General features: G+C 44.4%; 58 protein-coding genes (2 of these 58 running past the window's edge). 2 read left to right on the top strand and 56 right to left on the bottom strand.

Annotated elements, in window-relative coordinates:
• The 46 genes from alaS to gpr form a co-directional block, all read right to left on the bottom strand.
• Positions 1–1439: the 5' portion of an alanine--tRNA ligase gene (alaS, locus tag PGR14_RS03860; protein WP_270222983.1), read on the bottom strand. The gene continues 1201 nt to the left of window position 1, outside the view; only the first 1439 of its 2640 coding nucleotides appear in the window; it begins with the start codon at positions 1437–1439; its stop codon lies beyond the left edge, outside the window.
• 118 nt (positions 1440–1557) lie between these two features.
• Positions 1558–1689 carry a vanadium nitrogenase gene (locus PGR14_RS03855; RefSeq protein ID WP_195249974.1) on the bottom strand — a complete coding sequence of 44 codons (132 nt, stop codon included), beginning with the start codon at positions 1687–1689 and terminating at the stop codon, positions 1558–1560.
• A gap of 134 nt (positions 1690–1823) precedes the next feature.
• Entirely contained in the window at positions 1824–4250 is a 2427-nt protein-coding gene (locus tag PGR14_RS03850; protein ID WP_055247081.1) for a homocysteine S-methyltransferase family protein, read from the bottom strand.
• A gap of 12 nt (positions 4251–4262) precedes the next feature.
• Entirely contained in the window at positions 4263–4910 is a 648-nt protein-coding gene (locus PGR14_RS03845; RefSeq protein ID WP_055247079.1) for a vitamin B12 dependent-methionine synthase activation domain-containing protein, read from the bottom strand.
• Between the two features lie 15 nt (positions 4911–4925).
• Positions 4926–5792 (bottom strand): methylenetetrahydrofolate reductase [NAD(P)H], encoded by an 867-nt coding sequence (gene metF / locus PGR14_RS03840; RefSeq protein WP_008369248.1) that lies wholly within the window; start codon positions 5790–5792, stop codon positions 4926–4928.
• Positions 5793–5865: 73 nt separating this feature from the next.
• A complete protein-coding gene (glgA, locus tag PGR14_RS03835; protein ID WP_008369250.1) occupies positions 5866–7302 on the bottom strand; it encodes a glycogen synthase GlgA in 1437 nt (478 codons plus the stop codon).
• A 66-nt stretch (positions 7303–7368) separates the two neighbouring features.
• A complete protein-coding gene (spo0A, locus tag PGR14_RS03830) occupies positions 7369–8154 on the bottom strand; it encodes a sporulation transcription factor Spo0A (protein ID WP_022220247.1) in 786 nt (261 codons plus the stop codon).
• 117 nt (positions 8155–8271) lie between these two features.
• Positions 8272–9342 carry a SpoIVB peptidase gene (gene spoIVB, locus PGR14_RS03825; RefSeq protein WP_022220248.1) on the bottom strand — a complete coding sequence of 357 codons (1071 nt, stop codon included), beginning with the start codon at positions 9340–9342 and terminating at the stop codon, positions 8272–8274.
• An 80-nt stretch (positions 9343–9422) separates the two neighbouring features.
• Positions 9423–11099, bottom strand: coding sequence for a DNA repair protein RecN (recN, locus tag PGR14_RS03820; protein ID WP_055260779.1), 1677 nt, complete (start codon positions 11097–11099; stop codon positions 9423–9425).
• A gap of 12 nt (positions 11100–11111) precedes the next feature.
• Positions 11112–11564 (bottom strand): arginine repressor, encoded by a 453-nt coding sequence (gene argR / locus PGR14_RS03815; protein WP_008369259.1) that lies wholly within the window; start codon positions 11562–11564, stop codon positions 11112–11114.
• A gap of 3 nt (positions 11565–11567) precedes the next feature.
• Positions 11568–12404 carry an NAD(+)/NADH kinase gene (locus tag PGR14_RS03810; protein ID WP_008369260.1) on the bottom strand — a complete coding sequence of 279 codons (837 nt, stop codon included), beginning with the start codon at positions 12402–12404 and terminating at the stop codon, positions 11568–11570.
• A 6-nt stretch (positions 12405–12410) separates the two neighbouring features.
• Positions 12411–13244, bottom strand: coding sequence for a TlyA family RNA methyltransferase (locus PGR14_RS03805; protein ID WP_055247069.1), 834 nt, complete (start codon positions 13242–13244; stop codon positions 12411–12413).
• Between the two features lie 6 nt (positions 13245–13250).
• A complete protein-coding gene (dxs, locus tag PGR14_RS03800; protein ID WP_044998714.1) occupies positions 13251–15131 on the bottom strand; it encodes a 1-deoxy-D-xylulose-5-phosphate synthase in 1881 nt (626 codons plus the stop codon).
• 14 nt (positions 15132–15145) lie between these two features.
• Entirely contained in the window at positions 15146–16036 is an 891-nt protein-coding gene (locus PGR14_RS03795; RefSeq protein ID WP_055155885.1) for a polyprenyl synthetase family protein, read from the bottom strand.
• Positions 16026–16262 (bottom strand): exodeoxyribonuclease VII small subunit, encoded by a 237-nt coding sequence (gene xseB / locus PGR14_RS03790; RefSeq protein WP_008369268.1) that lies wholly within the window; start codon positions 16260–16262, stop codon positions 16026–16028. The genes PGR14_RS03795 and xseB overlap by 11 nt, the downstream gene beginning before the upstream one ends.
• A gap of 4 nt (positions 16263–16266) precedes the next feature.
• Entirely contained in the window at positions 16267–17529 is a 1263-nt protein-coding gene (gene xseA / locus PGR14_RS03785) for an exodeoxyribonuclease VII large subunit (RefSeq protein ID WP_172676581.1), read from the bottom strand.
• A 12-nt stretch (positions 17530–17541) separates the two neighbouring features.
• Complete coding sequence (gene nusB / locus PGR14_RS03780; protein ID WP_008369272.1) at positions 17542–17934, bottom strand: transcription antitermination factor NusB; 393 nt, start codon at positions 17932–17934, stop codon at positions 17542–17544.
• 13 nt (positions 17935–17947) lie between these two features.
• The gene (locus PGR14_RS03775) at positions 17948–18331 is read right to left on the bottom strand and encodes an Asp23/Gls24 family envelope stress response protein (RefSeq protein ID WP_008369274.1); all 384 of its coding nucleotides are present in this window, start codon (positions 18329–18331) and stop codon (positions 17948–17950) included.
• Complete coding sequence (locus PGR14_RS03770; RefSeq protein ID WP_270222982.1) at positions 18324–18590, bottom strand: hypothetical protein; 267 nt, start codon at positions 18588–18590, stop codon at positions 18324–18326. Before PGR14_RS03770 ends, PGR14_RS03775 begins: the two co-directional genes overlap by 8 nt.
• A gap of 62 nt (positions 18591–18652) precedes the next feature.
• The gene (locus PGR14_RS03765; protein WP_008369278.1) at positions 18653–20245 is read right to left on the bottom strand and encodes a peptide chain release factor 3; all 1593 of its coding nucleotides are present in this window, start codon (positions 20243–20245) and stop codon (positions 18653–18655) included.
• Positions 20246–20313: 68 nt separating this feature from the next.
• Positions 20314–20949 carry a SpoIIIAH-like family protein gene (locus PGR14_RS03760; protein ID WP_008369281.1) on the bottom strand — a complete coding sequence of 212 codons (636 nt, stop codon included), beginning with the start codon at positions 20947–20949 and terminating at the stop codon, positions 20314–20316.
• Positions 20950–20975: 26 nt separating this feature from the next.
• A complete protein-coding gene (locus PGR14_RS03755) occupies positions 20976–21512 on the bottom strand; it encodes a hypothetical protein (RefSeq protein WP_055247062.1) in 537 nt (178 codons plus the stop codon).
• The gene (locus PGR14_RS03750; protein ID WP_055247060.1) at positions 21509–21778 is read right to left on the bottom strand and encodes a stage III sporulation protein AF; all 270 of its coding nucleotides are present in this window, start codon (positions 21776–21778) and stop codon (positions 21509–21511) included. Before PGR14_RS03750 ends, PGR14_RS03755 begins: the two co-directional genes overlap by 4 nt.
• Before the next feature lie 10 nt (positions 21779–21788).
• Complete coding sequence (locus PGR14_RS03745; RefSeq protein WP_055247059.1) at positions 21789–23003, bottom strand: stage III sporulation protein AE; 1215 nt, start codon at positions 23001–23003, stop codon at positions 21789–21791.
• A gap of 12 nt (positions 23004–23015) precedes the next feature.
• On the bottom strand, positions 23016–23402 hold the full coding sequence (locus PGR14_RS03740; protein ID WP_008369287.1) for a SpoIIIAC/SpoIIIAD family protein: 387 nt from the start codon (positions 23400–23402) through the stop codon (positions 23016–23018).
• Between the two features lie 12 nt (positions 23403–23414).
• Positions 23415–23609, bottom strand: a complete 195-nt coding sequence (spoIIIAC, locus tag PGR14_RS03735; RefSeq protein ID WP_008369289.1) for a stage III sporulation protein AC — start codon at positions 23607–23609, stop codon at positions 23415–23417.
• Positions 23610–23622: 13 nt separating this feature from the next.
• Positions 23623–24141, bottom strand: coding sequence for a stage III sporulation protein AB (locus PGR14_RS03730; RefSeq protein WP_022220255.1), 519 nt, complete (start codon positions 24139–24141; stop codon positions 23623–23625).
• On the bottom strand, positions 24132–25049 hold the full coding sequence (gene spoIIIAA / locus PGR14_RS03725; protein ID WP_008369292.1) for a stage III sporulation protein AA: 918 nt from the start codon (positions 25047–25049) through the stop codon (positions 24132–24134). The genes PGR14_RS03730 and spoIIIAA overlap by 10 nt, the downstream gene beginning before the upstream one ends.
• Positions 25050–25195: 146 nt before the next feature.
• On the bottom strand, positions 25196–27283 hold the full coding sequence (locus PGR14_RS03720; protein WP_008369294.1) for a polyribonucleotide nucleotidyltransferase: 2088 nt from the start codon (positions 27281–27283) through the stop codon (positions 25196–25198).
• A gap of 329 nt (positions 27284–27612) precedes the next feature.
• Positions 27613–27879 carry a 30S ribosomal protein S15 gene (gene rpsO, locus PGR14_RS03715; protein WP_008369295.1) on the bottom strand — a complete coding sequence of 89 codons (267 nt, stop codon included), beginning with the start codon at positions 27877–27879 and terminating at the stop codon, positions 27613–27615.
• 220 nt (positions 27880–28099) lie between these two features.
• Entirely contained in the window at positions 28100–29032 is a 933-nt protein-coding gene (locus PGR14_RS03710) for a bifunctional riboflavin kinase/FAD synthetase (protein WP_008369299.1), read from the bottom strand.
• A 16-nt stretch (positions 29033–29048) separates the two neighbouring features.
• Entirely contained in the window at positions 29049–29975 is a 927-nt protein-coding gene (truB, locus tag PGR14_RS03705) for a tRNA pseudouridine(55) synthase TruB (protein WP_055155876.1), read from the bottom strand.
• A complete protein-coding gene (locus PGR14_RS03700; protein WP_055155875.1) occupies positions 29972–30934 on the bottom strand; it encodes a DHH family phosphoesterase in 963 nt (320 codons plus the stop codon). The genes truB and PGR14_RS03700 overlap by 4 nt, the downstream gene beginning before the upstream one ends.
• A 1-nt stretch (position 30935) precedes the next feature.
• A complete protein-coding gene (rbfA, locus tag PGR14_RS03695; RefSeq protein ID WP_008369305.1) occupies positions 30936–31307 on the bottom strand; it encodes a 30S ribosome-binding factor RbfA in 372 nt (123 codons plus the stop codon).
• A 13-nt stretch (positions 31308–31320) separates the two neighbouring features.
• The gene (gene infB / locus PGR14_RS03690; protein ID WP_082421055.1) at positions 31321–33951 is read right to left on the bottom strand and encodes a translation initiation factor IF-2; all 2631 of its coding nucleotides are present in this window, start codon (positions 33949–33951) and stop codon (positions 31321–31323) included.
• 27 nt (positions 33952–33978) lie between these two features.
• Positions 33979–34287 carry a L7Ae/L30e/S12e/Gadd45 family ribosomal protein gene (locus PGR14_RS03685; RefSeq protein WP_270222980.1) on the bottom strand — a complete coding sequence of 103 codons (309 nt, stop codon included), beginning with the start codon at positions 34285–34287 and terminating at the stop codon, positions 33979–33981.
• The gene (gene rnpM, locus PGR14_RS03680) at positions 34280–34534 is read right to left on the bottom strand and encodes an RNase P modulator RnpM (protein WP_008369311.1); all 255 of its coding nucleotides are present in this window, start codon (positions 34532–34534) and stop codon (positions 34280–34282) included. The genes PGR14_RS03685 and rnpM overlap by 8 nt, the downstream gene beginning before the upstream one ends.
• Positions 34535–34572: 38 nt before the next feature.
• On the bottom strand, positions 34573–35754 hold the full coding sequence (gene nusA / locus PGR14_RS03675) for a transcription termination factor NusA (protein WP_008369313.1): 1182 nt from the start codon (positions 35752–35754) through the stop codon (positions 34573–34575).
• A gap of 19 nt (positions 35755–35773) precedes the next feature.
• Positions 35774–36241, bottom strand: coding sequence for a ribosome maturation factor RimP (gene rimP / locus PGR14_RS03670; RefSeq protein WP_008369315.1), 468 nt, complete (start codon positions 36239–36241; stop codon positions 35774–35776).
• Positions 36242–36370: 129 nt separating this feature from the next.
• Complete coding sequence (locus tag PGR14_RS03665; protein ID WP_008369317.1) at positions 36371–36931, bottom strand: hypothetical protein; 561 nt, start codon at positions 36929–36931, stop codon at positions 36371–36373.
• A 12-nt stretch (positions 36932–36943) separates the two neighbouring features.
• Positions 36944–37933: a DnaJ domain-containing protein gene (locus tag PGR14_RS03660; protein ID WP_270222979.1), complete on the bottom strand. Its 990-nt coding sequence runs from the start codon at positions 37931–37933 to the stop codon at positions 36944–36946.
• Positions 37933–39684 carry a molecular chaperone HscC gene (locus PGR14_RS03655; protein ID WP_270222978.1) on the bottom strand — a complete coding sequence of 584 codons (1752 nt, stop codon included), beginning with the start codon at positions 39682–39684 and terminating at the stop codon, positions 37933–37935. The genes PGR14_RS03660 and PGR14_RS03655 overlap by 1 nt, the downstream gene beginning before the upstream one ends.
• Before the next feature lie 9 nt (positions 39685–39693).
• On the bottom strand, positions 39694–41934 hold the full coding sequence (locus PGR14_RS03650; protein ID WP_008369323.1) for a DNA gyrase/topoisomerase IV subunit A: 2241 nt from the start codon (positions 41932–41934) through the stop codon (positions 39694–39696).
• An 80-nt stretch (positions 41935–42014) separates the two neighbouring features.
• Positions 42015–43934, bottom strand: a complete 1920-nt coding sequence (locus tag PGR14_RS03645) for a DNA gyrase/topoisomerase IV subunit B (RefSeq protein ID WP_022220261.1) — start codon at positions 43932–43934, stop codon at positions 42015–42017.
• A 228-nt stretch (positions 43935–44162) separates the two neighbouring features.
• Complete coding sequence (locus PGR14_RS03640) at positions 44163–45341, bottom strand: stage II sporulation protein P (RefSeq protein ID WP_055260752.1); 1179 nt, start codon at positions 45339–45341, stop codon at positions 44163–44165.
• Positions 45342–45460: 119 nt separating this feature from the next.
• Positions 45461–46423, bottom strand: coding sequence for a GPR endopeptidase (gene gpr / locus PGR14_RS03635; RefSeq protein WP_055155871.1), 963 nt, complete (start codon positions 46421–46423; stop codon positions 45461–45463).
• 193 nt (positions 46424–46616) lie between these two features.
• On the opposite strand from gpr, the gene rpsT reads away from it, so the two are divergent.
• Positions 46617–46880: a 30S ribosomal protein S20 gene (rpsT, locus tag PGR14_RS03630; protein ID WP_008369333.1), complete on the top strand. Its 264-nt coding sequence runs from the start codon at positions 46617–46619 to the stop codon at positions 46878–46880.
• A gap of 149 nt (positions 46881–47029) precedes the next feature.
• Here rpsT and PGR14_RS03625 read toward each other — a convergent pair whose 3' ends face one another.
• The 7 genes from PGR14_RS03625 to PGR14_RS03595 all read right to left on the bottom strand — a co-directional run bounded on the left by PGR14_RS03625 (position 47030) and on the right by PGR14_RS03595 (position 55483).
• Positions 47030–47671, bottom strand: coding sequence for an orotate phosphoribosyltransferase (locus PGR14_RS03625; RefSeq protein ID WP_008369334.1), 642 nt, complete (start codon positions 47669–47671; stop codon positions 47030–47032).
• 127 nt (positions 47672–47798) lie between these two features.
• Positions 47799–49517, bottom strand: a complete 1719-nt coding sequence (locus tag PGR14_RS03620; protein ID WP_055247044.1) for an ATP-binding cassette domain-containing protein — start codon at positions 49515–49517, stop codon at positions 47799–47801.
• Positions 49507–51198, bottom strand: coding sequence for an ATP-binding cassette domain-containing protein (locus tag PGR14_RS03615; RefSeq protein ID WP_055260750.1), 1692 nt, complete (start codon positions 51196–51198; stop codon positions 49507–49509). Before PGR14_RS03615 ends, PGR14_RS03620 begins: the two co-directional genes overlap by 11 nt.
• 1394 nt (positions 51199–52592) lie before the next feature.
• Positions 52593–53612, bottom strand: a complete 1020-nt coding sequence (gene ilvC / locus PGR14_RS03610) for a ketol-acid reductoisomerase (RefSeq protein WP_008369340.1) — start codon at positions 53610–53612, stop codon at positions 52593–52595.
• A 137-nt stretch (positions 53613–53749) separates the two neighbouring features.
• A complete protein-coding gene (ilvN, locus tag PGR14_RS03605) occupies positions 53750–54250 on the bottom strand; it encodes an acetolactate synthase small subunit (RefSeq protein ID WP_008369341.1) in 501 nt (166 codons plus the stop codon).
• Positions 54251–54362: 112 nt separating this feature from the next.
• Positions 54363–55340: a LacI family DNA-binding transcriptional regulator gene (locus PGR14_RS03600; RefSeq protein ID WP_055155824.1), complete on the bottom strand. Its 978-nt coding sequence runs from the start codon at positions 55338–55340 to the stop codon at positions 54363–54365.
• Positions 55298–55483 (bottom strand): hypothetical protein, encoded by a 186-nt coding sequence (locus PGR14_RS03595; RefSeq protein ID WP_156333056.1) that lies wholly within the window; start codon positions 55481–55483, stop codon positions 55298–55300. The genes PGR14_RS03600 and PGR14_RS03595 overlap by 43 nt, the downstream gene beginning before the upstream one ends.
• Before the next feature lie 53 nt (positions 55484–55536).
• Between PGR14_RS03595 and PGR14_RS03590 the strand changes: the two genes are divergently transcribed.
• A complete protein-coding gene (locus PGR14_RS03590) occupies positions 55537–56160 on the top strand; it encodes an HAD family hydrolase (RefSeq protein ID WP_055246986.1) in 624 nt (207 codons plus the stop codon).
• Positions 56161–56354: 194 nt separating this feature from the next.
• Here PGR14_RS03590 and PGR14_RS03585 read toward each other — a convergent pair whose 3' ends face one another.
• The 3 genes from PGR14_RS03585 to PGR14_RS03575 all read right to left on the bottom strand — a co-directional run.
• A complete protein-coding gene (locus PGR14_RS03585) occupies positions 56355–56597 on the bottom strand; it encodes a hypothetical protein (RefSeq protein ID WP_008369354.1) in 243 nt (80 codons plus the stop codon).
• A gap of 166 nt (positions 56598–56763) precedes the next feature.
• Positions 56764–57441, bottom strand: a complete 678-nt coding sequence (locus PGR14_RS03580) for a GntR family transcriptional regulator (RefSeq protein ID WP_270222977.1) — start codon at positions 57439–57441, stop codon at positions 56764–56766.
• A 30-nt stretch (positions 57442–57471) separates the two neighbouring features.
• A protein-coding gene (locus PGR14_RS03575) for a hypothetical protein (RefSeq protein ID WP_008369357.1) crosses the window boundary here: on the bottom strand, positions 57472–57671 show its 3' portion. It continues 13 nt past the right edge of the window; only the last 200 of its 213 coding nucleotides appear in the window; its start codon lies off the right edge, out of view; its stop codon occupies positions 57472–57474.

Genomic DNA, 57671 nt, shown 5'->3' with positions numbered 1-57671 from the left:
ATCTCATCTTCTGTGGTAAGTACCGTAATCTTCGATTCATATTCCAGATGCTCGTATCCGACAAACTTAGAGGTTACAGACGGATCAATGGATTCGTATACGGTTGCATCTGCTCCCATGTAGTTCGTTGCCTTACGTGCTTTTCTTGCAGTCTGGCGCTGAACTTCCATTGCGGCTTTAAATCCCTCTTCATCAATATCCATACCTTCTTCTTCCAGAATCTCTTTGGTAAGATCGATCGGGAATCCATAGGTATCATATAATTTGAACGCATCTTCTCCGGACAGAGTCTTTGTTCCTTCTTCTGCCATCTTTTCTTTCATCTCATTCAGAATGACAAGCCCCTGGTCGATGGTCTTCTCAAACTGCTCTTCTTCCTTGCGGATGACATTCATGATAAAGTCTTTCTTTTCTTCCAGCTCCGGATATCCGTCTTTAGAGCCTTCGATCACAGTTGCAGCAAGATCTGTAAGGAATCCCGGTGCAACGTTCAGAAGTCTTCCGTGACGGCATGCACGGCGGAGAAGACGGCGAAGAACATATCCTCTTCCTTCATTAGACGGCATAATACCATCAGAGATCATGAAAGATACAGAACGCACATGGTCTGTGATTACACGCAGAGATACGTCTGTGCTTTCATTATCTCCATAAGATACTCCTGCGATCTCACATACCTGGTCACGCAGTGCTTTTAAAGTATCAATATCGAACATAGAGTCTACATCCTGTACGATACATGCAAGTCTCTCAAGTCCCATACCGGTATCAATATTCTTCTGCTTCAGTTCGCTGTAGTTTCCATGTCCATCATTGTCGAACTGTGAAAATACGTTGTTCCAGATCTCCATATAACGGTCACATTCGCAGCCTACTGTACATCCCGGTTTACCGCATCCGTATTTTTCTCCGCGGTCATAGTAAATCTCTGAACACGGACCGCACGGACCTGATCCATGCTCCCAGAAGTTGTCTTCTTTTCCGAAACGGAAAATTCTCTCCGGTGCAATACCAATCTCTTCGTTCCAGATCTTCCATGCCTCATCATCGTCTTCATATACGGACGGGTACAGACGATCCGGATCCAGTCCAACCACTTCTGTCAGGAATTCCCATGACCAGTGGATTGCTTCTGTCTTAAAGTAATCACCGAATGAGAAGTTACCAAGCATTTCAAAGAAAGTACCGTGACGTGCAGTCTTTCCTACGTTCTCGATATCTCCTGTACGGATACATTTCTGACAGGTTGTCACACGGCGTCTCGGTGGGATCTCCTGTCCTGTAAAATATGGTTTCAGCGGTGCCATTCCTGAATTGATCAGCAGAAGGCTGTTATCATTGTGCGGCACCAGCGAAAAGCTTTTCATTTTTAAATGACCTTTGCTCTCAAAAAAGTCAAGAAACATGCGTCTAAGTTCGTTAACTCCGTAAGCTTTCATCTTTATCCTCCTCGCTTCTATCAGCTAAATTCTAATTATAAAGAGATTTTGATGGCTTGTCAATATAATGGAATTTAAAAAGGAACCGCATTTTCTGCGATTCCTTCTTTTTTCCATTCTACTTAGTCTCTGAATTCTTTGCGTCTTTTCTTTCACGAAGCTTCTTGCCTGCAAAAACCCCTCCGACTGCAAACACTCCGATAAAGAGCATCTTCAATACCGTAGAGATCAGTGTTGAAAAAAATGCCATCTTGTCATGCCTCCCATGCTATCATTTTCTTTTCTCCTTGATTTATGCATATTATAGCATATACAAAAAAATTTTCCAAACTTTTTTAGCATTTTCACATACAATTTCGACCTTTTGTATCTGCCTTGCAGTTCCTACTCCACCATGCCAAAAAATTTCTGCGCATAGTGTACGGACTGCATGGCATCTTTTCCATAGAAATCTGCCCCGATCATATCCGCGTAATCCTGGTTCAGAACAGCCCCGCCTACCATGACTTTGCAGTCCGGTTTTTTCTCTCTTAAGAGTTTGATCGTCTCTTCCATGCTGACTACAGTTGTGGTCATCAGCGCACTTAAGCCTACCAAAGTGACATTCTCCTCAACTGCTTTTTCTACGATTGCCTCCGGCGGCACATCCTTTCCAAGATCGATCACATCAAAACCATAATTTTCAAGAAGAACTTTCACTATATTCTTTCCGATATCATGGATATCACCTTTTACGGTAGCAAGGATGATCTTCTCCTTCTTTTCTTCTTCCTGTCCGGATGAAGCAAGCACATCCTTGATAACTGCAAAGGCAATCTTCGCAGCATCCGCACTCATCAGAAGCTGCGGAAGGAAGACGGTTCCCTTTTCAAAACCTTCACCGACTACATTGAGTGCCGGGATCAGTTCCTCCTGGATGATATCCAGCGGTTCCCTCGTACCGATCAGGTCACGGGTGATATGATGCGCCTCTTCTTTCAGCCCTCTCTCGATCGCATATTTGAGTGTCATCTCAACGCCTGCAGCTTTTGGTGCATTTCCGGCTGCTGCAGCTGCCTGCGATGCCTGGACTGTCACCGTCTCTGTGGTTCCCGCATAAGTACTGATATAATTCGTACAATTTTCATCAAAGCCCATCAGTGCATTATAAGAACGATAAGCTTTCATCATATCTTCTGAGGATGGATTGATGATTCCTGCCGTCAGTCCGTTCTGCATTGCCATCGCATAGAAATAGCTGTTGACGATCGGGCGCCTTGGAAGTCCAAAAGAAATATTCGATACTCCAAGAACGGTTCTGACCCCGAATTCTTCCCGTACTCTCTTCAATGCTTCCAGGGTAACCTTTGCCCCGTCCTTTTCCGAACTGATGGTCATGGTCAGCACATCGATCACGATATCTTTCTTGTCGATTCCGTATTTGGCTGCTTCGTTGATGATCTTACCTGCAACACGCACACGACCTTCTGCATCCTTCGGAATCCCCTCTTCATCAATGGTCAGTCCGACAACCACACCGCCATATTTCCGGACCAGAGGAAAAACTTCGTCCATAGAAACCTGCTTTCCGTTTACAGAGTTGATCATCGGCTTTCCATTGTAGATACGCATTGCACGTTCCATAGCCTTTCCATCTACCGTGTCAATCTGAAGTGGAAGACTGGTCACGCTCTGCAGTTCTTTTACAACTTTTTCCATCATGGCAACTTCGTCAATATCCGGAAGTCCTACATTGACATCCAGAATGTGCGCGCCCTTATCCTGCTGCGTGATCGCTTCTTTCAGAATGTAGTCCATATCTTCATTTTTCAGTGCTTCTTTGAATTTTTTCTTTCCGGTCGGGTTGATTCTTTCTCCGATGATACGCGGCATATCATCCAGGATCACAGCCTGTCCATAAGAAGATACGATCGTATCATGCTTTTTCTCGATCTTGCGCAGCGGAAGATCTTTGCATTCTTCTACCAGCTTTTTAATATGCTCCGGTGTCGTTCCGCAGCATCCGCCGATCACACAGGCTCCTCCTTTTACAACCTCCTGCATGATCCGGGCAAACTCATCCGGCTCTACATCGTAATACGTTTCCCCGTTCTTCTGCTTCGGAAGTCCGGCATTTGGCTTCACAATGATCGGAAGGGAGGTATATCTTCTTAAATCGTTCAGGATTGGAAGCATCTGTTTCGGCCCAAGTCCACAGTTCAGCCCCAGTGCATCTACGCGGAGTCCTTCCAGCATTGCCACAACAGAAGGGACATCCCCGCCTGTCAGAAGCTTTCCTCTTTCATCAAAGATCATGGTTACAAATACCGGAAGAGAAGAATTTTCTTTTGCTGCAAGAATGGCTGCCTTTACTTCATAGGTGTCACTCATGGTCTCGATATGGATCAGGTCTGCACCGTACTTTTCTCCATAGCGGACGGCTTCTGCAAATGCTTCATAAGCATCATCAAAATCCAGATCTCCCATTGGTTTTAATAGCTTTCCGGTCGGTCCCATATCCAGTGCCACATAAGTCTCTTTTCCAATCTGCTCCCCTGCTCTTTTTGCATTTGCAATCCCTGCACGGATCACTTCTTCAACCGTATATCTGTCATCATGAAATTTGCAGACATTAGCGCCAAAGGTATTTGCAAGAACCACATCACTTCCTGCTTCGTAATATCTGCGGTGAATCGCTTCCACCTTTTCCGGATGTTCGATGTTCCAGGTCTCCGGAAGTTCTCCCGGTGCAAGTCCTTCTGCCTGCAGAAGAGTTCCCATTCCTCCATCTAAAAATAAAAGTTCTTTTCCCAAACGTTCTCTGATATTCATACCCTACGCTCCTTAATTTCTTCTGTAAATGCAGTCCTTCTTCTCACACGCTTCGCAGCCTTTGATGTGGCATTTTTCCTGCGTATCACTGATCCCAATGATTGCAGTCACCGATTTTGTCGGTGTGAGCATATAGCTGTCTGTCATGGTAAGTCCGATCTTCTTTGCCGTATCCAGCATCCGTAGGATATCGTCCTGATGATGGATATCAAAATCACCGTATCCCGGACTGAATCTCGGTCTGAGCCATTTATTCTGTGCTTTTAACTCTTCTCCGATCGAAAGCTGCAGATCGTCACAGTACTCCTCCAGATATGCAGCTGCGCATGCCTGCAATACGACAGATTTCGCCATATCTGTCAGTGAATAACGTTTCATCAGTATATCGACACTGGTACCGAGTGTTGCGCCAAATACAACTGCCTCTTTGCAGCCTCTGAGATTCTTTCCGAGACTTCTGCTTTTAATATTCATTTTTCCGATCGTCACCTGGTCTTCTCCTGTAACTTTACAGTCAAAAATGCGATAGACGGATTTTGCCTGCGTAGTCTGATCGAGCTCCCCGAAGGAAACATCGATCAGCGCAAGCGTCTGTTCATCTACCGCATGTCTTCCATATCCCAGATAACGAATTGCTTCTTTCGTTCTGGCATCTGTCATCATTCTTATGTTCCTTTATTTTACGATTTCTGAAAGGTTCTGCATGATTGCAGCAGCTACTTCCGGTTTATTCATCGAATATACGTGGATATTGCGGACTCCATTTGCGATCAGGTCAATGATCTGGTCGGTCGCATATGCAATTCCCGCCTGCTTCATCGCTGCCGGATCATCTCCAAAATAATCTACGATCGCACGGAATCTCTGCGGAACAGCAGTTCCTGAAAGGGCACAGCTTCTTGCGAGCTGCTTTTTCGTTGTGATCGGCATGATTCCCGGAAGCACCGGTATCATGATTCCCTGTTCACGGATACGATACAGGAAATTATAGAAAATATCATTATTGAAAAACATCTGTGTGGTAATAAAATCCACTCCACAATCTACCTTTTCTTTGAGATAACGGATATCATCTTTCTTGTGTTCCATCTCTACATGTCCTTCCGGATAGCATGCAGCTCCGATGCAGAAGTCTCCCATTTTTTTGATGTCTTCGATCAGTTCACAGGCATGAGAATACTGTCCCGGAAGCGGAAACTGTCCATCCTGCGGGATATCTCCTCTGAGTGCAAGGATATTCTCAATCCCTTCTTTCTGAAGCTGTCCGATAACCTTATGTACCTCTTCCTTGGTTGAGGATACACAAGTCAGATGTGCAAGTGCCGGAATCTTCAGGTCATTCTTGATATGACTTGCAATCTTAACCGTATTCTTACTGGTTCCACCACCGGCTCCATAGGTAACACTAATAAATGACGGGGTAAGTTCTGCGATCCCATCCGTTGCTTTTAACACGGATTCAAAGCCCGCATCCGTCTTCGGTGGAAACACTTCAAAGGAAATATGTACTCCGTCTGCTTTAATTTTGTCTATAATCCTCATAACGAATGTTTCTCCTCTGTAAATTTTTTCATTTCATGATACCATATTTTCCGGTAAATTACCAGAATGCATTTTACATATTTTCGTAAAGTTCTTCGTAAAGCTTGGCTGAATTCTTCCATGAGAAGTCTTTTTCCATACCACGCTCTACAATCTTGTTCCAGTCACGCTTCTTGTCATAGTAAATCTGTTCTGCATATCTTACAGTTGCAAGCATCTCATGCGCATTGTAATTGGTGAAGCTGAATCCGGTTCCGGTCTTCTCGTATTCGTTGTAAGCTTCTACAGTATCTTTGAGTCCGCCTGTCTCTCTTACGATCGGCACCGTACCATATCTCAGACTCATCAGCTGGCTCAGTCCACATGGTTCAAATAATGACGGCATCAGGAATGCATCACAGGATGCATAGATCTTGTGAGACATCGGCTCTGAATAATAGATCTGTGCAGATACCTTATCCGGATACTTCCATGCGAAATGACGGAACATGTTCTCGTATCTCTCATCTCCGGTACCGAGTACGACGATCTGAACCGCATCCTGGCAAAGTTCATCCATCACACAGTCGATCAGGTCAAAGCCCTTCTGGTCAGTCAGTCTGGATACGATACCGATCATCATACGGTGCGGATCTCTCTCCAGTCCGAGTTCTTCCTGCAGCGCCATTTTATTTTTCACTTTCTCCTTGCGGAAGTTTTCGACAGAGTAAGTTCTTGCAATGTTGGTATCTGTTGCCGGATTAAAATCACCATAATCAATACCATTGACAATTCCTGACAGGCAGTTTGCTCTTGCCTGCATCAGTCCTTCCAGCTTCTCCCCGTAAAACGGTGTCTTGATCTCTTCCGCGTAACTGCTGCTTACCGTTGTCACACGGTCAGCGTAGACAATTCCGCCTTTCAGATAGTTGGCATTGTCATATGCTTCCAGCTTATCCGGTGAGAAATAGTATGCCGGAAGTCCGGTGATATCCATAACCGTCTTCTTATCCCAGATACCCTGGAATTTGAGGTTATGTATGGTGATCACAGTCTTGATTCCACGGAAAAACTCATTGTTATAGCGGAAATTATCCAGATAAATCGGAACAAGCCCGGTCTGCCAGTCATGACAGTGAATGATATCCGGTCTGAAATCCAGAAGTGGCAATGCACTTAAGGCTGCTTTTGAAAAGAATGCAAACTTCTCAATATCGTATGCAATATCACCATATGGCTTCGAACCATTAAAATAATATTCATTGTCTATGAAATAAAAAGTGATTCCTTCGTACTGAAGTTCAAGAAGCCCTACATACTGCTGTCTCCAGTTCAGATCCATATAGAAATGAAGTCTATAAGAAAGTTTATCTTTCCATTCGTCTTTCATGCACATATACTTTGGAAGCATAACACGTACATCGTATTTGTTCTTATCAAAATATTTTGGTAGTGATCCCACTACATCGGCTAATCCTCCTGTTTTGATAAACGGAACTGATTCAGATGACACAAATAATACTTTTTTCATTTAACACCCTCCTTACTCTCGCGGCTTATTTATAATTATACCGCAATTTCATCCGTTTGAAAAGAATTATCTGCGCTTTGATTTCAGTCTGATCGTGTCTGCGACCAGAGCAATAAATTCAGAATTGGTCGGTTTTCCTTTCCCGTTACTTACTGTGTAACCGAAAAGAGCTTCTAAGGTATCCAGCTTTCCCCTGCTCCATGCAACCTCGATCGCATGGCGGATCGCCCGTTCAACACGGCTCGATGTGGTCTGGTTCTTTTTCGCGACTGTCGGATACAGGATCTTTGTGATCGCATTTAAAACTTCCATATCGTCAACCGCCATCAGAATGGAATCCCTCAGATAATGATACCCTTTTATATGTGCCGGGATTCCGATTTCATGGAGCAGTTCTGTCACCTGTGTTTCCAGGTCCTCCTCAGAAGGTTCCGCATATACGGTATAATCTGTGTAAGGCGCTACACTCTTTTCCGCATGTCCGGAGCTTTTGATCCGCTGAAGGATTGTTTCATTGCGAAATGGTTTCAGGATGTAGTAGGCTGCTCCTTTTTCGAAGGCATCTTCCGTGATCCTCTCCTGTCCAATCGCAGTTACAATAATAAAATTCGGCTGTTTCTTTACTGTTTTATCTGCGCCTATCATTTCCATCACACTGATTCCATCCATTTTCGGCATAATCAGGTCAAGAAGTACAACGTCAGGCTGTTTATCTCTTATAATGTGATAAATATCTTCTCCGTTCCTGGCTTTTCCCACCAGTTTGAGATCTTTATCACTTTCTACAATTTCTCCTAGTAAATTCAACATTCTTTCGTTATCGTCAGCAATCGCTACATTCAGTTTTTCCATAAAGCCTTTCCCCTCCTTAAAGTGACAATTTGCACTGGAATGTAACCTATTATAACCTTCTGTATTCTGCGAATACAAGCAAATGGTGTCGCAGAAATCTGACAAGGTTCGCATATTTCAATCTTTTTTCAGATTTTCCAGCATGTTTTCGATAAATATTCCGTATCCTTTTGTCGCATCCTGTACGAAAACATGTGTTACTGCGCCTATAATCTTTCCATTCTGCATGATGGGGCTTCCACTCATTCCCTGCACAATCCCACCGGTCAGTTTAAGTAACCGTTTGTCAGTAACCTGAATTTCAATCCCCTTATTCACCTCCCTGGCATCCAGGTCAACTTTTGTGATTCTGACTGTATAATCTTCTGTCTTTCCGCTTACCGCACAGCGGATATACGCCTTTCCGACCTGAATTTCTTCCTTTGCCACAGCCGGATAAGCTTCTTTGCTGTCAAATATTCTCTCAATCCTGTCTAATTTCCCATAAATCCCTGTCTCTGTGTTTGTAGTAATCGAACCTAAAATATTGTAATGATTGTAGACAATGATCCCTTCCATCCCTCCAGGATTTCCGTTCTCACCTTTTTTAATATTCTGAATGCTGGTATCATATAATCTTCCCGTTGACATTTCGATCAGTTTGCCGGTATCTACATCATGTATTCCATGTCCCAACGCACCGTATTCACTATCCGCATTCAGAAAAGTGATTGTGCCGAGTCCCTGCGCGTTATCACGCACCCAGATTCCAAGTTTATATGCCCCGCCTTCATCTTTTGTCGGATGAAGTTGTACATCAATATACACTTTTTTTCGACGAATGTGTAAGATGACGGACTTATTCGATAATTTTTTAACCCGTTCGATAAGCTCAGATTTATTATAAATACTGTCAGAATCAACTCCGACAATATAATCTCCCTCCTTCACCAGATGCTTCGCCGGATTCACACCGATCCCATCTTTCCCCTTAATTTCCTGCGTCCCCAGCACCATCACGCCATCCGTCTCCATATAGATCCCAACCGGCATCCCTCCCGGAATCAGAAGGTTTCCCGAAAGTTCACTGACCGAAGCCTCCCTCTCCGCTTTCTCAGCCCGCCATTCCCTGTAGCAATAGCCGCCTCCTATAACCACAATTACCGCTAATAACACACTTAACATTTTTCGATAACTTCTAACCGACATTACACACCCCTTTTTCCTCCCTAAAATTCCGCAAAAAATAAGGCAGGATTTTTTCTCCTGCCTCTAGTATGTGCTCAATCTTATTTTTTCAAACCGGATGCCAGAATTTTCATCTCCCGTGCGTTTTCCAGCACCGCATCCGTAATCTTTGCGCCTCCAAGGATCCTTCCCAGCTCCTGCACAGATTCTTCCCCGTCAAGCTGCCGGATCTTGGTCTTTGTCATCTGATCTTCCACCCGTTTTTCAATCAGGTAATGAGTATCTGCCATTGCAGCAATCTGTGCCAGATGCGTAATGCAGATCACCTGATGTTTCCTGCCGATCAGGCACATCTTCTCGGAAACCTTCTGTGCGGTACGACCGCTGATCCCCACATCGATTTCATCAAAGATCAGTGTCTCGATCTCATCTTTATCCGCCATGACTGCCTTGATTGCAAGCATGATGCGGGAAAGTTCACCGCCGGATGCCACAGTTGCAAGCGGTCTTGTCGGTTCACCCGGATTCATGGAGATCATAAATTCCACCTCATCCGTTCCTTCTACTGTGTACCCGGAGGTTTTTGAAAACCGAATTTCAAAGCAGACATCCAGGAAATTCAGATCCTGAAGTCCTTCTGCGATCTTTGCCTGCAAAAGCTTTGCCTCTTTTTTACGGATCTTCGACAGACCCTCGCATTCTTTTTGCAGACGTTCCTCTGATTTTTTCAGTTTTCCCTTTAATTCATTTAAATATTCATCATAATTTTTTAAAATCAGGAGGCGCTCCTCGTCATCCGCCTTATGCTGCAGGATTGCCTCTGCCGAATCTCCGTATTTGACCTTCAGATGATTGATCTGATTCAGCCGGCTCTCCGTCTCATAGAACTGTTCCGGTTCAAAGGAAAGACTGTCCAGATAACAGCGAAGCTCGCGCCCGGAATCCCCGATCAGATTCTCCACTTCGACCAGCTGTTCATACAGTTCTCTCGATTTGTCATCATGTTCTGCCGCCACAGCTGCCGCACGTACTGCCCGTCCGATCGCTTCTGCCGCACTTATACCGCCTTCTCCTGCTGTATACAGATACGCCTCTTCCAGATTCTCTGCGATTCTTTTCCCCTGCATCATCCGCCGGTAATCTTCTTCTACCGACTGGCATTCTGCCGCAGTGATTCCTGCATTTTCAATCTCATCAATCTCAAATTCAAGAAAAGAAATCTCTTTGGCTCTCTCAGCCTCGTCTTTATCGGCTTCCTTAAGTTCTTTTTCCAGCCGGCGGTATTCCCTGTATGAATCCGCCACTTTTTTCTTCCATTCTCCGGCTTCTTTTGCAAATGCATCCAGAATTGCCAGATGATTTTTTTTATATAACAGTGACTGATGCTCATGCTGTCCGTGAATATCGATCAGAACCTGGGCTGCTTCCTTTAGCCGCCCCAGTGTCACAGTCTCTCCATTGATCCGGCTCACACTTCGGTTTCCGTTAAACCGTCTGGTGATAATGATCTGCCCTCCGTCCGGCGAAAGATCCATCTCTTCCAGCTTCCGTACCGTTTCCGGATTTTCCACATAAAAGGTCAGTTCTACAAGTCCCTTATCGGCTCCCTTACGAAGCATATCTGCTGAATATCTTCCGCCCAGGGCAAGACTGACACTCCCCAGGATAATTGATTTTCCGGCACCGGTTTCCCCGGTCAGGATATTGAGTCCACCAGAGAAATCCACTTCCGCCTCATCGATTAGCGCCAGATTTTTTACATGCAAATTTTGTAACATTCTTTCTCCTGTCTATTGTTCCAGTAGTTTCTTGATCTTTTCCATCAGTAGAATCGTATCATCCACGGTCCGCACAGCGCACATGATCGTATCATCCCCGGCAATACAGCCAACAATCTCATTCCAGTTCATCGCATCCAGTGCCGCAGCCACCGCCATCGCCATACCGGATACCGTTTTCAGTACCAGAATGTTCTGAGCCATATCCATAGAGCTGAATCCATCCCGCAAAATGCGCACATATTTTTCAGTCATTCCGTTCTGTGCACTCTGGAGTACCGCATATTTCTGCCTGCCGTTTTCTGCCGGAACCTTGGTGAGCTTTAAGTCGCGGATGTCTCTGGATACCGTTGCCTGCGTCACTTTAAATCCCGCTTCATTCAGATACTCGGCAAGCTCATCCTGTGTCTCAATCTGATATTTGTTGATCAATTCTACAATTTTGGCATGTCGGTTTACTTTCATCTTCTAGTTTCCTTTCATCTTTTCACGTAATGTTTCCAGAAAGCTCACTTTGCTGAGTTTTACGATTTTCGCTGTCTCCCACGCCTTTTTGATCCGGATCCGGTCACCGGTATGAAGCGGGACTTCATCCGCACCATCATATGCAATCACTGCTTCCTCGATCTGATTTTCCCGTTTTGCACCAATCTCGATCACGATCTCATCTTTGTCCGCGAAAACAATACTGCGGGAATTGAGTGCATGCGAGCAGATCGGTGTCACAACGATCAATGACGCTGTCGGCTCCACGATCGGTCCTCCTGCAGACAGATTGTACGCAGTAGAACCCGTTGGTGTGGACACGATCAATCCGTCCGCATCATAGGAGTTCAGAAACTCTCCGTTAACATAGAGATTAAAATGAACAATCTTCATGCTGCCGGATCTCGTCATGACAATATCATTGAGTGCCACATCCCTTACATTGCGGTATGCAGCGGATCCATACAGCATCATCCTCTCTTCAATCGTATAATTGCCCTCTACGAGCTGTTTTACAGCCTCTTCTACATTCTGCACCTCTACCTCGGTCAGATAGCCAAGGGTGCCCATATTGATTCCAAGCATCGGAAGCTCCCGCCCGAACAGACGTCTGGATGCCTGGATAAAGGTTCCGTCTCCGCCTACCGTCAACACACAATCAATATCCTTTGGAATCTTGATCTTTGAAAAATTTCCTTCTTCCGGCTGCTCTTCCAGATAACATTTCTTCCCGTAGGATTCAATGCATTTTTTGATTTTCACGGTGATCTTCCGATTTGCATCCTTCATATCATTCGTGATAATGTAAAACTTTTCCATGTCTTTTTATTTCTTCTCCTCAGCCGGATCCTTTTTTGCAAGTGTGTCAAAAGCAGCATCGACAGTCCCCCGAATGTCTACGCTCTCCACAATCCTTGCCTCTTCCTCCGGCCTTTTTTTCAGATGTACCAGATACTCGATATTCCCTTCCGGTCCTTTGATCGGTGAAAATTCAAGTGCTGCTACTTCAAAGCCGATCGATACTGCATAATCGGTTACTTTTTCGATGACCTCGATATGGGTACTCTTTTCCCTTACCACACCTTTTTTCCCAACCTTCTCACGTCCGGCTTCAAACTGTGGCTTGATCAACGCAACGATCTCTCCGTTCTCTTTCAGGTAATTGCGGATTGGGAGAAGTACCTTCGTCAGCGAAATAAAAGAAACATCAATTGATGAAAAATCAATCGGTTCTCCCAGATCTTCCGGCTGTACATAACGGATGTTGGTCTTTTCCATGCAGACCACTCTTTCATCCTGACGTAATTTCCAGTCCAGCTGACCATGTCCCACATCGATGGCAAACACCTTGACTGCTCCATTTTGCAGCATGCAGTCTGTAAATCCTCCTGTCGAAGATCCCACATCGGTACATACCTTTCCTTCCATGGATACATCAAAATTCTTCATCGCCTTTTCCAGCTTAAGTCCTCCGCGGCTGACATACGGAAGTGCATGTCCACGGACTTCGATCTTAACCTCTTCCGAAAAGGAAGTTCCCGCTTTATCCTCTCTCTGCCCGTCCACGAATACATTGCCGGACATGATGATCGCTTTTGCCTTTTCTCTGGAGGATGCCAGATTTCTCTTTACAAGTAATACATCCAACCGTTCTTTCATTCTCTATCAATCCCTCCTGCTCTCTTCTGCTATATATGCAGTGATAATCCTGGCCACGCAGGATTCAATATCCAGCATCACCTCACTGCGAAGTAGGTCTACACTTCCGTGTTCGATATAGTCATCCGGCAGTGCCAGATTCAGAACCTCTGCGTCTGTCTCAAGACCTGCCAGATAAGCAGTCACAAATTCTCCGAATCCGCCTCTGCGAATATTCTCTTCCAGTGTCACGATCAGCCGGTGTTCCACCGTCAGTTTCCGGAGCATCTCCTCATCCACCGGTTTTACAAACCGGGCATTGATCAAGGTACAGTTATATCCAATCTCTTTCAAACGCTTCCGAACCTGAACTGCCTGCTCAAACATATGTCCGACACTGATGATCGCAATATCCTCTTCTTCATAGACCGGCTCACTCTTTCCATACTCGATCGGTGCTCTGTATTCACGGAATCCGTCAAATGCGCTGCCTCTTGGATAGCGCACTGCTGCCGGTGCTCCAAGTCTCACCGCAAACCGCACCATGTCCGCCAGTTCCCATTTATTTTTCGGAGAAAGGACGGTCATATTCGGAATCATTGACAGATAAGAAAGATCAAAGATCCCCTGATGGGTCTCCCCGTCGCTTCCCACAAGTCCTGCCCTGTCCACAGCAAATACGACCGGAAGCTTCTGCAGACAGACATCATGGATCATCTGGTCAAATCCTCTCTGTAAAAACGAAGAATATACAGCAAATACCGGATGCAGTCCTGCCGCAGCAAGTCCTGCCGCAAAGGTCACGCCATGTCCCTCTGCGATCCCCACATCAAAAAAGCGGTCCGGATAGTATCTGTGAAATGCTGCCAGGCCGGTACCGTCTTCCATTGCCGCCGTGATTGCTACCAGTCTGTCATCTTTTTTTGCCAGATCCAGCATAACCTTGGAAAACACATCTGTGCAGGAATCCTTTCCACTTTTGGAAATCGGCTCTCCTGTCTGGATATCAAACGGACCTGTTCCATGGAAACGGGAAGGGTTTTCTTCTGCCGGGAGATACCCTTTCCCCTTTTTCGTCAGTACATGGACAAGCACCGGTCCTTTTACCCTTTTTGCCTCGGTAAACGCACGGCGCAGCGCCTTCAGGTCATGCCCGTCCACCGGTCCTAAATACTTGATTCCCATATCTTCAAAGAACATTCCCGGAACCAAAAGCTGCTTGATGCTGCTCTTGGTGCGCTTAATATGCCGCACCATCTTTTCACCGCCAAACGGAATACTGCCAAGTACATTTTCCACGGTATCCTTCAGGTCGGTATAGGCCTGGGCAGTGCGCAGCTCCCCGAGATAACTGGACATTCCACCGACATTTTTGGAAATAGACATATGGTTATCGTTGAGTACGATGATGAAATTCGTCTTCATCTCCGCAGCATTATTCAGTGCTTCATAAGCCATTCCTCCGGTCAGTGATCCATCACCGATAACAGAGATCACGGAATAATCCTGTCCCAGGATATCCCTCCCTCTGGCATATCCAAGTCCGGCCGAAATCGAAGTGGAGCTATGACCGGTATCAAAGGCATCACAGTCACTTTCTTTCCTCTTCGGGAAACCACTCATACCGCCGTATTTTCTCAAACCATCAAATCCTTCTTTCCTTCCGGTCAGAATCTTATGCGTATAAGACTGATGCCCTACATCCCAGATCATCTTATCCTCCGGAAGCTGAAAACTGAGATGCATTGCCATGGTAAGCTCTACCACACCCAGATTGGACGCAAGATGCCCTCCTGTCTTGCTGATCTTCTCAACAAGAAAAGTACGGATTTCTTCTGCAAGCCCTGCCAGTTCCCGTTCATTTAATTTTTTAATATCATTCGCTTCGTGAATCTGCTCCAGATACACTTCATCCACCCCGCTTATTTTTTCCTGTGTATCAGTTCCCGTATCAGCTGTGTCAGATACGCATTTTCTCTGTCCAGTCCGGAAAGCAGCTCCAGTGCTTCCTGTGAAATAACTTCCACATCTCTGGTTGCTTTTTCCAGACCTTTTAATGTAACATAGGTTGTTTTTTCATTCTTTTCATCGCTGTGGACCGGTTTGCCAAGCTCTTCTGTAGTACTTGTCACATCCAGGATGTCATCCTGGATCTGGAAAGCAATCCCCACATCCGATGCGATCTTCTGCACTTTCTCAAGCTCTGCATCCTCTGCACCTGCAAGAAGTGCCCCGATCATCATCGAACTTTCGATCAGCGCTCCGGTTTTCAGTTCATAGATAAAGTTCAGCATGCCTTCATCAAGTCCCACACCGCAGGAAGCCACATCCACGACCTGACCACCTATCATCCCGTAAATACCGGCTTTTTCTGCAAGGATTTTTAAAGCTTTTCCAATCAGGAGACTCTTTTCAGGTGCGATTTCAAATGCCTTTACCGCCGTCTCAAACGCATAGTTCAGAAGTGCATCCCCGGCAAGAATTCCCATTGCTTCCCCGTATACAATATGCGTTGTCTTTCTTCCTCTACGGTACTCGTCATTGTCCATTGCCGGCAGATCATCGTGCACCAGGGAATAAGTATGGATCATCTCCATTGCTGCCATAAACGGCTCGATTTCTTTTCCTTCTCCTCCGAAAAGGCGGTATGTCTCCTGCATCAGCATTGGGCGGAGTCTCTTTCCGCCTGCCATCACACTGTACTCCATCGCCTCCATGATCTGGCTCTGGTAACCTTCTGCTTTCGGCAGATATTTTACAAGAAGCTTTTCAATCACTTCTGTTCTTTCTTTCATTTCTTCTTTAAAAGTCATGTATTTCTCCATTCTCTTCCAGCACCTGCACTTTTTTCTCTACTGTATCAATCTTCTCATTACAAAGCTTCAGCATTTCCATGCCCTTCTGATACAGTCCGAAGGACTCTTCCAGCGAAGTATCTCCCGATTCCAGCTCTTTTGCCACCTGATCCAGCTTTGCAAAAAGCTCTTCCAGAGATTCTTCCGGCATTTCTTCTGCAATCTCGTTTTTCTTATCTGCCATTTTCCTACTCCTTCTTGGTATCTGTTACCTGTGCCTCGATCTGCCCGTCTGTCACATGAATCCGAAGCCAGTCTCCTTTTTTTACATCCGCTACTTTCTTTACGGTCCCTTCCGATCCCTGTACATAGGAAAAGCCCTGGTTCAGCTTGGCAAGCGGAGAAAGTCCCTTCATCCGTTCGATCCGGATTGCAAGCTGCTGACGGCTTTCCCGCAGATTCCGCTCCATCAGAAGCGGCAGCATCTCCTGCACTTTCCGAGTCCTCTCCTGTTCCTGTTCCAACCGCTGATGCATGGCTTTTGGGATCTGCTCCTCATAGTCTGCAAGCTGCTGGCGCATGGACTTAAGTTTCCCTGACGGACTTAAGTAACGAAATTTTTCTGCATACCGCGCTGTATGAAGTGATGCAACCTCCAGCTTTCTCCTCATACTTCGGTGCATCCTTTCCCGTTCTGTCCGGATCATTTCCAGAAGTTCCCGGTAATTACAGATTGCAAGCTCTGCCGCAGCAGAAGGCGTCGGTGCACGAAGATCCGCTACATAATCTATGATCGTCGTGTCCGTCTCATGTCCTACTGCCGAAATAACCGGTACACTGCATTCAAAAACTGCGCGCGCTACATTTTCCTCGTTAAATGCCCACAGATCTTCAATAGACCCCCCGCCTCTGCCAACGATCATCACATCAACCTTAGCTTCCTCCAGTGCACGGATTCCCCGTACCACACTTTCAGATGCGCCATCCCCCTGTACCAGTGCCGGATACAGAAGAATCTGCACATATGGATTTCTCCGCCTGGTAATGTTGATAATATCGCGCACTGCCGCTCCGGTTGGTGCCGTTACAACACCAACTGTCCGCACATATTTCGGAATCGGCTTTTTATATTCCGGCGCAAACATTCCCATTTCTTCCAGCTCTTTTTTGAGCTTTATAAATTTTTCATAAAGAAGTCCCGCACCATCCAGTACGATCTCCTTTGCATAAACCTGATATCTGCCATCTCTTTCATAGACGCTGACGCTTCCAAGCACGATTACCTGCTGCCCTTCCTGCATACGAAAAGAAAGCCCGCTGCGCTGCCCGGCAAACATAACACAGGCAATCGTTCCGGACTCATCTTTCAGTGAAAAGTACAGATGTCCTGAAGTATGGTACTTACAGTTTGACACTTCCCCTTTGATATAAATTCGATTCAACATAAAGTCTTGCGTAAACATATTCTTAATGTACGCATTGACCTGTTTTACAGTATATACATTTCGCATGATTTCTGATTCTTATGCAAGCTTTCCGAGTACACCGTTGACAAATGCCGGTCCCTCATCTCCTGAAAAATTCTTTGCCAGCTCAACTGCTTCATTGATCGCTACTTTGACCGGCACTTCGTCATCCCACTTCATCTCATATACGGCAAGACGAAGAACAGAAAGATCCACTTTATTCATACGTCCGGTTTTCCAACCGGTTGTATGTTCATTGATCATCGCATCGATTTCTTCTTCGTGTGCTGCGATATCTTTGACCTTTTTGCGCATATATCCGCGTTCTTCCTCACTTGCTTCTTCTACCTGTTCCAGATACAGTTCGATCTGTTCGTCTGCATCAGCCGCATCAAATCCGATGCTGAAGAGCATTTTAAATATATGTTCTCTGACTTTACTTCTTCGCATGTTCTCTCTCCAATTATTCTTCTTCCGGCATGTCCACACCTGCAACACGGATGTTTACGTCTGCAACGGTAAGACCTGTCATATTCTCGATTGCTGCCTTTACTTTTTCCTGTACCTTTAAAGTAGTATCTTTGATACTGCTACCATATTTGAGGTTCAGGGCAAGGGATACGGTAACGATACCTTCCAGCACGTCTACCTTTACTCCTTTGGAAAGGCTCTTCATTCCAAGCTTTGCGATCAGTTCTCTGGTTGCATTTCCTGCCATGGAAGATACCCCCTCTACCTCCATTGCTGCAAGTCCTGCGATAATTGCAACTACTTCATCAGCAATCTGTACTTCTCCGAGGTTCTCATCTGATTCTATCTTATAGGTATTTCTCTCTTCTTTACTCATTATAAGTCCTCCTGTCTGCGGTTCTTCCGCTCCTCGCGCTCATCTCGGAACCTTTCGGTTCCTCGATGTTCGTTGCACTCACATAGGTCTGGCTTGAAAATGATTCGTCTGCATGCAGCCGATCATTTCCCACCCAGCACTGCGCTTTTTTTACGCTCCTCGCGCTCATCTCGGAACCTTTCGGTTCCTCGATGTTCGTTGCACTCACATAGTCCTGGCTTGAAAATGATCCGTCTGCAAGCAGCCGATCATTTTCCACCCAGTCCTGCGCTCGTCGCTATGCGTTCATTGTAACATAAAAGATCCTTATTGGAAAGTTTTTTAGGAACGTCCGAATTCGGAAAGTTTCAGTCCTTCGTTTCGTTCCAGCACCATACGGATGCTCCAGCTGTTGACAAACAGAAGAAGCGGTCTGTCTTTCAGGTCCTTGATCTTCTTCATATCGGATGTGCCGACCAGCTTGTCCATATTGATTTCTTCATTCTCGATCCAGCGGATATGTTCGTATGGAAGTGGTTCCAGACGGATCTCCACGTTATATTCATTTTCCAGACGGTATTTTAATACATCAAATTGCAGGACACCGACTACACCGACGATGATCTCTTCCATACCGGTGTTGAATTCCTGGAAAATCTGGATCGCGCCTTCCTGCGCGATCTCGTTGATTCCCTTGATGAACTGCTTTCTCTTCATCGTATCCACCTGGCGTACTCTGGCAAAATGTTCCGGTGCGAAAGTCGGAATTCCTTCGTATGCAAATTTTTCCGCTGAATTGGTCAGTGTATCTCCAATGGAGAAGATACCAGGATCAAATACACCGATGATGTCTCCACCATAAGCAGTATCGATCATGTGGCGTTCACTCGCCATCATCTGCTGTGGCTGTGACAGACGGACTTTCCTGCCTCCCTGGATATGGAAGACATCCATGCCTGCCTTGAACTCACCGGAACAGATACGCATAAATGCGATTCTGTCCCGGTGTGCCTTATTCATATTTGCCTGAATCTTAAACACAAATGCGGAGAAATCTTCTTCTTTCATCGGATCGATCAATCCTTTGTCGGACATTCTCGGAAGCGGCGAAGTCGTCATTTTAAGGAAATGCTGAAGAAAGGTCTCCACACCGAAGTTGGTCAGAGCTGATCCGAAAAATACCGGAGAGAGTTCTCCTTTGCTGACCATCTCCTGGTCAAATTCCGCACTCGCTCCGTCCAGAAGCTCAATCTCTTCTTCCAGCTGTGCGAACTGTGCTTCACTTACGATGCTCTTTGCTTCCTCACTGTCGATGGAAACCTTCTCAACTTCCCCGATCGAGGTTCCTTTCTTGGTATCTGAGAAAATCTCCAGTTCTCTGCTGTTCCGGTCAAATACGCCGCGGAATTCTTTTCCGGAACCGATCGGCCAGTTGATCGGACAGGTAGCGATCCCCAGTTCCTTTTCAATATCATCCAGTAATTCAAAGGTATCCATCGCTTCACGATCCATTTTATTGATAAATGTAAAAATCGGAATATGACGCATGACGCAGACTTTGAACAGCTTTCTTGTCTGTGCCTCCACACCTTTTGATCCATCGATCACCATAACCGCCGAATCGGCCGCCATAAGAGTACGATAAGTATCTTCCGAGAAATCCTGATGTCCCGGTGTATCCAGAATATTGATGCAATAACCGTCATACTGGAACTGCAGGACAGAAGATGTTACCGAAATACCTCTTTCTTTTTCAATCTCCATCCAGTCTGAAACCGCATGTTTCGCTGTTGCCTTTCCTTTTACAGAACCTGCCTGATTGATTGCCCCACCATATAACAGAAACTTCTCTGTCAGGGTAGTCTTACCTGCATCCGGATGGGAAATGATCGCAAATGTTCTTCTTTTCTTTATCTCATTCGTAAAATCTGCCATGTTATTCTACTCCTACTATTTTCTCAATGTCACTCAAACTCTTATTATATGGTATTTTTGCTATAATATCAATCCCCTGATTCACTCGTATTTGTACTTTCATGGATCGGTGTGATCACCACATTTGCAGCATTTACCTCTGCTTTGCGTGTGACAATATCCTCGATCTGTGCCCGTTTTGCATCCGACAGATCCGCCACATCAACGACCACATCTGCGGATTCTTCGGTAAGACTTACCACCGCATCCTGAAAGCCTTTGCTGGCAAGCAGAGTCTCAATTGCGACCTCCTGTTCGGCGCGCTGTGTCATCTCCACCATCTGCGCAACTGCATCTGCTTTCTGGTCTTCTGCGATATCTGCATTATCAATGATCGCCTGCAGGGTTTCTTTGTTTTTTGCCCGCACCTGCTCCCGGTTCACTTTTGCCTGTGCTACAAGCGCACTGACCGATCCATTTGTCAGCACCGCCTCTCCCGGATTTCCGTCCACCTGATCGTTATCCGCTGTCTGGAGGGAGCTGTCACCTCCTGTGTCCTGATCCGAAATATCCAGAAGTTCCTTATTTGCCATCTCGCTTCCCGTCTCTGCTGTTTTGTTTTTCGAGCCAAAAATTTTTCCGGAATAGTTCAGATATCCTGCCGCAGCGATCATCACCGCAAGAACCGCAATCACAATCTGATTTTTCTTAAATACTTTTTTCACTAGCCTTCCTCCTATAAGATTCTTTTTTAGTTATGCTTCATTACTTTTATCTTATGCGTGTCTACTCCGAATAATGCCTGCACAGCCTCTGTGATATTTTCAATCACGATGGCATTATCTCCGCCATCTGCAATTACGAGAACACCTTCTATCCGGGGACTTAATTCCTGTTTCACATATGGCGTTTCTTCTCCATTTCCGTTTGCATAAACTGCCGTCTCTGAAGAACTTGTATTTTTTCCTCCGCTCTCCCCTTCCTGCACCTCACTTGTCATCTCCTGATCCTTTTCCACTACCTTTTCCGAGGAAGAAGCCAGAGTGATCATCACCTTTACATTTCCAACTCCTTCTACTTTTGCAAGTGCATTTTCCAGCCGTGTTTCCAGTGCATCTGTATAAGTATCCTCCGATGCATTTTCCGCCTTCTGCACCTGCTGTTCATCCTGTGTCTGGTCTGATTTTATATCGGAAACAGGCATCGCGATCACAACCAGAAGCAGTCCGACAAGCAATATGATCAACCACTTGTCTTTTTTTATTTTACGGATTTCAAACATCTTCATTCACCGCCCTTTTCGAGCAAATCCGCCGCATACTCCATCTCTTTTATCATCTGCTCATACTCCGCCGTCCGATACAGCTCCGTTACCTGTCCGGCTTCCCCCATAAGATCCAGAACCGGCTGGGCAAGCAGAACTGTCAGAAGAAGTCCGCAGAAAAAACGGACATATTTTCGGTAGCTATTCTCTGGAAGTGCCTGCAAAAATGCGGTTACAAGAATCATATAAACGGCGAGATTCTGCATCCACCTGTAAACCAGCTGTATCATTTTATCCCTCCTACGAAGCTGCCGATGCCGCAACTGCAAGTGTCACCAGAAACAGGACCGCCGTCGCAAGCACCGTCTTTAGCAGCATATGATAACCTTCCCCGGTAAAACTGATGGCCTCCACGATCCGTTTATCAGACACCGGCTGGATAAGTGCCGCCGTTCCTTTGTAAAGAAGCGTCAGAATTCCCATATTGATGACCGGGATCATCACAACTCCCGTTACAAGCAGTGCCCCTGCAATTCCAACTCCATTTTTTAAAAGGACCGCACTTCCAAGCACGACTTCGCTTGTCCCGCTGACTACATCACCGATTCCCGGAATCATTCTCACGCCCTTTGTCCAGACACTCCTTTTCACCTGATCTGCCGCCGGACTGATTATCCGCTCGATAAACCCGATCCCCGTCACCAGGGCAAGCAGACTTTTCAGGCTCCATCCGATTACAAGTCGCAAAAGTTCCGCTGCCTTAGAAAGAAATTCCTCCTCCGTCAGATTGTTCAAGATTTCCATCAGAAGTGCGATCTGGATCAACGGAACGATCCATTTCAAAATCACAAGTTCCACAAGAAAAATCAGGAAAAGCGCCAGATTATAAAATGCGATCGCAGAAATACTTCCCACTGCGACTGCCATACAGACAAAGTAGACAGGACAGAGTACTCGCATAAAGAGGATCAGATTTTCGAGTCCATGCTGTACCTCTACGGCTGCTGCCTGAAAATTCCGTATGCCGACTGTAATCACAGACAGGTATACCAGAAAAAAGGCGGTCTGTGAGATCTGGCAGTTCTGAAACACTTCCGAAAAGTTGGAAAAAACCGCTGCGATCAGCACCAGAAAAATGATAGATGCAAGCACCGGTTTATTGACCTTCAGCACATAGAAAAACTGATCCGTCACAAAGTTTCTGATCTGTCCGGCAGACAGGTTCTCATCCTGCCGGATCACAGACTCAACAAGATCCTGAAAATGCAGTTTTTCTTCCGGGAACAGTTTCCGGATTGCCGTATCCAGATCCTTTATCTCTGTCAGCTCCCAGATTTTCTGCTCTGTTTCCTCCTGTGTTTTTTCCAGATCCGTTTCTGTCATATTATCTTCTGTCCGGCTGTTTTCCGAAGAGGAATCTTCCCCTGCCGCAAATACCTGTACCGGCAGTATCAGTACGAAGATTACAAGTCCGATCATGCATGCTATGCCATATTTCTGAAAATAATGTTTCATTTTTCTTCCCTTTTACTGTCCAAGTTCGCGGATTGCAAGAAGCAGTGCTTTTAATATCGGCATTCCTATTGCAAGTATACTGAGCCTTGCAAAGACCTCGATCTGCCCGGCGATCGTCTGATAACCGGCATCCTTGCAGATTGCTGCCGCAAATTCCGCCAGATAGGTCACACCCAGGATTTTCAGCATTGCCGTCAGATATACCGCATCGATCTTTACAAAGCTGCCAACCAATTCCAAAGTTTCCCGGATCACCGACAGATTCCGGCTCATTCCGAGAAAAAGGAAAATGCTGACCGCAATCCCCAGATAGATCCCATACTCTTTTCTGGTATTTTGAAATTGTAATGCCAGGAAAGTTCCTGCAATCCCGATGCAGGCTGCCTTAAGGATACTCATCTTTTCCCTCCTTTACAGAGCAAAGAGCCGTCTGATATCGTCAAACAGATCTGAAATATAAGGAAGGATCCAGAATAAAACCAGAAGCAGTCCTGCAAGGCTTGTGAGAAATGCCTGTTCTTCTCTTCCGCTGTGTTTCAGCACCTGTCCCAGGACAGAAACCAGAATCCCGACTGCCGCAATTTTAAATATCAGATTTACACTCATGTTTCGCTCCTATTTACAGAATCAAAATTGTCAGGAAAAGCCCTGCTGTAACACCCAGCAGATTGCAAAGCCTCCGTTTTTCCTGAATTTCTTTTAAAAGACCGCCTCTTTTTTCTTCCAGAAATTCTGCATACTGCAAGAAAATCTGCGTTTCCTGCTTCTTATCCAGGCTGCCAAGCTGCATCCCAAGCTCATGCAGACGTACCCTTTCCTCCCTGCCAAGGAGCAGACATTCAAGATCACTTTCGCAGCACCTCTCCCAGATTATTGCAAGACTTCTTGACGGCATCTCCAATTCTTTTGCCAGATGTTCCAACCAGATCCTGTAGTTCTGACTGCATCTTCGGGAAACAGAAGCGCATACCTGGGCGAGTGGTGCATAAGTATACTCCATTTCTCCCGCAAGCTGCCTTATCACTCTTTGCAGCTCTCCGGTATCCGTGATCTGCCTTTGATATTCCATTCCCCTGCTGTATCCATAGCCGGATGTCGCCGCCACAATTCCCAGGCATCCGACCATTTTCAGATACACAGTTTTTCTCCCCGTTCGTTATAAATCCCTTCAATTTCTCCTACATGTTTCCCGGATTTCATCACAACATATCTGGCAAAGCATCTTTCCTTTACCAGATTGCTGACCAGTGGCTTTTCACGGATCTCATCCATACCAGAACCATGCACCGTCGTCAGCATGGTTGCCCCACAGTGCATGGCGTACTCTATCGCCTCTACATCCTTCGCTGTCCCGATCTCATCTGCCGCGATCACCTCCGGCGCCATGGACCGCACCAGCATCATCATTCCTTCTGCTTTCGGGCAGTTGTCCAGAATATCTGTCCGCATCCCAAGCTGGTTCTGTGGCACGCCACGGTAGCATCCTCCAATCTCTGAACGTTCATCCACTACACCCACATTTCTTCCTTCCACCCAGCGGTTCCCATCCGAAATCTGCCGCACCAGATCCCGCAAAAGTGTAGTCTTTCCTCCACCTGGTGGGGAAATGATCATGGTATGGCAAAGTCTTCCTTTTTCAAGGATCACAGGAAACAGCTTATTCGCACAACCTGTAATCTCATGGCAGATTCGGATATTGATCGATGTAATATACTGAAAATTCCGGATCTGTTCCTTTTCCGAAATAATTTTCCCGGAAATTCCGACCCGATGCCCTCCTTCAATCGTCAGAAACCCCTGGCGCAGTTCATTTTCATAGGCATACAGGGAATAATTGGATACATATTCCATCGTTTCACGCAGTTCTTCTTTTGTCACCCGATGGGTAAAAAGTTCTTCCTTTCCCTCTTTTTTCACTGCAAGCGGCTGCTCTTCCCGAAGCCGGATTTCCTGGATCTTCTCAAAATCCAGTCCATGATTCAACAGGATTCCTCGGATTTTCTCCGGAAGCACCGCCAGAATTTGATCTTTCTTTTCTCTTCTCATCTTGTCCATCTCTCTTTAAAGAATGTATATGGAAAGCAGGAGAAAAATAGAACTGATTTTGTTTCATAGGAAGTTCCTTCGGAATTTCCTATGAAATAAAAAGGACTCTACCGATACTGGTAAAGTCCTTCTGATTTTATAAAACTTTATTCTGCAACATCTTTGATGCTGAAGCTCAAACGTCCCATCTTGTCTTTTCCAAGGCAAACCACTTTGACGTGATCTCCGATAGAAAGAACATCTTCTACATGATCGATTCTCTGCTTAGCGATTTTGGAAATGTGTACCATTCCTTCTTTGCCCGGTGCAAATTCGATGAATGCGCCGAATTCTTTGATGCTTACAACATCACCTTCAAGAACCATTCCTGCCTCGAAGTCTGTTACGATGGTAGCGATCATCTTTCTTGCCTGTTCCATGCTGTCTGCATCTACGCCACAGATAGATACGCTTCCTTCATCTGTGATATCAATCTTAACGCCTGTCTTTTCGATGATTGCGTTGATGGTCTTTCCTCTCTGACCTACAACTTCACCGATCTTAGCCGGATCAATATTCATCTGAATGATCTTCGGTGCATACTTGCCAACCTGTGCTCTTGGCTCAGCGATTGTCTTAGCCATAACTTCATCCAGAATGTAAACTCTTGCTTTTCTTGTACGTGCAATTGCTTCTTCGATGATCGGTCTTGTCAGTCCGTGGATCTTAATATCCATCTGGATCGCTGTGATACCTTTATGTGTACCTGCTACCTTGAAGTCCATATCTCCGAAGAAATCTTCCAGTCCCTGGATATCTGTAAGTACCAGATAATCATCGTCAGTAGCACCTGTTACCAGACCACATGAGATACCTGCAACTGCAGATTTGATTGGTACACCTGCTGCCATAAGTGACATAGAAGATGCACATACACTTGCCTGAGAAGTAGAACCGTTAGATTCAAATGTCTCAGATACGGTACGGATCGCATACGGGAATTCTTCCTCTGACGGAAGTACCGGTACCAGTGCTCTCTCAGCAAGGGCTCCATGTCCGATCTCACGACGTCCCGGTCCTCTGGAAGGTCTTGTCTCACCTACAGAGTATGACGGGAAGTTATAGTGATGCATATATCTCTTGGATGTCTCAGATTCATCCAGTCCGTCTACCTTCTGTGCTTCTGAAAGCGGAGCCAGTGTGGTGATGGTACAGATCTGTGTCTGTCCACGTGTAAACATAGCAGAACCATGTACTCTCGGGATCAGGTCAATTTCTGCGGCAAGTGGACGGATTTCTTCGATTGCACGACCGTCCGGACGCTTGTGGTCTTTGAGGATCATCTTGCGGACAACCTTCTTCTGGTACTGATATACAGCTTCACCAAGTTTGGCAAGCCATTCTTCGTTATCAGCAAAAGCTTCTTCCAGCTTTTCTGTGATCTTACGGATATTTTCTTCTCTTGTCTGCTTGTCATCTGTGAATACTGCAACTTCCATCTCTTCCGGTGTTACGATCTTCTGAATCGCTTCAAAGAGTTCTTCCGGTACTGCAAAGCTTACATAATCATGTTTTGGTTTTCCACATTCTGCAACGATCTGGTCGATGAATGCGATGACTTTCTGATTCACTTCATGCGCCGCGAAGATGGCTTCGAGCATCTTAGCTTCCGGTACTTCATTTGCTCCGGCTTCAATCATGATTACCTTTTCTCTTGTAGATGCAACAGTCAGTGCAAGGTCAGACTTTTCTTTCTGCTCTGCGGTTGGATTGAATACCAGTTCTCCGTCAACAAGTCCTACCTGGGTAGAAGCTGTCGGACCATCGAACGGGATATCAGAAATAGCAGTTGCAATCGCTGATCCAAGCATAGCAGTAAGCTCCGGTGAGCAGTCCTGTTCAACAGAGAGAACCAAGTTCTCCAAAGTTACATCATTTCTGTAATCCTTCGGGAAAAGCGGTCTCATCGGACGGTCGATCACACGGCAGGTAAGAACAGCATTTTCTGATGCCTTTCCTTCTCTCTTGTTAAATCCTCCCGGGATCTTTCCTACTGCATAAAGCTTCTCATTGTATTCAACGCTGAGCGGGAAGAAGTCAATTCCTTCTCTTGGTTTGTCGGATGCAGTTGCTGTTGAAAGCACAACTGTATCACCATAATGCATAAGTACTGCGCCGTTCGCCTGTTTGGCAACTCTTCCAACATCTACGCGGAGTGTACGGCCTGCAAGTTCCATTTCAAACTTTTTGTACATAAATGTTCTCCTTTTTTATCTGTTTATCTGACGGGTAAAATCTCCGAAACTACTGAAAAATACACTCCTCAAAATATACTTTTCAGTGGTCTCGGACGCAATCTCTACCCACAATCTTTTGTATTATATCATATCCTTACATCTCTTGCAAGATTCTATATAACTAACTTTAAAATGTGGCAAAACACGGTTATTGGTCACTCCCATGTCAATCACTATGCTGATTGGCATGGATGATGCATGTTGTACCGGTTCGGCTCATTGTTTGCGTAAACAAACAGGGAGCGAAGACATCCAGCTGATGCCTTTCGCTCCCTGTAAAATACGTCTTACTTTCTTAAACCTAATCTTTCGATCAGTGAACGATATCTTTCAATGTCATTCTTCTTAAGGTATGCAAGAAGTCCTCTTCTCTGTCCAACCATCTTAAGAAGTCCTCTTCTTGAGTGGTGATCCTTCGGATTAGCTTTGAAGTGATCTGTAAGATCATTGATTCTTGCTGTAAGAAGAGCTACCTGTACTTCCGGAGATCCTGTATCTCCTTCTGTTCTTCCGTATTCTTTGATAATCTGTTCTTTCATTTCTTTTGTGATCATTTGTCACTACCTCCTAAATATACTGTTAATTGCCTGATATTAAGCAGTGGTTGGAGATTCCATCTGCCGAACATCGGTTTTTCATACTTGCCTAGTGTACCATATGCCCCGAATCCTGTCAAGAAGGATTTTATCTTTCCCGCATCTGGCAGGTTTTCATATTCCTGTTCACAGGCTGCCTGTAAATAACCGCATTTCCAGAGCTTTTTCACCGGCTCTGTTATTTCTTATGATGATAACGGAAAAATTCTTTTGCGTAAGCAATATCCTGATCGATCTGAGCCTTCATCATTTCTACCGATTCAAACTTCTGCTCCGGTCTCTTAAAATGATAAAGCTGGATCTCTACCTCTTTTCCGTAGGCATCACCACTGTAATCCAGCAGATTGCTCTCGATCAGCATCCGGTTCTCATCGGATACCGTTGGCTTAAACCCGACATTACCGATTCCGTTGTACCAGATTCCATCAATCCTCACACTATCCAGATAAACTCCGTTCGGTGGAAGAAGTTTATCCCTTGACGGATGTACATTAAGTGTCGGAAATCCCAGTTTTCTGCCCAGCTGCCTGCCATGCTCTACTTTCCCCCGTACAGTATATGCATACCCCAGCATATCATTCACAGCTTCCATATTTCCCTTCCGAAGCTCTTCCCTGACATAGCTGCTGCTGATCTCCCGTTTTCCGTACATCTCTTTTTCAATCACAAAAAGTTCATATCCATACACATCGGCATATTCTGCAAGCATTTTTGCATCACCACGCTTGTCATGCCCAAAGTGGAAATCCGTTCCGATCACAATATACCGGGCATGAATTTTCTCAATCAGGATCTTCCGGATGAAATCCTCTGCCGACATACTTGTAACATCTTCGGAAAACGGGCATTCCAGCAGTACATCTACTTTCTCGTCCAGAAGACATCTGCGCTCCTCATTGGACATGATCCCTTCTCTTGATTTTCCAAGCTTTTCATAAAGCGGATTCATATCAAATGCAAACACAACAGAACGAACGCCTTTTTTCGCCTTCAGCTGACATACTTTTTTGATCAGCTTCTGATGTCCTCTGTGAACTCCATCAAATTTGCCGAGTGTGATTGCTGCCTCTCTGGAATCCTGATAGGCTTCCAGCCCTCTGATATAGTCCATGTTCTTTCCTCTTTAATTACTTTTTTTCATTTCCATCAAAAAACATTTTTACAATCTTGAAGAGATCGTCTTTCCTGCAGTAACAGTAAATCGCAATAAACTGATGCGATTCATCGTACACGCGGACTCTCTCATCGTTCTCATACTCCTTTAATGCTGTTTCCTGTGAAATATCTCTTTTTCTGAAACTATTCCCGTTCCGTACTGCCGCGGCCGTTTTTGGTGGCAGTACGACCTGTGCATACGTTGGAAACATTTCATCTATCGCGATGATCTTCTCCTCCAGAATCCCTTCTTTCTGAAGCTGTGCAATTTCACCGAGCCGGATACTGTCTTCAAGTCCAAACCGCTCTACACGTGTTCTCAAAAGCTCTTTCATGCATCCGCCACAGCCAAGCTTCTGACCGATATCATGACACAGTGTACGGATATACGTTCCCTTTGAACAGGTCACTTCCAGTTTTACCTCCGGAAGATTGATCTCCAGGATCCGGATCTCATGAATCGTGATTCTTCGTGCTTTCCGCTCTACTTCTTTGCCCTCTCTGGCAAGCTCATAAAGCTTTTTCCCGTTAACTTTGAGTGCCGAATACATCGGCGGAATCTGATCGTATTCTCCCTCAAAGCTGCGGATCACATTTTCCACTTTTTCATTAGTCAGATCTTCTGTGCTATGTTTTTCCAGAACCTGACCGGAAGTATCCTGTGTATCCGTCACCTGACCGAGAAGAAGAACCGCCTGATAGGTTTTATCTTTATCTGTCAGCAGGTCACAAAGCTTTGTTGCTTTCCCAAAGCAGACCGGAAGTACTCCTTCGGCATCCGGATCAAGGGTTCCGGTATGCCCAATCTTTTTCTGCTTTACGATCCCACGCAGCTTTGCAACCACATCATGGGACGTATAGCCTTTTTCTTTATATACATTCAGCACGCCATGTATCATTCCGCTTCGCTCCCACTGTTAAACTGAAGTTCCAGTCTTCTTGCCAGATTGTTGATGATATCATGTGGTGTGGCAGTCATGGAGAATCCGGCTGCCCTTGCGTGTCCGCCGCCGCCAAAATAGCTTGCAACTACACTTACATCTATCTTTTCACTGGATCGCAGACTTACCTTAAAGGTTCCATGTTCAAGCTCATACATAAAAATTGCAACATCGATACCTTTTGTGAGTTTCAGCTGGCTTACGATTCCATCCAGATGTTTCGCTTTTACCTGATAGAAATCCATCTCTTCTTTTGTAACGTAAGATACAATACATCTTCCGTCCATAAAAAGAAAGCTTTCCAACAATGCACGCCCCAGAATCTGGTTCTGTGCATAGGTCTTTTCATCAAAAGTCTCTGTAATTATTTTTGTAAAATCGATCCCTTTTTCCATCAGTGCTGCTGCTGCGCGCATGGTCGACGGATGGGTACAGGAATAACGGAACACACCGGTATCATGCACCATTCCTGTGTAAAGGCACTCGGCAGTCTCCACAGACATCTTCCCATAATCCAGCAGATTGTAGATCAGCTCACTTGTCGAGCTTGCATCTGGCATGATATAGTTCTGATCTGCAAAACTCTGGTTGCTCACATGATGATCTACACAGAATCTTACTGCCGCTTTTTTGAAAAGGACTGCCGAAAATCCAAGTCTTCCCATATCCCCGCAATCCAGTGCAATAAACAGATCATAGGTTTTTTCTTCCGTCACTTCATGCCGGATCTTATCTGTATTTTTCATGAACTTCAGCGTATTCGGAAGCTCTTCCAGATAAACATCGATCTCTTTTTCAGGAAAATTCTCTCTGACATAGTTATACAATCCCATGCAGGAACCTGCACAGTCCCCATCCGGGCGGACATGTCCGCCAAGTGCGATCGTCCCGGCTTTAGAAATTGCATCTAATAACATACTAATCATCCTCTTCCCGTAAATCTCTTGTTACATCATCAATTTTCTTTGACATCCGGACACCATATTCAATGGACTGATCCAGTACGAACTTGATCTCCGGTGTGTTACGCATATTCAGTGTATGAGCAAGTTCGCGGCGGATATAGCCTTCTGCGCTCTGTAATCCCTTCAGGGTATCAGCCTGGGCTTTTTCATCGCCCAGGACACTGATATATGCTTTGCAGGTTTTAAGATCCGGAGCAACCTCTACCGCTACAACCGAAGTCATCGGTGCAACACGCGGATCCTTGATCCCTCCACGCAGAATAGTACTCAGTTCACGCTGCACCTCTGCGTTTACTCTTGTATTCTTAATGCTGTTTTTTCTCATTTTCTACCCTTCTTTATCTAGGAACTTCCACCATCTTGAATGCTTCTACCTGGTCTCCTTCTTTGACATCGTTGAAACGTTCAAATACGAAACCACATTCATATCCGGCTTTAACTTCCTTCACATCATCTTTGAAACGCTTTAATGAAGCAAGCTTTCCATCATAGATCACAACGCCGTCACGAACGATTCTTGCCTGGCAGTCACGTTCAAATGTACCGTCAAGGACATAAGATCCTGCAATTGTTCCGACTCCGGAAGCCTTGAATGTCTGACGTACTTCGGCATGGCCAAGTACCTTTTCTTCAAATACAGGCTCAAGCATACCCTTCATGGCTGATTCAACGTCTTCGATCGCATTGTAGATGACACGGTACAGTCTCACATCAACGCCTTCACGTTCTGCCGTTTCCTTTGCAGTTGCGTCCGGACGTACATTGAATCCGATAATGATCGCATTGGATGCTGCTGCAAGCGTAACGTCAGATTCATTGATCGCACCAACACCACCATGGATGATCTTGACAACGACTTCTTCATTGGAAAGTTTGACAAGGCTCTGCTTGATCGCTTCTACAGATCCCTGTACGTCTGCTTTTACAACGATTCCAAGTTCTTTTAAGTTGCCTTCCTGGATCTGGTTGAACAGATCATCCAGAGACATCTTGGACTTGGTTTCTTCCAGTTTCTTGATCTTGTTCTGACTGATGAATGTCTCTGCAAAGCTTCTTGCATCTTTATCATTCTTGCAGCCAACAAATACTTCACCTGCATTCGGCACATCATTAAGACCGAGGATCTCAACCGGCATAGAAGGACCTGCTTCTTTTACACGGCGTCCCTGGTCATCCATCATGGCACGTACTTTACCATATGCAGAACCTGCTGCGATCGGATCTCCGACACGGAGTGTACCCTTCTGTACAAGAACGGTTGCAACCGGTCCTTTTCCTTTGTCAAGCTCAGCCTCAATTACAAGACCTCTTGCGCGGCGGTTCGGATTTGCTTTCAGTTCCATCACTTCTGCGGTAAGAAGAACCATTTCCAGAAGCTCTTTGATTCCTTCTCCTGTATGAGCAGATACCGGTACACAGATGGTGCTTCCGCCCCAGTCTTCCGGAATCAGTTCATATTCGGTCAGTTCCTGTTTTACACGGTCGATATTGGCACTTGGCTTGTCGATCTTGTTGATCGCAACTACGATCTCGATCCCTGCTGCCTTTGCATGGTTGATCGCTTCTACAGTCTGCGGCATGACACCGTCATCTGCTGCAACAACCAGGATTGCAATATCGGTAGAATTTGCACCACGCATACGCATTGCGGTAAATGCTTCATGTCCCGGTGTATCGAGGAAGGTGATTTTCTCACCGTTGATTTCCACAACTGAAGCACCGATATGCTGTGTGATTCCACCTGCTTCTCCTGCGATGACATGGGTATCACGGATCTTGTCAAGAAGAGAGGTTTTACCGTGGTCAACGTGTCCCATAACGCAGACTACCGGCGGACGTTTCTTCATTTTCTTTTCGTCTTCTTCGTCTTCTTTCAGAAGTTCTTCGATCACATCGACTACTTCTTCTTTTTCACAGAGCACATCGAATTCCAGAGCGATTTCTTCAGCTGTCTCGTAATCAATTTCCTGGTTGACTGTTACAATCTTGCCCTGCATGAAGAGTTTTTTAACGATTACAGATGGCTGGATCTTCATTGCATCTGCAAGTTCCTGGATTGTAAGTACTTCCGGAATTGTGATCTGCTTGATCTGCTCCTCCACAACCTCTTTCTTTGGCTGTGGTTTTACCATTTTCGGCTGAGCGTTATTGTTTTTGCCCTTTTTGCCTTTCTGCAGTCTGTCTTCGTTCTCTTCATTTCTGTTATATTCTTTCTTCTTGTGCGCATCTTTTGGTTTATTGCGGCTTGGTTTCTGTTCTGCGATTGCAGGTGCCGGAATAGACGGGCTGGATTTTCTTCTGTCGTCACGGCGTCCGCCATCACGCATCTCTCTTCCGTCTCTGTTATCACGGTTATCTCGATTATCTCTTCTGTCTCCGCGGTTCTGGAATCCGCCATCTCTTCTTCCATCACCCGGGCGTCCCTGTCTCTGATCCTGACCGTTTCTTGGCCCATTTGGATTTCTGCGCTGTCTGTTGTTATCACGGTTTTCTCCCTGCGGACGATCCTGTCTGTTTCCGTTCTGCGGACGTCCCTGGCCATTTCCATTACCCTGCGGGCGTTCCTGTCTGTTTCCGTTCTGCGGACGTCCCTGACCATTTCCCTGAGGGCGTCCCTGGCTGTTACCATTCTGTGGGCGTTCCTGTCTGTTTCCATTGCCCTGTGGGCGTCCCTGACCATTTCCAATGCCTTGCGAGCGCTGTCCGTTTCGACTGCCCTGCTGGCGTCCCTGACCATTACGGCCTCTTCCGCCGCCCTGTGAGTTCTGCGGTCTGAAAACCTGAACGATATTTTTCTTCTTCGGGGTATCTTCAGAAGTTTTTTCACTTTTTACTGCATCAATCTGTTCATCTGAAAGTGTACTCATATGACTTGCCACCTCAATTCCTTTATCTTTTAATATAGAGAGTATTTCTTTGTTTGTCTTATTCATCTGTTCTGCCAGTTCATATACTCTTAATTTTGCCATAAATCTACCTCCTGTATACAGTTCCTATTATCCTTCTTCCATATCCAGATGTTTTCTGATTCCTTTTGCAAACCCTGCATCTGTTACTGCAAGCGAAGCGCGGAACTCTTTTCCCATCGCATGGCCCAGGGTATCTTTATCTTCAAAAAAGTATATTGGCACTTTATAAAAATCACACATGTTCTGAAATTTCTTTTTTGTATTGTCCGATGCGTCGTCTGCCACAATCACCAGATGCGCGCGTCCTTCCTTGACTTCTTTTTCTGTCATGAATTCCCCGCTCTTTGTCTTGCCGGCTTTGGCCGCCAGACTGATCATCGATAATGCTCTATTCATGTTCAAGCTGCTCCAGCTCCTTTTCCAGATTTTCGTATATCTCTTTTGGTATCGCCTGTTTGAAAGAACGTTCCAGTCCTTTATTCTTTATTGCTTCCTGCAAACATTTTCCGGAAAAGCACAGATATGCCCCGCGCCCGTTCTTACGTCCGGTTGCGTCCAAAATGAATTCGCCTTCTGCTGTTTTCAGAACACGCAGCATTTCTTTTTTATTCTTCATTTCCTGACATCCCACGCATTTACGCATCGGGATCTTTTTGGTCGTACTCAAATAATCACCTCTGTCTATTCTTCATACAGATCAAGATCATCTGCTACTTCTTCCTCTGATTCTTCATCAGCAGAATATTCTTCGTCTGAATACTCTTCCTCCTGATAATCATCTTCATAATTCTCAGCCATATTCATATAATCTGCCGGAAGTTCGCCAGACTCGATCGCCTGTGTTTCGTTCTTGATATCGATCTTATATCCGGTCAGTCTTGCTGCAAGACGTGCATTCTGACCTTCTTTACCGATTGCAAGTGAAAGCTGGTAATCCGGTACAATTACACTTGCTGTTCTCTCATCCGGATCAGCCATTACAGAAATAACCTTCGCCGGGCTGAGTGCATTCTCGATCAGGATTGCCGGGTTATCACTCCAGTTGATGATATCAATCTTTTCACCGCGGAGTTCATTTACAACGGCTCCGACTCTGGCACCGTTCATACCAACGCATGCTCCAACCGGATCTACATCCGGGTCGTTAGACCATACTGCGATCTTGGTACGGGAACCTGCTTCTCTTGCAATGCTCTTGATCTCTACAATACCATCACGCACCTCGGTTACTTCCGCCTCAAAAAGACGCTTAACCAGTTCCGGATGTGTTCTTGATACAAGGATCTTTGGTCCTTTTGTCGTGTTCTTCACCTCTACAACGTAAAGTTTGATACGCTCTGTCGGCTCGAATTTCTCACCTTTTACCTGCTCATTCTCAGTAAGGATCGCATCTGCTTTTCCAAGGTTTACACTGACATTCTTGCCAATATATCTCTGAACCACACCTGTCACGATATCTTTTTCTTTTTCAAAGTACTGATCATATACAACTTTTCTTTCTTCTTCGCGGATCTTCTGAAGAATCAGGTTCTTTGCATTCTGTGTTGCGATACGTCCGAAAGATTTGGACTCAACCGGGATCTGTACGATGTCACCGATCTCATAAGAAGGATCGATCATCTTCGCATCTGCAAGACTGATCTGTTCTACTTTGTCCTCTACTTCTTCTACAACGGTCTTCTCCTGGATCAGAGTGTAATCGCATGTCTCCTTATCCATAATTACTTTGATATTGTCTGCTTTTCCGAAATGATTCTTACATGCATTGATCAGTGAATTCTCAATGGCATCCATCAGAGTATCTCTGCTGATATCTTTTTCCTCTTCAAGAATTGTAAGTGCTTCTAATAATTCGGTATTCATTTCCTTCTTCCTCCTGTCACTAGAAATCGAACGCCAGACGGATCAGTGCGATGTCTGCTTTATCAAATGTCATCGTCTCGCCGTCTTCATATTCAATGGTAACTGTATCTTTATCATAATCTTTTAAGATTCCAATAAACTCTTTCTGTCTGTCGATTGCCCGGTAAGTACGAACCTCTACTTCTTCTCCCAGGCTTCTTGCAAAGTCTTTTTCTTTCTTCAGCGGTCTGCCAAGTCCCGGCGAACTCACTTCCAGAATATACGCTTCATCGATAAAATCCTTCTCATCCAGAATGTCTGAAAGTTCCCGGCTTACAACCTCACAGTCATCGACCATAATTCCTCCCGGCTTATCAATATAAGCACGCAGGTACCAGTTTCCGCCCTCTTTTACATATTCTACATCCCAGAGATCAAATCCATGCTTTTCCACGATTGGGTTCAGAATCTCTTCTGTTTTCTGTTCATATACTTCTTTTTTTGACAATCTGCAACTTCCTTTCTTAATCAGGCTCCAAAAATCTGTCCGATTTTGGTTGTATGACTGGCAAAAAGAAGAGTGAACTTTCGTCCACTCTTCTGCCAGATTTCTTATGTAACTGCATACAGTATAGCACTACTTTTCCTGAAATGCAAGGATTTTTAAAATATATGCCTGATTCTCTTTGTAAAGACGCTTTCCGTCGTTCTCCTTCAGCCATTTTACAACCTGGATATCTGCTGCCCAGTCATCTGCCCAGACTTCATCACCTTCGCCACGCGCCGCCGCTTTTTCTGCGATGTATCCCGCCGGGTCTTCCGTAAGATCTTTCAGTACTTCATATGCTTTTTCGTTCTTATCATCCAGATCCTGTATCAAAACAACAGTTTCTGTATCCGGTGTCTTTCCATCGAGTGCCTGCAGCTGTTCATTATATTTTTCCAGATTCTCCAGGCTGTCCTTCGCATCCTCCAGACATTCTGTCAGGATTTCGATCTCCGTTTTTCCAGTACCACCCTTTGCAACCGGGCGGATGGATATTTCTGAATCAGCAGTCGTCTTTTTCAGCTCTGCCCGAATTCTCTCCTCATCGTGATCCATTCTTCCGATATCATATCCAAAGTAAAAACCGCCAATTCCAATCACAACAAGAAGAACGATTGCAAAAATTCTTTTTCCGGATTTTTTCTTTTTCATCTTCCGTCCTCCTTACCCTAATATCGTACCTGCTATAATTCCAAGGATCATTCCGCCGATCCCGGTTCCCGCAAGCGCCGCAAGATATAAGAGTACCTTCACCGCTTTGGATTTCTCCTTTTTCACCTTTGGAAGTGCCGGACCAGGCTCCGGTGTTCGCCTCTCCTGCGTCTGTTCCGGTGTCTCCTGCCGCGGCATTCTTTCGATTTCTTCTTGTGTCGGATAGGCAAACGGCATCACATCTGCTTCAAGAGCTGAAAATAATTTTCCATCAATCCACTGAAAATACTGCCAGATCGCCGCATCAAACATCCGGTGGGTATCCAGAAAATGATACCAGGATTCCACAAAGGTTTTTGTTCGGAAATATTCTCTATACGCCGGTTCCTCCAAAATATCCTTCCAGTGATACAGCTTATTCCGTTCCTTTTCATTCAAATACAGACTGATGCACTGCTCCATGATTTTCCGGACCTCACGGTCATCCGCGCCTTGTCGCTCAGAAGCATCCGCCATATTCTGGAACTGACGGGTCCAGTCACCGTCCCATGTCTGGAAATCTTCCTCTAACTGTACAGGTGGCTCTCCTGCCTCTTCTTCCCGGAAACTTTCCTCAGAATCTTCGTCAGAATGCACAGGAAGTTCTTCATACTGCGCAGAAGATTCTTCTGACTGTACATCTTCTTTCTGAGGATTTTCCATGTAAGCCTCTTCCGGGTTTCTCTCCGGCTCTGCATAATTCCATGTTTCAGATTCCGCTGCTTTTTCCTGCTCCGCTGCTCCCATCTCCATCCGCCGCGGCTCTTCCGGCATCTGTGGCTCTTCCCCTCTTCCCGCATTGCACTCCGCCCACGCAAGCGCCTCTTCATAGGCATCGTGGATCCTCTGGAATTCCTCCGGGTGTTCTTCCGGGTGGAACTCCCGGGACTTCGCCGCATACGCCCGCTTTATCGTTTTCTTTTCCGTTGTTGATTCAATCCCAAGTACCGTAAAACAGTTCATCACTGCTGCCTCCTCCACTCATCATACAGATAAGCTTCTATCTTGATCGGCACCGATCTCTTCGGTGTATTCTCCACAATATCCAGAAGCTCACTTGTCCTTGTATACGCTTTCTCGATCGTCCGCAGATCCTGTGCATTTAATGCAACTGAAAAATCCGCCAGGATCTTGTCCAGATATTTTCGGATTTCTCCAGTGTTTTCTTCGTAAAGACGATCGCCTCTTTCCAGCAGAAGCCGGTTCTTTTCCTGCTCTCTCGGATGGATCTTAATCTTCTGCAGCTCTTTTCTTCTTTCCTCAATCTGCTCCGGCGTAAGCTGGATATCTTTGTTGACGATCACCTTACTGAAATGCTCCTTGGTGCTCACCACGGTCACATCCACTTCCAGAATTCCGTTGATATCATAGGTAAATCGGACATCCACCGCTTCCCTCTGATCCTCTCTTCTTGCCAGCGGCACCGGCACACGGATCCGTCCGAGCTCCAGATTCTGGTCTGCATATCGGTGCTCGCCCTGTAAAATCGTGATATCACAGTATTCCTGGAACTGATGTACCGTCCAGTATCGCTCTATCCGGCTGATCGGAAGTACCGAATTCCGCTCAATGATCGGAGACATGATCGCCGGTCCTTTCGGATCCCCGTGAATGATCTCGGTTCCGAGTGTAAACGGACAGATGTCTGTAAGAAGTACATCCCGCACTGCCTGCTGTCGTTCCTTAATCCCGGCATACATTCCGGCGCCGACCGCAACCGCAACATCCGGATCGATCTCACACCACGGTCTTTTACCACTCAAAAACTGCAGATAATTCTGCACGATCTTCATCTTACCGGATCCACCGATCATAATGATCTCGTCAATATCCTCCCATCCATAACCACTGTCGTTCATCGCCCGTTTCAGCGGAATCCCGATTCCTTCCAGCAGCTTTGCAGACACCTCCAGAAGTCCTTTCGCATCCAGTTTCATCTGGTAAATCTGTCCGCCGATCACAACCTCCATCTCGCCCTCCGGCGCATTAGTCAGTGTACGTTTCAGCTTCTCACTCTCCCGGATCAGGCTGGCTCTTTCTTCATTAGTGATCTTTCCTTCATCAATCCGATTGACACTTAGAAATTTTTCCGCAATTGCACGGTTCACATCATCCCCACCGAGATGATTGTCTCCGGCAACTGCCACAATCTCGATCACACTGTCAAATGCATCTACGATCGAGATATCCAGAGTTCCTCCTCCAAAATCAAACACTAGAAAGGTCTGATCCTCCTTAGTCTTTCCAAAGCGATAGGCAAGTGCTGCCGCCGACGGCTCATTGACCAGACGCTCCACAGTAAGTCCGGCAAGTTCTCCTGCCATCTTCGTCGCATTTCTCTGAAAATCATTAAAATACGCCGGAACACTGATGACTGCCTCTTCAACCGGCTCACCCAGGTATTTTTCCGCATCTTCTTTCAGCTGCCGCAGGACCATGGACGACAGATCTGCCGCTGTAAACCGCCTGTTTCCAAGCATAAATGTCTTCTCCGTCCCCATAAAACGCTTGAAACTTGCCACTGTACTTTCCGGATGGGAGATCAGACGCTCTTTCGCCGTTTTCCCTACCAGCATCTCACCGTTCTCATCAATTCCTACTACCGACGGTGTTAAATATTCTCCCAGATTATTTGGAATCAACGTGCATTTATCATCCTGCCACACGCTTGCCAGACTGTTTGTTGTTCCAAGATCAATTCCTACCGTTGCCATACGATCGACCTACTTTCTCATTCGTGTTCCTGTTCCATCTCTTTTCGCCCGTTTCAAGCGGTTCAGTGTCACTTCTTTTTCATGGAAGATCACCTTGCTCTCCGTTCCTTCTTCAAACAGATATACCTCTTCCACACTGTCATTTTTCTGTAATTTCATACCGCGCACACCAACTGCACCCTTTTTCTTCTCCGAAACTTCTTCCGCCGGGAAACGGAGCACAAATCCATTCTCCGTCATCAGAACTACATCCTGCACATCCCGGATCGGCCGGATACTTACCAGTGCATCTTCATCCTGCAGCTTCGTTGCCGCGATTGTCCGCTTAGTTACCTGGAATTCACTTCCTGCCACCTTTTTGATCATTCCCTGCTTCGTGACAAACAGGAATTTTGAGAAAAAGAGTTCTCTGTCATCACATAGATATACGATTTCTTCTTTTGTACTGTCAAAATTACTTACATTGTCGATTGGAAATCCTTTGTCCCTGAACTTTCCATAAGGGAGATCCATCACTTTGATCTGATGCATCTTGCCATCCGATGTAAAAAGACACAACTTGCCGGTATTCATGCAGCGCAGAATATACTTATTCTCCTTATCTGCCGCTTCCCGGTTACGTTCATAGACGGATCCATCCACCGTCTTTGCATAACCAAAGCGGTCCATCAGAAGGACAACCTCCTGCTCCTGTACTTTATTTTCCTCAAACACAGCTTCTTCTGCATTCTCGATCTTCGTTTTACGCTTCACGGCATATTCTTTTTTCAGCGCATCCAGATCATCAATGATCACCTGCGCCATAGAATCATAATTATTCAGAATATCCTCATATTTTGCGATATTTGCAAGCGTTGTCTCATGCTCCTTCATCAGCGCCTCGATTTCCAGACCGATCAGCTTGTACAGACGCATCTCCAGAATTGCCTGTGCCTGCCGGTCGGTAAACCGGAGCATGGATGCCATCTTCTCAGATCTTTTCGACTTAAACTTGATCTTCTCTGTCGCACCTGTTGTCAGACATTCTTTTGCATCCCTGATGGACGAGCTTCCACGCAGGATCTCAATGATCAGGTCGATCACGTCACACGCCTTGATCAGACCCTCCTGGATTTCTTTTTTATCCTGCTCTTTTTTCAGCAGCGTCTTGTATTTTCTGGTTGCAAGTTCAAACTGGAAATCTACATGATGTTCGATGATACGTTTGAGTCCCAGTACTTCCGGTCTGCCATCGGCTACCGCAAGCATATTGACACCAAAGGTATCCTCCAGTCTGGTCTTTTTATAAAGCATGTTGATCAGATTGTCCACATCTGCATCACGCTTCACTTCAATTACAATACGGATTCCTTCCTTGGAAGACTGATTGGAAATGTCTACGATGTCACTGGTCTTCTTTGTCTCCACCAGATTGCAGACATCGTTCAGAAATTTACCGATTCCGGCTCCGATCATGGTGTACGGGATTTCGGAAATGACGATCTTCTTCCGTCCGCCTTTTATCTCTTCCACATCTACTTTTCCACGAATCTTGATCTTTCCGGTTCCAGTCTCATAAATTTCTGCCAGATCATCTTTATTGACGACAATCCCGCCTGTCGGGAAATCCGGTCCTTTGATGTACTTCATCAGCTGTTTTGTCGTGATGTCATTGTTCTTCATGTATGCCTTAACCGCATCCACAATCTCTCCCAGGTTATGTGTCGGAATACTGGTTGCCATACCAACTGCGATCCCTTCCGCACCGTTCAGCAGAAGGTTCGGAATTCTTACCGGAAGAACTGCCGGCTCTTTTTCTGTCTCATCAAAATTCGGTACAAAATCAATGATATCTTTGTCCAGATCGGCAAGATATGCCTCCTGTGTGATTTTCGCCAGTCTTGCTTCAGTATAACGCATGGCTGCAGCCCCGTCTCCTTCAATGGAGCCGAAGTTTCCATGACCATCTACCAGGATCATTCCTTTTTTGAATTCCTGTGCCATAACAACCAACGCTTCATAGATCGAGCTGTCTCCATGTGGATGATATTTACCCATGGTATCCCCGACAATACGCGCACATTTACGGTATGGTCTGTCATAACGGATTCCCAGCTCATACATGTCATAGAGTGTTCTTCTCTGTACCGGTTTCAAACCATCCCTGACATCCGGGAGGGCTCTGGAAATGATAACACTCATGGCATAGTCAATATATGATTTTTTCATCAGCTCCGAATATTCCGTCCGGATGATCTGTGACTCTTCCATTTTCTCTTACCTCTTCTAGTTTATGTTTTCTGATACACAGACTTTCCCCTTTTGAAAATCCATGCCTTTCCGATCTGTTTTTAAATATCCAGTTCTGCCTCTGTCGCATTTTCATAAATAAATGCGCGGCGCGGCGGAACTTCTGTTCCCATCAGCATCTCTGTTACACCGGATGCCATACGTGCATCCTCGATCTCGATCCGTTTCATCATTCGAGTTTCCGGGTTGAGGGTTGTCTCCCAGAGCTGCTCTGCATCCATTTCACCCAGACCTTTGTATCGCTGCAGGGTAAAGTCGGAATGTGTCTTTCTATATCTCTCCAGTGCCTTATCATCGTAAAGATACTCTTCTTCTCCCTTTTTCGGCATTGCCTTATAAAGCGGCGGCATTGCCACGTAGACATGACCTTCGTATATCAGTTCCGGCATAAACCGGTAGAATAAGGTCAGCAACAGTGTGGAAATATGCGCTCCATCCACATCCGCATCCGCCATGATGATAATCTTGTCATACCGCAGCTTTGTGATATCAAAGTCATTACCGTATCCCTCTGAAAATCCACATCCGAATGCATTGATCATGGTCTTGATCTCGGCATTTGCCAGAACCTTATCGATGCTTGCTTTTTCCACGTTCAGGATCTTTCCACGAATCGGCAGGATTGCCTGATACATTCTGTCGCGGGCAGTCTTTGCGCTTCCTCCCGCAGAATCTCCCTCAACGATGAAGATTTCACATTTGGATGCATCCCTGCTCTCACAGTTGGCAAGCTTACCGTTACTGTCAAAAGAATATTTCTGCCTGGTCAGAAGATTCGTCTTTGCCTTTTCCTCGGTCTTACGGATCTTTGCTGCTTTTTCCGCACAGGAAAGAACCTTTTTCAGTGTCTCCAGATTCCGGTCAAAGAAACGCGGGATCTCATCACTGGTCACCTTTCCGGTCGCTTTTGCCGCATCCTGGTTGTCCAGCTTTGTCTTGGTCTGTCCCTCAAATCTCGGATCCGGGTGCTTGATCGATACGATCGCCGTCATTCCGTTCCGTACATCCGCACCGGTAAAGTTGGCATCCTTATCCTTTAACACACCAATTTCACGGGCATACTGGTTCATGATCGTCGTAAATGTCGTCTTGAACCCGGTCAGATGGGTTCCCCCTTCCGCATTATAAATATTGTTGCAGAAACCTAGTACATTTTCATGAAATTCATTCACATACTGGAATGCAACTTCCACTTCGATACCTTCTGCTTCTCCTTTATAGTAAACCGGATCGTGGATCACTTCTTTTTTGGAATTCAGATCCTTGATAAATCCAATGATCCCATCCGGTTCATGATACTCGATCCTCTCTTCCTGTGTCTTTCTTTTATCTGTAAATATAATCGTCAGTTCCGGATTCAGGTAGGCTGTCTCATGCAGTCGGCTCTTGATCTCTTCCTCTTTAAATCTCGTCTTCTCGAAAATTGTCGGATCCGGAAGAAAATTGACACAGGTTCCGGTCTTTTTGGTCTTTCCGATCACCGGAAGAAGCCCATCCTCCAGTTCTACCACCGGAATTCCTCTCTCATAACGGTCGTGGTGGACCGCACCGTCACGGCTGATCTTTACATCCATATAAGTAGATAGTGCATTAACAACCGAAGAACCTACTCCGTGCAGACCGCCACTTGTCTTGTATGCCGAATCATCGAACTTACCTCCCGCATGTAGGGTGGTATATACGATTCTGGCCGCCGATACTCCTTTTGCATGCATACCTACCGGCACACCGCGTCCATTATCTGTTACCGTTGCAGAACCGTCCTTTTCCAGTGTCACCTCTATCTGTGAACAAAATCCTGCCAGATGCTCATCTACCGCATTATCTACAATTTCGTACACCAGGTGGTTAAGCCCCTTGGTACTGACGCTTCCAATATACATTCCCGGTCTTTTCCGGACGGCTTCCAGTCCTTCCAGAATGGTAATACTCTCCGCGTCATATGTAGTCTTTTTTGCCATTTTCTTTCTCTCCTCTTATGATCTATCCTAAAATATCCAGGTAAAATCCTGCGGCAGCAGCCTCCTTACAATTTCCCGGATTCCCTGATCTGTTTCTTCAATTCAGTAAGAAAAATTCTATCTCAATTTCAATCCTCTTGTCAAGCCAAATTGACCTCTCCTGCCATTATAACATATTTTATATCGTTAAACTTCTGTAGTTTCCATTCTGTCATAAGAATACTCCCTCTATTGTCCGGTCAGCACACTATTTAAAAGGTCTGCCAGCACCTCCATGGCATTTCGCATTTCCTCTACCGTGTTGGTCTGCGCGCCCGCTTCAATAAGAAGCATCCGCGGCATCAGATCCATATTGTATTTATAGCCGCGAAGATAGTTTCTCCTTGCAAATCCCGGATATTTTGTTTCTGCCGCAATCTTCATCTGCAGGGAAAATGCAAGATTATCCTGCAAATATGGATTGGCCATTCCGGCAAGGTCTCCGTTTACCCGCGTCCGGCTCAGTCCGTTAAAAAACATGATCTGTGCCGTCGGTTTCCCATTTATCTCTGTCACCAGATGCGTAGTATCCGCCACGCCGTCTCTATGCAGATCGATCACCACTTCGATACTCGGATTTTCCGCAAGGATCTGTTCCACCTCAGGTTTGGCAAATTCATAGGCCTCGCTCCGGTCCAGTTTCCCATTGATCAGATCATATACACCCTCATGATGCATGGTCGGAATCTTGTATTTGTTATTTAAAATCTCCGTCAGATAACGCCCGATCCCTACAATTGAGGTGGACGGATCATTATCTGAATCTGCGAATGTCTCCTGGGAATGGGTGTGATAGATCAGGATTTTCGAACCGCCCGTACTCAGATTGATCCTCAAATCTTTTCCAAGCAGCTCCGAAGCGTTCAATTCCGAAGGATTGATATAAGTCACGCTGTCCACCGTATAAAAATTGCTCACAAGATATTCAAAATCATTTAGCCGCTCCATCGAAAGATCCATCGTCGGTACGGACGCCTGCCTTGTCTCTTCACTTTTGTCTTTCCCGATAAGCTGTCCATTTTCATCCACCGAATTTTCTTCTTCTGCCTGCTTTTTTGCAAGAATCGCATAGGTAGCCTCATCTTCTGTCAGAAGCTCTGCCGCCTCCCGTTCAGTCACATAATTGCCAAGAGGAATCATGGCAGATGCCATGTGGACAACAGCCTCCGTCACCCGGATTTTCCCTTGTTTTTTTCCCGTATATGTAACTCCCGGCATATAAAGCCGCTCCGCATTCTCCTGAACGCTCTGGATCATCCTGATCTTCCAGGACTTCGGGATCAGTGAACCGCTGCTTTTTGCTTCCAGTCCCCAGATTCCCAAAATCATAATGGCAAGAAGCACACAAATTCTCTGTTCTTTTTTCATCTGCGCGCCTCCCTGCCAGTTTCTGAAGATCGCTGTAGCAAAACCATATCTTTCCAGACTGGATCCTGCCCCGGACCTTTTGTGTCATATTGACATAATATATGCAGCTCACTGCCTGATTATGTCGCTGAAGCCGCAAAAAGCATATTCAGTGCCTCCGAAATCGTATAACTGATTCGCCTGACGGTCTCATCAATATCTTTTGGTGTTACAAACATTCCATTTAAATGTGGCGCGATCAGTTCTTTAATCAGCTCATATTTTTCTGCAGGACTGTATCCTTTGATCACACTTGCCATGCCTTTTAAAGATTCAGATACTTCCACTGCACTGAGCAGATTATCCATCGTATCGCCTACAATGGTTGCCGCATCCACTACAGTCGGCACACCGATTGCAATCACCGGGATCCCGACTGTCTTTTCCGTGATTGCATTTCGGTGATTTCCCACCCCGGATCCCGGATTGATTCCCGTATCCGCAATCTGGATCGTCCGGTTCAGCCTTTTTGAATTTCTCGCTGCCAACGCATCGATCACCAGAAGGATATCCGGTTTTGTCTCTGCCACCACCCCCCGGATCACCTCCACAGTCTCCATTCCGGTCTGCCCCATAACCCCCGGCACGATCGCGCTGACCGACCAGACCTCATCTTCCCCTGTTGCATACTTGCCGTACTCCTCAATAATATGCCTTGTGATATGCAGGTTGTCTACCACATAAGGACCAAGTGCATCCGGTGTCACCTGCCGGTTGCCAAGACCGACCACCAGGATCTTTCCCATCTTTCTTTTAGGAAGCAGTTCTCCAATGAATTTCCGGAGCTGCTGTGAAATCTCCTCATGATATCCTTCATCGGGAACTGCCATTTCCGGTGCCTCGATCGTGATATAGCTGCCAACCGGTTTCCCCATCACTTTTGCTCCGTTTTCGGTCTCAATCCTCACGGTCGTGATGCGGATCTCATTTTCCTCATCATACTCTTCCGTCAAGATCACACCCTGGACCTCAACATGGTCAGATTCAAACCGTTCCTTCTCTTCCAGCGCCAGATCCGTCCTGATATTATACTTTTCAACCATAGTCCTCTCCCATTTCTGTATTTTCTGTCTTATTCACTTAGTTTTTCGCAAAAAATTGGAATTATGTATTGACAAGCAATCTTTCTTCGCCTAAAATAAATAAGTGTGTTCGACGGATGTTCCGTGTCACTTTTCGTCGAATTCAATATTATGATTATATAATTTATGAAATGATAATTTGGAGGTGTCGGAAATGGCTAATATTAAATCCGCAAAAAAGAGAATTTTAGTAACTGAGACAAAGACAGCTAGAAATAAAGCAATCAAATCTAAAGTGAAAACTTATGTAAAGAAAGTTGAAACTGCTGTTGAAAAGAAAGACGTTGAAGCTGCAAAGGTTGCATTAAAAGAAGCAATCTCTGTAATCAACAAAGCAGGAAGCAAGGGTGTTTACCACAAAAATACTTGCGCAAGAAAGATCTCTCGTTTAACAAAAGCTGTTAACGAAATTGCTTAATTCCGGTTTCGAGATAAATAATGAATGATAAAAAGGCAGCCATCCCGTCAGTGGCTGTCTTTTTTGTTTTCATAAATCTTTCAAAAAAGAGTCTGTACTGAAATGCTGCTTGTATTCGGTACAGACTTTTTTTGTCTTATGATTTTCTCTTATAATTTAGAATAACCGTAGCTGTTCACGATAGCTTCGATCCGCTGTCCTTCTCTGCACTTCGGGCAATCTTCCGGAGAATATGCTCTGTAATGCGGAAGATCACTGCTTGTGAAGATCGTATTGACTTCCATTCCTGCAATCTTGTTGACTGAACTGAAAATTGCGCTGATTCCGCAGACTCTTCCACCGTAGTAGAGAACAGACTCGATTGCTTGTTTGACAGATTTACCGGTTGTGATGGACGCTGCAAGGATCAGAACCTGTTTGTTCTCAACCATTCTCTGTTTGTTATCACGGAACAGGATCTGTCCGTCCTGATACATCTCCGGGGTAATAATGGAAATGTTGTTTCCTTTGCTGAGTGAGTACTGGTTCTCATCGGCAAGCTGCTCGGCAAGGAAGGTTCCGATCACTTCTGTCTCTTCCATGCAAACGATGGTATCTACCGTTGTGTTAGAAAGGTAAGCTGCTGCAAGAACTTTTGCAGTTTCACGGGCGTTGTTGTGACGGGATTTGACCGTTGACATGTCGATGTAGGTGTTGATGTGGGAATGACTTGTTGCAAAGTGTCCTTTTAAAATTTTAATTCGCGCCTTTGGGTTTTTAGCGGAGCGAAGGTCTTCCAGTCTTTCATCCATTTCTAGTTCCTCCTTTAAGTTGTTTTGGTGGTTTTGACTGGTTTTAGTATAGCACAGAGGGATGGGTTGTGCAATATGTATATTTCGTGAGGTTTTGAAAAGGAAACAAGTTAAAAATTTTTCTAATCTATTCTCCGTACCAACTTAGTTGTGCATTCCATAGTTTTTGATAAAGTGAATCTGAATTTGCTAACAATTCTTCATGTTTTCCCTGCTCTGCTATTGTACCATGATCCAGCACCAGTACCCGGTCAGCCATTTTTGCAATACTAAGACGATGTGAAATAATGATAAGCGTACTGTCATTTCCTATACGTCTGAAAATAAGATCATTTAATTCTTTTTCATATAGCGGATCAATGGCTGATGTAGGTTCGTCCAATAAAAAGAAAGTCCCTCCGTGGTAAAATGCTCTCGCCATCGCCAATTTCTGCCATTGCCCTCCCGACAAATCTACTTTTCCAAACTCCCGTCCAAGAATTTCATTTTTTGCAATCTGACTGAGGTTTAGTTCTGTAAGAAGCTCTTCTGCAAGTACTGGATTTTTTAATTCCAATTCCTGGGGAGCAAGATTTTCCAGCAACGTTAATGCATATTGCTGATATTCCTGAAACATAACAGAAGGTGTATCAGCGAGAACACCTTCATTTTTCCCTTCTGTAACTACCAGTAATCCTGCCAGTAATTTAGAAAGCGTTGTTTTCCCAGCACCATTCACCCCCACTATAGCGATTTTCTCTCCGGCATGTATTGTAAAATTCAAATCATGAAGCACCGGTTCTTTTCCCGTCGGGTACGTAAATCCTGCATGATGGAATGCAATTTTACCCGTTGATGCGATTCTTTGTGTTTCGTTCTCTGTATCCAGAAACAGGAAAAATGGTTTTACCATTAGACAAAACTGCGAAAAAGCTCCCAAGTCTGAAAACAACTGTGCATACTGATTCTGAAGCTGAAATGTTGCAGAAACTGCTACCATGAACGCTGGATAATCAATTTTTCTCTGGAAAAACAAATAGCCGGCCAGTACATAGACACCTGCTGTTGCAGCAACATTTAAAAACATCAAAAAAGTACGAATCTTTAACACCTGCATTTCCACTTCATATTCTTTTTCACGCAGTTTTCTGGAAGAAGTTTTCCATTTCTGAATAAGAAAATCACTGCTTTCATATACAATCCGCTCTTTTGTGTAGCGGATATCAGTTGTACATTCTTTTCGGTCCTTTTCTTCTTTTGCAAGAGCCGCTAATTGTGTACGCCTGCGACTTTTTAAAATTGCTTCACTGACATTTCCAAAAAGTGCTGGAATGGCAGCCAGTACAATAAGAAGAAAAAAAGACGAATGGATAATAGATGCATATCCAGAAAGAAGAACAATTGACAGCACCGCACCAGATAAAGTAATCACGCATTCGACTACCCGATATACATTGATACTTGCAACTTTCGCTTCCCATAGTCTGTTATAGAAGGACGGCATCTCATAATAACGCATCGCAATTTTTCCACATTTTTCATGAAGTATCAATTTTGTTTTCTTCTCAAATTCCAGCAATCCTCCGAACTGAACAATCACACGCTCATAGTAAATGGTGTAGCTTTTCATCAGAAACAAATACGCTCCATAGAGCAAAACCGGAAGAAGCAATGTTAATACCTGATAGTCTGACAATACAGACTTTTCGGCAAGCTGATAGATTCGGCGACTGATCTGAATGCCAAATACTGGAAGTACAGCCAGAAATAGGTGGACGAATATCATCCCTGCAAAATGTTTTGGCATCATTTCTGCACCCAGTTTGAGACATTTCGCCACAACCGTATGCTTACAGTTAAATTTCATCCACATACATCTCCTTCTGTGTTTGATAAAGTTTTCGATAAACTCCATTTTTGCGCATCAGTTCTTCATGACACCCATGCTCTACCAACTGACCATGATCCAATACAAGAATTTCATCCATCTGACTGACAGCGCCGAGACGGTGCGTGATAAATAACGTTGTCTTTTCTTGAAATATATGTTCACTCAATCTATATACTTCCCGTTCAGAAATAGGATCAAGACTGGCTGTCGGTTCATCCAAAAGAATGAAATCTGCCTCCGAAAGAAAAGCTCTGGCAATTGCCAGTCTTTGCAATTGTCCTTTTGAAAGTAATGTTCCTTCTTCTGTCAAAAGTGTAAGTGGTGTGTCAAGCCCCTGCTTCAGATTTGAACATTCTAGCATGTCCAGTACCTCTGACACTCTGGCATTCGAAAGATTCGAATCATTTCCCATCAAAAGATATTCCCTTACAGTTACCGGATAAACCTGAAAATCCTGAAATAGCGCTGTCTTTTTCTCAGTTCCATCATAGATTCTGCCATTTGTCGGTTTATAAAGATCAAGCAACAGTTTTGCAAGTGTCGTCTTTCCAGCCCCATTTACTCCAACAAGACCATAGTGTTTTCCCTTTTCAAAAGTAAAGCAGATCCCTTTCAAAGTATCTTCATTATTTTCATAATAACGAAACTGTAAATTGTCCAAAGACAATACATTTTCTCTGGGTGATTCTGCCCTGAAGTTATTCGCTGACCCTTTTTCCAAAAAATCATTTTCTACAAATCGGATTAATTCTGTGCGAAGACCATGAAACTCCCGAATTGGAAATACGCTTTCTGCACACCGTGAAAGTTCCTCTAGCATTCTTGCAATGGTTTCCGTGATTGCGGTATAAGTTCCGAGTGTAATCGACTCCATTGTATTCGGCAAAGCAAAATAAAACATTACAAAAACTGTAATTCCTATCAAAATACTCTCGAGCAATATTTGTCCACGAAACCGAGTATGACCACTCTTTCGATTTATCCTGGCAGCCTGATCAAATTCTTTTGAAAATCGTTCATCCATAGCCTTCGATGTGTCATAAATCCGGCGCTCATAAGCATATTCCCGTTTAATTTGTAAATCAGAAAGATAATTAAACCGACGTGCTGTCTCCATATATCGTTTCCAAAAACCAAAGGTATTTTTTGTTGTCCGTAAATTAATCACAAAAGCAACTAAAACGAGTATGCTCATAACAAGTATTGCGAAAAATGAAGTATTTCTCATAAACCAGACTAAAACGATAGAAGACAAAACAAGTCTGAGCCAACTGACTAATGCATCCGTATATTCCAATGATTTTTCAAAATATGAATCGGATCGTTTTATTATTTCCTGTATATTTTGCTGTTCTAAAAATTGAAGAGAAAGTTTTTGACAGACATGCATAATCTTTTCCGGCATTACGTCTTTATATTGTTTTGTAATCCATATTTTCGCAGCCTGTTTAAATATATATAAGATGTTTTCTAGTAAAAACAATATAATGATCCAAATAAAATCCATTATAATAATTTTAGAAGAAGCATCATATACAATATGGTCAATTAAAAAAAGCTTTAAAAATATCTCAGACAAAACAACAAGATGTATTATTGTCTGTACAAATACCATTGTAAAATAAATACTTTTATTGTACTTTTTTTCGTTTCTCATTTCATCGTCCTAACAATCAATTCCTAATAAGATTTCCCTTTCCACCTCATTTTTTATATCATATAAGAGACTTCCATAAATTTCTTCAGCTTTCGAAATAGTTTGTTCATAAATAAGTTTTAAGAAATTATCTTTTCCACCTTGTTCCAACAACTTAGTGCAAAATTTGCAAGCAATAAAATTAGAATAATTTCTATCATAACTATCATAATTATTTCATATTTCAAAAATATCTATGTCATGCTTATTTAACATATAATGATTATTATATTTTACACTATTAAAACATTCAGCAACTCCTTCATTTATAAATTTTGTTTTACTTTTAATTCTCCCTTCCATATTATAACTACTAAATCTCATAATTAATCCCTCTCATTATATCTTTACTGAAATTCGTAATTTACAAGATAGGTGTCTTTACTTGCACTAAATATCTACATTTTAATACGCTTTATATTTGCATAATTTACATAGCACCACAATTTCCAGTGCATTTGCAAGCATCTAGTGGAGAAATATGTTCTGTTTTATGCAGTTCACTGGCCATAGTTTCTATTTGTTGAATCGGGTTCGTTCGTGCATCTTTAATAACTTCAAAAATATCATTTTTTTATCATTTTTCATTTCATTCACCTCTCCAATAAAGACACCTATTATCTTTACTATATCACAGATGGGATAATTATCAATATATTACTTGATACAAGGAATAATATTCAGTCTTTTTTGTTGTTTTATTATTTTTTTGACAAATCAATTTAAAATATATCATTGAACATTTGTGATAGAAAACGGTTTTTATTTTATATAATGTAAGCGTATCGTTTTGTAAAGAGCAATATTGTAGTTTTATGCAAAAAATGTTAAAAACAGTAATTCAAGCAACTTTACTATAGTTTTACGCCTCATTTATATAATATCACTAAAAAATGACAGAAAAATCTGTTTTACAACTGTCTTTTATAATATCATACAATTTCTTTTGTCCATTCTTCATCCACTCTGCTCACAGTAATATAATCTTATTTTTTTCGACTTAGGTAAGTGAGATGCTGGAGATGAAAATTATTGGTTTGACGGGACTTTTGTTTAGAGGTGACGCCAAACTGGCGCGGGAGCGCGGTTTGGCTGGATGGGTAGTTTGACGGGACTTCTGTTTTGGGGGGGACGCGGAATTGGCGCATAGCGCGATTCCGCTGGGTGTGTTTGTGAGTTTGTGGGTCGAATGATTTACATACAAGCCGGTCAGAGTCTCACAAGCAGAGCTTGTTCGACCGTTGGCGGCGCCAACTAACTAATCAGAAATAGAAGGAGTCCCGGGAAAGCATGCGAGCATGTTTTTCCGGGACTCCTTCTATTTCCGCTTAGCTGACCGGCTTGTTGCCTATCGCTTAGTTATTGATCAGTTTATCTTCACCATTCCAGCTGTAGAGTTTTCTGATTTCTTCTCCTACTACTTCTGATGGATGTTCTGCGGCTTTCTTTCTCATTGCTTTGAAGTGTACCTGACGTCCTGCCGGTGACATGTCGAGAAGGAATTCTTTTGCGAATGTTCCGTCCTGGATGTCTGAGAGGATCTTCTTCATTGCTTTCTTTGTATCTTCTGTGATGATCTTTGGTCCTGTGATGTAATCACCGTATTCTGCTGTGTTGGAGATTGAGTATCTCATTCCGGCGAATCCGCTCTGGTAGATCAGGTCTACGATAAGTTTCATTTCATGGATGCATTCGAAGTATGCGTTTCTTGGATCGTATCCTGCTTCGCAAAGTGTTTCGAAACCTGTCTGCATAAGGGCACATACACCACCGCAAAGTACAGCCTGTTCTCCGAAGAGGTCTGTTTCTGTCTCTACTCTATATGTTGTTTCAAGAAGTCCTGCTCTTGCTCCACCGATTGCAAGACCGTAAGCAAGTGCTCTGTCCCAGGCTTTTCCTGTGTAATCCTGTTCTACTGCGATCAGACATGGTGTTCCTTTTCCTGCCTGATATTCGCTTCTTACTGTATGTCCCGGTGCTTTTGGAGCGATCATTGTTACATCTACATATGCCGGAGGTGTGATGCATCCGAAGTGGATGTTGAATCCGTGTGCGAACATCAGCATGTTACCTTCCTCAAGGTTTGGTTCGATGTCTTTCTTATACATATCAGCCTGAAGTTCATCGTTGATAAGGATCATGATGATATCAGCTTTCTTTGCAGCTTCTGCTGCTGTATATACTTCAAATCCCTGAGCTTCTGCTTTTGCCCATGATTTGCTTCCTTCGTAGAGACCGATAATGACATTGCATCCTGAATCTTTCAGGTTCAGTGCATGTGCATGTCCCTGGCTACCATATCCGATGATAGCTATTGTCTGTCCTTCTAATACTGATAAATTACAGTCTTCCTGATAAAAAATTCTTGCTGCCATTTTTAATTTCCTCCTATGACTTATTGAATTCTATAGAGTTAAAGGCTCCATGCCCCTAGCTTTCTTATGTAACTACTGCTGCATCCCTGAAGGTGCCGCTTTCGAGCTCGTCGCTCTTTTCAAAACGTCTCTCTGCTTTAATCAAACATGATCACATCATCGCTTCCGCGCTTCAGTCCGGTAATACCGGTTCTTGCCAGCTCCAGGATCTCATATCCGTCCAGAAGCTCCATAAACGCTTTCAGCTTTGATTCGGTTCCCGTCAGTTCAATCATCAGACAGTCTTTTTCAACATCAACGATCTTCGCACGGAAAATATCTGCCAGTGAAATAAGTTCTGCTCTTTCAGATGCATTTGCACGAACCTTGATCATAACCAGTTCTCTGCATACTGAATTGCTGTCATTTAACGGCTTAATCTCGATCACATCTTCCATCTTGCGAACCTGCTTCTCGATCTGTGAAAGAATCTGTTCATCTCCACTTGCTACGATCGTGATCCTTGTAAATCTCGGATCTGCAGTTGTACCTGCGGTAATACTTTCAATATTGTACCCCCGTCTGCTGAACAATCCTGCCATACGGCTTAATAGTCCCGGATTGTTATAAACCAAAATTGAATAAGCTTGTTTTCTCATAACATACTCCTTTACTTTACAAAACAGAGTGCGTTCTGTTTTTTTATTGTAGCAATTGACACCACCTTTGTCAAGTAGCTTTCTAAAATTTTATCACTTTAATTCGATTTTATCAATTACAGGAACCTCTAATTATCGTTTTCACACTGATTTTTCCGGATTTTGTCAAAATATATCCTTTTATCATCTGGACATATAATTCTTCAATTGCCTGTCGGACAAATCGTTTTTTGTCAAATTCGACTGTTGTCAGCTGCGGTCGGCAAATGAGTGCTGTTTCTTCTTTTCCGACTGCCATCACTTCAATTTCCTCCGGCACCTTGATTTCCAGATCATGCAGATAACCGACAGCCTCTGCTCCCTGTACGGCAGATGCAAATACGAGCATATCTGCGGATAAAGCAAGCCCTGCCAGCCGGATTTTATAGAACATTCTCCGCAGATCCCTGTCTTTTGGAATTTCCAGATATTGTTCTTCTTCAAGACAGCAGCCTTTTTTTGAAAATATTTTCTGCATTCCCTGCCATACCACTTTTCCGTACTCTTCCGTTCCATCCAGAAACCAGATTCTCTGTTTCTCTCTTTTAAACAGAAACCTTGCGACTTCCTCACCGGCTTTTCCGTAAATCCGGTCTGTTCTGTATATCGCAGCCACCGGAACTGCACACATCTGTCGGATTCTTGTACACGCCTCTTCATTGAGCCAGATACAGATAACCCCATCCAGTTTCCATACCGCCGCATATCGTACAAATTCTTCTGCTGTTTTTACAAAATGCAGCAGCATATAGTATTCCCTCTCATCCAGACTCTTCTCGATCTCACGCAGTATTTCTTCTAATTTTTCACTCTCCTGCTCCCATTCCTGCCTTTTTCCAACAACTACAGCAATCATCCCGGAAGATTTTCCGGAAAGGATACGTGCTCCCATGCTTGGGGCATATTCCTGTTCATCCAGGATCTCCTCTATCCTTTTTCTCGTCTTTCTTGATACTTTTTCCGTTCTTCCATGGATCACATTCGATACAGTTGTTGCACTCACTCCGGCTATTTTTGCAATATCTTTGATCCTGATTTTCCCCTCAGCCATTTCTTTCCCCCATTTATTTCTTTTGTTTTTTCTGTTTCTACTATCTTACACTTCTTTTCTTCTTTCTTACTAATTCGCATTTTTTCGACATCACCTGTAACTTTTCGATAAAATATTTTACAGATCATTGCCCGGATATCCACCTTGTGCTATCCTTAATCTGTTAAATAATTTTTCAGATACAGGAGATTGAATCATGGATGGTATTATATTTGACGTAGACGGCACACTCTGGGACTCAACCGAAGCAGTTGCCAGATCCTGGAATCAGGCGATAGAGGAGAATACAGATTTTTCCCTCTCACTTACAGCAGATTGGCTTAAGTCACTTTTTGGAAAAACAATGGATGAGATCACGCTTGCACTCTTTCCTTCCTGCCCAAAAGAAGAACGTGACCGAATCGGCTATCTTTGCTTTAACTATGAAAATCGGCTGCTTGAAACCGATCACGGTGTTCTTTACCCAGATGTTGCGCAGACACTGGAAAACCTTTCTCAGAAAACCGGCCTTTATATCGTCAGCAACTGCCAGTGTGGATATATCGAAGTTTTTCTAAAAACGATGGGACTCGAAAAATATATCAAAGATTTTTTATGCTTTGGTCAGACACAGGTTCCAAAAAATGAATCCATCCGTCTTCTGATGGAGCGCAATCATCTGCAGGATGTGGTTTATGTCGGAGATACTTCAGGTGATTTTGATGCCTGCCAGAAAGCAGACGTGCCTTTTATTTATGCTTCGTATGGATTTGGTGATATTCCGGATCCACCAAGACAGATTGGCGCAATCAGGGAACTTCCTGCTCTTCTTGGACTGTAGATTTTCTCTGTTTATGTTCCTGGTTCAGGATTATATAGCAGTTTTTTCCATCATTCAGCATCAGCAGAGTCTGCCACCGGTAGTTTCCTTCCATACACATGACAATATAAAAAGATCAGAGTCTGATAATCACATTTTTTATCATTCTCTGATCTTTTTATATTGAATTCTTTCCAGTGGATTTTTCCTTCTCTTTATTCCACATCCTCTTCATCAAATTCACACACCACATAATACCCCTGCGGTGTCTGCTTTACGTCAATCACCTTTCCCTGTCCTGACTTAAGTCTCTGCCATGAACGATAATTGGCGCTCATTGCCACAGCCGGCTCAATCGTATAATAAAAATACGCAGCTACAACGCCCTCTGTCACATCAACAATCTGTCCGGGTTCAACCAGTCCCGGACGCTCCATTTTAAATTCCATCTGTCTCATTTCCGCCTGATACCTGCCTCTTTTTCTATATTGTATTCGTTTTTTCTTGTAATTGCAAGTATTTACACAGTCTGTTTTGTGACGAAGCTTTGAAGTAGAACGCCGCTGTCAGGTGGTCTTTTTAGCCACCTGATCTAAAACAACTGAAATCACATTATCCTTCGTTCTATTCGGATTTCTTACACTGTTTTTCATGCAGAACTTCCGGAACGATCATATAATGCTCCTCAATCAATTTTGCTGTCTTTTCAACAGGCAATTCTTTTATTCCTTTTAAAAGGATCTCATGATTGTAGCGAAGTACATCAAAGGGGATGATGGATTCAACACCCATTGTATAATATCCGCACAAATTGCTTTCCCGGAGCATTGCCCATATTTTATATAAGGTTTCGCACTTTGCTGCTCGAACAATGCATGAATGAAACTGTTCATCATAACACATAATGTGGTACACATCTTTTTCTTTCGCAGCTTTTTCCATCTGCTCCAGACACTCATCCATTTCCCGTTCGATTTCTTCCGGAAGTTTTCCGGCAATGATCCTGATTGCCAGAACTTCCAGGGTAGAGCGGACAAGATATTTTTCCTGCATTTCTTCATAGGAAATCGTCTTTACTGTACTGCCTTTATGAGACTCATAAACAACAAATCCTTCCTCCCCAATATGACGCAGGGCTTCTCTGACCGGTCCCCGGCTTACATAAAACTTCTCCGCAATATCTTCTTCTACAATTCGTTCCCCCGGTTTGATCTTCCCCCGAATGATGTCTTCTCTTAATACATCAGCGATTTGCTGCCAAAGAGTTTTTCTTTGTATTGATGCCTTCCTGGTATAATCCATTCATTCTTCCTTTCAGATTTTTGCAGTTTTTTATAAAAAGAACAGGCTGATCCCCACAATTACTGCCAGTGTAATGGCCAGAGCCGGCCAGAGTGCCCAGAATGCCCCCAAAACCATAGCCAGATAATCTCCCTTTTCAAAAACAATGTTCTGGTCACTCATCTGCTTTTTAAATTCCAGGAACTTTTTATCCTGTTCTTCCAACTGTCTTCCTCGTTTGCTGTATCCTC

Origin of the sequence: Coprococcus sp. AF99-45 (assembly GCF_027663865.1) — a bacterium.
Lineage (GTDB): Bacteria > Bacillota > Clostridia > Lachnospirales > Lachnospiraceae > Allocoprococcus > Allocoprococcus comes.
This window is presented reverse-complemented; position numbering and strand designations above follow the sequence as displayed.

Bases quoted from the DNA above. Each gene is read 5' to 3' on its own strand.
- spoIIIAA (WP_008369292.1), bottom strand. From the start codon at position 25,049: ATGAGAAGAGAAAAGAAAGATCAAATTCTGGCGGTGCTTCCGGAGAAA.
- infB (WP_082421055.1), bottom strand. From the start codon at position 33,951: ATGGCAAAATTAAGAGTATATGAACTGGCAGAACAGATGAATAAGACA.
- PGR14_RS03745 (WP_055247059.1), bottom strand. From the start codon at position 23,003: ATGAAACATTATTTTCAGAAATATGGCATAGCATGCATGATCGGACTT.
- PGR14_RS03810 (WP_008369260.1), bottom strand. From the start codon at position 12,404: ATGGAAAAGTTTTACATTATCACGAATGATATGAAGGATGCAAATCGG.
- truB (WP_055155876.1), bottom strand. From the start codon at position 29,975: ATGATACATGGCGTGCTGAATGTATATAAAGAAAAAGGCTATACGTCC.
- rbfA (WP_008369305.1), bottom strand. From the start codon at position 31,307: ATGAGAAAAAACAGCATTAAGAATACAAGAGTAAACGCAGAGGTGCAG.
- PGR14_RS03665 (WP_008369317.1), bottom strand. From the start codon at position 36,931: ATGAAAAAGAAAAAATCCGGAAAAAGAATTTTTGCAATCGTTCTTCTT.
- gpr (WP_055155871.1), bottom strand. From the start codon at position 46,423: ATGGTTGAAAAGTATAATATCAGGACGGATCTGGCGCTGGAAGAGAAG.
- PGR14_RS03650 (WP_008369323.1), bottom strand. From the start codon at position 41,934: ATGGAAGAGTCACAGATCATCCGGACGGAATATTCGGAGCTGATGAAA.
- PGR14_RS03740 (WP_008369287.1), bottom strand. From the start codon at position 23,402: ATGAGTATCCTTAAGGCAGCCTGCATCGGGATTGCAGGAACTTTCCTG.
- PGR14_RS03580 (WP_270222977.1), bottom strand. From the start codon at position 57,441: ATGGATTATACCAGGAAGGCATCAATACAAAGAAAAACTCTTTGGCAG.
- xseB (WP_008369268.1), bottom strand. From the start codon at position 16,262: ATGGCAGATAAGAAAAACGAGATTGCAGAAGAAATGCCGGAAGAATCT.
- PGR14_RS03645 (WP_022220261.1), bottom strand. From the start codon at position 43,934: ATGGCAAAAAAGACTACATATGACGCGGAGAGTATTACCATTCTGGAA.
- argR (WP_008369259.1), bottom strand. From the start codon at position 11,564: ATGAAAGTAAACCGACATGCCAAAATTGTAGAATTGATCAACAAATAT.
- PGR14_RS03620 (WP_055247044.1), bottom strand. From the start codon at position 49,517: ATGAAATTTAACTGTAAGCATACGGTTGTGGCGAAATGTCTCAAACTG.
- glgA (WP_008369250.1), bottom strand. From the start codon at position 7,302: ATGAAAAAAGTATTATTTGTGTCATCTGAATCAGTTCCGTTTATCAAA.
- PGR14_RS03805 (WP_055247069.1), bottom strand. From the start codon at position 13,244: ATGAAAGAACGGTTGGATGTATTACTTGTAAAGAGAAATCTGGCATCC.
- ilvN (WP_008369341.1), bottom strand. From the start codon at position 54,250: ATGAGAAAACAAGCTTATTCAATTTTGGTTTATAACAATCCGGGACTA.
- rnpM (WP_008369311.1), bottom strand. From the start codon at position 34,534: ATGCGTAAATGCGTGGGATGTCAGGAAATGAAGAATAAAAAAGAAATG.
- PGR14_RS03600 (WP_055155824.1), bottom strand. From the start codon at position 55,340: ATGGCTGAGGGGAAAATCAGGATCAAAGATATTGCAAAAATAGCCGGA.
- nusA (WP_008369313.1), bottom strand. From the start codon at position 35,754: ATGAATACCGAATTATTAGAAGCACTTACAATTCTTGAAGAGGAAAAA.
- PGR14_RS03855 (WP_195249974.1), bottom strand. From the start codon at position 1,689: ATGGCATTTTTTTCAACACTGATCTCTACGGTATTGAAGATGCTCTTT.
- PGR14_RS03850 (WP_055247081.1), bottom strand. From the start codon at position 4,250: ATGAATATCAGAGAACGTTTGGGAAAAGAACTTTTATTTTTAGATGGA.
- spoIVB (WP_022220248.1), bottom strand. From the start codon at position 9,342: ATGTCGGTTAGAAGTTATCGAAAAATGTTAAGTGTGTTATTAGCGGTA.
- spoIIIAC (WP_008369289.1), bottom strand. From the start codon at position 23,609: ATGAGTGTAAATCTGATATTTAAAATTGCGGCAGTCGGGATTCTGGTT.
- PGR14_RS03685 (WP_270222980.1), bottom strand. From the start codon at position 34,287: ATGAATAGAGCATTATCGATGATCAGTCTGGCGGCCAAAGCCGGCAAG.
- PGR14_RS03795 (WP_055155885.1), bottom strand. From the start codon at position 16,036: ATGACTTTTAAAGAAGAAATGAAAGAAAGAACAGAAGTGATTGAAAAG.
- nusB (WP_008369272.1), bottom strand. From the start codon at position 17,934: ATGCGAAGAAGTAAAGTCAGAGAACATATATTTAAAATGCTCTTCAGC.
- PGR14_RS03755 (WP_055247062.1), bottom strand. From the start codon at position 21,512: ATGAAGATGTTTGAAATCCGTAAAATAAAAAAAGACAAGTGGTTGATC.
- PGR14_RS03590 (WP_055246986.1), top strand. From the start codon at position 55,537: ATGGATGGTATTATATTTGACGTAGACGGCACACTCTGGGACTCAACC.
- PGR14_RS03615 (WP_055260750.1), bottom strand. From the start codon at position 51,198: ATGAGAAACGAAAAAAAGTACAATAAAAGTATTTATTTTACAATGGTA.
- rpsT (WP_008369333.1), top strand. From the start codon at position 46,617: ATGGCTAATATTAAATCCGCAAAAAAGAGAATTTTAGTAACTGAGACA.
- PGR14_RS03700 (WP_055155875.1), bottom strand. From the start codon at position 30,934: ATGTTATTAGATGCAATTTCTAAAGCCGGGACGATCGCACTTGGCGGA.
- PGR14_RS03585 (WP_008369354.1), bottom strand. From the start codon at position 56,597: ATGAGACAGATGGAATTTAAAATGGAGCGTCCGGGACTGGTTGAACCC.
- xseA (WP_172676581.1), bottom strand. From the start codon at position 17,529: ATGCGAAATGTATATACTGTAAAACAGGTCAATGCGTACATTAAGAAT.
- PGR14_RS03750 (WP_055247060.1), bottom strand. From the start codon at position 21,778: ATGATACAGCTGGTTTACAGGTGGATGCAGAATCTCGCCGTTTATATG.
- metF (WP_008369248.1), bottom strand. From the start codon at position 5,792: ATGAGGATTATAGACAAAATTAAAGCAGACGGAGTACATATTTCCTTT.
- PGR14_RS03775 (WP_008369274.1), bottom strand. From the start codon at position 18,331: ATGAGTAAAGAAGAGAGAAATACCTATAAGATAGAATCAGATGAGAAC.
- recN (WP_055260779.1), bottom strand. From the start codon at position 11,099: ATGTTACAAAATTTGCATGTAAAAAATCTGGCGCTAATCGATGAGGCG.
- spo0A (WP_022220247.1), bottom strand. From the start codon at position 8,154: ATGGAAAAACTGAATGTAGCGATTGCTGACGATAACGAAAGAATGTTG.
- ilvC (WP_008369340.1), bottom strand. From the start codon at position 53,612: ATGGCAGCAAGAATTTTTTATCAGGAAGACTGTAATTTATCAGTATTA.
- PGR14_RS03845 (WP_055247079.1), bottom strand. From the start codon at position 4,910: ATGACAGATGCCAGAACGAAAGAAGCAATTCGTTATCTGGGATATGGA.
- rpsO (WP_008369295.1), bottom strand. From the start codon at position 27,879: ATGATCACAAAAGAAATGAAAGAACAGATTATCAAAGAATACGGAAGA.
- PGR14_RS03640 (WP_055260752.1), bottom strand. From the start codon at position 45,341: ATGAAAAAAGAACAGAGAATTTGTGTGCTTCTTGCCATTATGATTTTG.
- PGR14_RS03710 (WP_008369299.1), bottom strand. From the start codon at position 29,032: ATGGACTATATCAGAGGGCTGGAAGCCTATCAGGATTCCAGAGAGGCA.
- PGR14_RS03720 (WP_008369294.1), bottom strand. From the start codon at position 27,283: ATGTACAAAAAGTTTGAAATGGAACTTGCAGGCCGTACACTCCGCGTA.
- PGR14_RS03765 (WP_008369278.1), bottom strand. From the start codon at position 20,245: ATGGCAGATTTTACGAATGAGATAAAGAAAAGAAGAACATTTGCGATC.
- PGR14_RS03625 (WP_008369334.1), bottom strand. From the start codon at position 47,671: ATGGATGAAAGACTGGAAGACCTTCGCTCCGCTAAAAACCCAAAGGCG.
- PGR14_RS03655 (WP_270222978.1), bottom strand. From the start codon at position 39,684: ATGGCAACGGTAGGAATTGATCTTGGAACAACAAACAGTCTGGCAAGC.
- PGR14_RS03660 (WP_270222979.1), bottom strand. From the start codon at position 37,933: ATGAACTGTTTTACGGTACTTGGGATTGAATCAACAACGGAAAAGAAA.